Consider the following 57,671-nt stretch of genomic DNA (forward strand, 5'->3'; position numbering starts at 1 on the left):
ATCCTGCTGCCCACTCTGGGCCATGCACTGGCGTTCATCGAAACCCTGGAACGACCCGAACTGGTGGGCATCAACCCGGAGACCGGCCACGAGCAGATGGCCGGGCTGAACTTCACCCACGGCATCGCCCAGGCCCTCTACCAGGGCAAGCTGTTCCACATCGACCTCAACGGCCAGCGCAGCATCAAGTTCGACCAGGACCTGGTGTTCGGCCACGGCGACCTGCAGAACGCGTTTTCGCTGGTTGACCTGCTGGAAAACGGCGGCCCCAATGGCGGTCCCGCCTACGACGGCCCGCGCCACTTCGACTACAAGCCCTCGCGCACCGAGGACATCAATGGTGTCTGGGACTCCGCCGCGGCCAATATGCAGACCTACCTGCTGCTCAAGGAGCGCGCCAAGGCTTTCCGCGCCGACCCCGAAGTCCAGGCAGCCTTGGCCAGCTCGCGCGTCGAGGAGATAAACCAGCCCACATTGAACCCGGGCGAGGGCTACGAGCAGCTCCTGGCGGACAAGAGTGCCTATGAAGAGTTCGATGCCGATGCCTACTTTGGCGGCAAGGGCTTCGGTTTCGTGAAGCTCCAGCAGCTCTTCATCGAGCACCTGCTCGGCGCCCGCTAAACGCCATGGTGCTCGTTGCCGGGATCGATTCATCCACCCAAAGCTGCAAGGTGCTCATCCTGGAGGCCGCCACCGGGAAGCTGGTGCGCTCCGGCCGCGCCGGCCACCCGGACGGCACGGAGGTGGACCCCAATCTGTGGTGGCGGGCACTGGAAGACGCCATTGCCGACGCCGGCGGGCTGGCAGATGTTGCAGCGGTGTCGGTGGCGGGCCAACAGCACGGGATGGTGCTGCTCGACGCCGCCGGGGAGGTCATCCGCCCCGCCCTGCTGTGGAATGACACCCGCTCGGCGGGCGCGGCCTCCGCGCTGGTGGCGGAAATCGGCGCAGACGCACTTGCGCGCCGATGCGGATCGGTCCCGGTGGCCTCGATCACCGCCACCAAGCTGCGCTGGGTGCGTGACAACGAGCCCGGCAACGCCGCCCGCGTGGCCGCCGTCACGCTCCCCCACGACTGGCTCTCCTGGCGCCTGCGCGGCTACGGGCCCGGCGGCAGCCCGCTCGGACCGGATCTGGAGGCGCTGGTGACGGACCGCTCCGACGCCAGCGGCACCGGGTACTTTTCGCCGCGGGAAAACGCCTACGATCTTGACCTCTTTGAAACGGCCCTGGGCCGTCCGGCTCGTGAGGCGTCCACAACGGCTGCCGAGCCGGAGCGGCGGATCGTGCTGCCGCGCGTCGCCGCACCGTGGGAGGACATCGGCGCGGTCCACCCCGCATTGTTCGAGGGCGTCGGTGATGGCGCCGTACGCGTGGGTCCCGGGGCCGGCGACAACGCCGCCGGAGCGTTGGGGCTGGGGGCCGCCGCCGGTGACGTGGTGGTGTCCGTCGGGACCAGTGGCACGGTGTTTGCCGTGTCCGCGGCCTCCGCAGCGGATCCCACCGGCACGGTGGCCGGGTTCTCCGATGCATCGGGCGCCTTCCTGCCCATCGCCGTGACGCTGAATGCGGCCCGCGTGCTCAGCACCATGGCCGAGGTTCTGGGCGTCGACTTCGATGGCCTCGCCACGTTGGCTCTGGCTGCGGCCCCAGGCAGCTCCGGCGTCGTGCTGCTGCCCTGGTTCGAAGGCGAGCGGACGCCCAACCTGCCCGAGGCAACGGCCAGCTTCCATGGCCTGTCCATTGCCTCTTCGACGCGGGAGAACTTTGCCCGGGCCGCCATCGAGGGCATGCTGTGCGGCCTCGCCGGCGGGTTGGACGCCATCACAGCCATGGATGTCCCCGTGGAGCGGATCCTGCTCATTGGCGGCGCCGTGCAGAACACCGCCGTTCAGGTGGTCGCGGGCCAGGTGTTTGATGCACCCCTGGTGGTGCCGCAGCCGGGTGAATACGTTGCCCGCGGAGCCGCGGTCCAGGCGGCGTGGGTGGTGGACGGCCGTCGGCCCGCGTGGAAAGTGGCCACCGTCGAGTCACCGCCGGCGGACTTCCGCCCGGAAATCAGGGCACAATACCGCCAGGCCGCCTTCGCCCGGTGACCCGGGCTTGTCAAAAACCCGTCGTGGCAACAGGTACTTTGGCCTGGATTTCCTCGCCGTCCGCGTGGCTGTAGGCCGTCACAATCCGGCCGCGGCCCAGACCGCTGATCGAGGAGGCGGGGAAGCTGGCCCGCACCTTGGTGCCGTCGCTGTGGACGCCCGAATGGTCGTGGTGCTCCTGGTCGACCTGGTCATGGTTGAAGGTCGAGAAATCGACCACATTGCCATCCATGAACTCGATGGACAGCCGCCGCTGGTGGGAGTAGTCCGAGCTGGCGGCCATCAGCCCCAGCAGGTAGCTCCCATGGGTCGGCAATGACTTGTCGAGGACAAATTCAACCCGGATGACGTCGCCAAGTTCCTCGGCGGTTACCTCGGTCAATTGCGCAACGCCCATGGCCGCAGTCCCTTCGTTGGAGTCGCTAATGGGAGCGTAGCACCGGGTCCGCCGCGGCGCAGCGGGTTGGCCAGGAATTCATCTGATTGGAATGATCGGCGCTATTGGCCGCTGGGCCGGATGATCCGCCGGGCCGTGGCGGCGGCGATGGCGGCCGTCCTGTTGTCCACGCCCAGCTTGGCGTAGATGTGCACCAGATGGGTCTTCACCGTCGCCTCGGAAATGAACAGCGCCCGTGCCATCGCCCGGTTGCCCATCCCCGTGGCCAGCAGCTCCAGCAGCTCCACCTCCCGCGGAGACAGGGCCGGTTCCGGGTTGCGGATCCGGCCCATCAGCCGGGCGGCCACCTCCGGCGACAGCGCCGTCTGGCCCGCGGCTGCCGACTGCACGGCGGCGCGGATCTGCTCGGGAGGTGCGTCCTTGAGCATGTAGCCGCTGGCCCCTGCCTCCACGGCGGCAAGGATGTCGGCATCGGTGTCGAAGGTGGTCAGAATCAGCACCGGCGGCGGAGATTCCAGCGCGCGGATCTTCGCCGTCGCACTCACGCCATCCAGGCCCGGCCCCATCTGCAGGTCCATCAGCACCACATCCACCGGCTCGCCCAGAAGCCGGAGCCGTTCGATCTCGGCCACGGCGGCAGCTCCTTCGGGGGCCTCGGCCACCACCGTCATCCCCTCGAAGCCGGACAGCATGGCCCGCAGTCCGGCCCGCACCACGGGGTGGTCGTCCACCAGCAGAATCCTGATTTCAGCCACGTGATGCCTCCATGGTGGGGTCCTCCTCGGTGGGGGCGGTGCCGCTGATGGGCAGCCGGATGGCCACCACTGCGCCCTCCCCCGGGGCAGATTCAAGGTCAAGGGTGCCGTGCTGGGCCGCCACCCGCTCGCGCAGGGACCGCAGCCCAAATCCGCTGCCGTCGCTGCGCGGGGCCACGGCTTCGCCGGCGGCGGGCACCTGGAAGCCGACGCCGTCGTCGTAGATGTCCAGCGTCACCTCGGTGCCCAGGTAGGCCAGAGTGACGACGGCGGTGGTGGCGTGCGCATGCACCCACACATTCGCCAGGCTCGCCTGGGCGGCCCGCAGCAGCGTGACCTTCAGCGGCTGCTCGAGGTCCACCGGGGCACCCTCCACCCGGAAGCAGCAGCGCAGCCCCACCCCGCGGGCGGCAGCCTCGAGCTCCGTCTTGGTGCACAGCCGGCGCAGGCTGGCCACGAGCGTGTCCTCTTCAGGTTCCGCCGCCGCAGCGGTGCCGGCCGGACCGGGCGCGGCCGGCACCGACGGCGCGCCCTCGACCGCCGTCCGGCCCTCCGGCGCCGGATCCTTGGGCGCCGGATCCGCTGCTGGACCAGGGGCGGGCCGTGCGGGCGTGAGCAGCGGCGAGGACAGTCCGCGCACAAAATTGCGGGCCTCGGCCAGATTCTCGCTGGCGGTCTGGCGGACCATCGCGAGGCTCTCCGCGGTGGAGGCGATGTCTCCGCCGGCCAGGGACTTCTCCGCGGCGCGGGACACCAGCACAATCGAGGAGAAACCCTGGGCCAGGGTGTCGTGGATTTCGCGGGCCAGCCTGCCGCGTTCGGCCAGCACGCCCGCCTCATGCTGCGTCGCGGCCAGTTCGGCGCGCGTCCGGCGCAGTTCCTCGGCCGCGAGGCGCTGGTTTTCGCTCTCGCGGTAGAGCAGTTTGTAGGCGTAGCTGGTGGCCACCGCAAAGGCGGCGCCGATCACCGGGCCCACGACGGCCGCCGTCGCCGGGGAGCCGCCGCCGGCCCCGGCCTGCGCCCACACCACCGCGGCAGTCATCAGCGCCACCGTCGCCAGCCCCACGGCCCGTGGCAGTAGATGCAGATGCAGGAAGAACAGCGGGAACGCCAGCCAGGAAAACTCCGCATGGCCGGCCAGCAGCAGCCCCCACAGGGCCGTCACCACGGCCAGCCAGAGAACGGCGTAGCGGGAAGGATCCAACCGCCCGCGGCCGGCGGAAAAGCGCTTCTCCGCGACGGTGCCCGCCAAATAGACGGCCGCCAGGACCAGCGCGCCGATGAGCAGCAGATAGCGTTCGGGGCGTTCCATGCCGCCCGCCAGCAGCCGCAGCACGGCCACCCCCAGCAGCACGGCGAAGGCAACATGCAGGGCGACCCGCAGGAATCGAAGGATCGAAGCACTGGACGTTGGGGCAGGGTCCTGGGCAGACATGCCACCAGCTTAGGCGCTGGCGCCCCCGCCAGGGTCAACCAATTGGTTGACCCGCTGATCAACCACCCGTCCCGTGGCAACCATCCACTCCCACGATCCGCCGGCGCCCGATCAACGGGAGGCTGGATACAGGCCCGGGAAATGCTTCGGGCACCGTCTCCGGCCCCACCCACGGGCCGCCAGAGAAAGAGGAATCCGCCGTGTTTCTGGCCCTCCGCGACATCCGTTTTGCCAAGGGGCGCTTCGCCCTCATGGGCGGTGTGGTTGCCCTGATCAGCCTCCTGCTGGTGCTCCTGTCCGGCCTGACGGCGGGGCTCGGCAACCAGTCCACCTCCGCCTTGGCGAACCTCGGAGCGCCCTCCGGCAAGCTGGTGGACCGCATCGCCTTCGGGGCGCCGGGTGCCAACGATCCCGAGGTCTCCTTCACCGAAAGCCAGGTGACGGGCGCCCAGATGGACGCCTGGTCCGCCACCGACGGCGTGGCCTCGGCCTCGGCACTGGGGATCAGCCAAACCCGTTTCCAGGGCAGCGGCGACGCGAAGGGGACGGCCAACGTCGCCGTCTTCGGTGTGGCCCCGGACAGCTCTCTCGCGCCCGCCCCCGTGGCCGACGGCGCCGTCGTCATCAGCAGCTCCGTGGCGAAGGACCTTGGCCTGGCACCGGGCGACATGGCGACGGTGGGTGGACGCGAACTGCGCATCAGCGCCGTCACCGCCGACGACTGGTACTCCCACACCCCCGTGGTGTGGACGTCCCTGCAGGACTGGTCGGCACTGGCCCACCTGAGCGACCCGGAGCAGGTGGGCACCGCCGTCGCCGTCGTCTACAACGACGGCGTGGACGGAACCGCCGTTGCGGCAGCTGCCGACGATGCAGCGCACACCACCAGCACCACCCGCACCGGCGCCTTCCAGGGGCTCGGCGGCTACAAGAGCGAAAACGGGTCGCTGCTGATGATGCAGGGCTTCCTCTACGGCATCTCAGCCCTGGTGATCGTCGCCTTCCTGACCGTGTGGACCGTCCAGCGCACCCGCGACATCGCGGTGCTCAAGGCCATGGGCGCCTCCTCCGGCTACCTGCTGCGCGACGCCCTCACACAGGCCGCCCTGGTGCTGCTCGCCGGCGCCGCCGCAGGAGGTCTGGTGGGTCTGGCCGGTGGCATGGCCGCCGCCAAGGCCGCGCCGTTCCTGATCAGCCCGGCAACGGTGCTGCTTCCCGTGGCAGGGATCGTCCTGCTGGGCCTGGCCGGAGCCGCCCTGGCCGTCCGCCGCGTCACCAAGGTCGATCCGCTCCTGGCCCTCGGCGGCAGCTAAGCCGCCCCGCCGGTCGAGCCGCCCCGCTGGTCGAGCCTGTCGAGACCCCCCATTCCACCCGCCAAAGGAACCCCATGAACACCACAGCAGCCCTGACCCTCGTCAACACCACCCTGCAGTACCCCGACGGCGCCGATGTGCTCACCGCCCTGGACAGCGTCAACCTCCGTGTGGAGGCTGGCCAGTTCCTCTCGTTGGTCGGCCCCTCGGGCTCGGGCAAGTCCAGCCTGCTGGCCACCGCCGCCACCCTGGTCCGCCCCACCAGCGGTCTGGTGCTCATCGACGGCGTGGACACCAGTGCCCTGTCCGAAAAGGACCGCACGGCACTGCGCCGGGACAAGATCGGCATCATCTTCCAGCAGCCCAATCTGCTGCCCTCGCTCACGGCGGCCGAGCAGCTTGTCATTGCCGACCACCTGCGCGGCAAGGCACTGCGCGATGCCCGGGCCAAGGCTGCCGAGCTGCTCGACGTCGTCGGGCTCTCCACCGAGGCGCACAAGCGCCCCCACCAGCTTTCCGGCGGCCAGCGCCAGCGCGTCAACATCGCCCGGGCCTTGATGGGGAAGCCCTCGGTGCTGCTGGTGGATGAGCCGACGGCGGCTCTGGACCACGAGCGCAGCGAGGCCATTGTGCGCCTGCTGCGCCGCATCACGGACGAGTTCGCCGTGGCCACCGTGATGGTCACCCACGACACCGAGTTTGTGCCGCTGACCGACGCCGTGGCCACCATGCGCGACGGCGTCCTCAGCACCGCCATCCCCGCCGTCCCCTGACCCAACTGAGTGACAGTTATGACACGTTCGCGGGAGCGGAACGTGTCATAACTGTCACCTACTTGGGCTGGCTGGTGAGGAGTGCCTCGTCCTGGGCGTCGTCGTACTCGTCCCGGGCTATGAGCATGGCCGGCACATTCGACTCGGCCCAGGCTCGCAGGGCCGCCAGCGGCTCGAGGAGCGTGGCGCCCAGGGGCGTCAGTTCATAGTCGACGCGCGGGGGCACCTGGGCGAAGACCGTCCGCTTCAGCAGACCATCCCGTTCCAGGGCCCGCAGCGTTTGGGTCAGCACCTTGGGCGTGACCACGCTGACCATGGACTTCAGCTGGGAAAAGCGCAGCGGACCGTCGGCCAGAACCTGGATGACCAGAGACGCCCATTTGTCACCGATGCGGGCGAAGACCACCCGCGACGGGCAGGCGGGGTCGAAAATGTTGGCTGGCGCACTCATGGTATCCACGCGGTAAGTATATTTCCTTGAAACCCCTAGTATCAAATGGATACTGTTGTGTCATCAGAACGGCTGAGACATCAGCACGGCACGCCAGTACAACCTAGGGAGTCCATCATGAAGATTGCAGTTTTCGGAGCCACCGGAATGGTCGGATCGCAGATCACCGCAGAGGCCCTGCGCCGCGGCCACCAGGTCACCGCCGCATCCCGCCGCGGTGCCATCGTTGAGGGTGCCGAGGCAGCCACGCCCGTGGCAGCGGAGGTGGGCGACGCCGCCGCCGTCGCCGCGCTGGCCGCCACCCACGACGCCGTCGTCCTGGCCACCGGCCCCAGCCGCACCGGTGGCAGCCACCAGGAATGGCTCGATGCCATCAACACCGCCCTGGGCGCCGTGGGCAGCACCCGCGTCTTCGTCATCGGCGGTGCAGGCGCGTTGACCATCGATGGCACCCGTCTGGTGGACCTGCCCGACTTCCCCGAGGCCTACAAGCCCGAGGCGCTGACCATGGCCGCCCTGTACGAAGCCGTCAAGGCCACGCCCGACTCGGTGGATTGGACCATGCAGGCTCCGGCGCCGGCCATCTTCCCCGGTGAGCGCACCGGCAGCTACAAACTGGGCACCGACTCCCCCGTGGGCGAGAGCATCACCACTGCCGACTTTGCCGTGGCGGCGCTGGATGAGCTGGAAACCCCTGCCCACCGCCGCAGCCGCTACACCGTCGCCAACTGAGTGACACTTATCGCACGTTCTGCGCCCCGGAACGTGCGATAAGTGTCACCTAGTTGGGCCGCGGGGCGGGTGGGGCAGGGTCAGGACAGGCCGAGGGCGGGGGCGGCGAGCCCGAAGACGTCGTGCAGGGCGCCGCGGGCCGCGAACCAGCCGCACAGTCCATGCACCGCAGGTCCCGGCGGGGTGGAGGATGAGCACAGGTAGACCCCGTCCGCCGGCGTCTTCCAGGGGTTGGTGGACACCACCGGCCGCTTGATGAGCTGGGGCAGGGTCAGGGCGCCTGCACTGAAATCGCCGCCAATGTAGTTCGGGTTGTACCGGGAATACTGCTCCGCCGTGATGGTGTTCGTGGCCAGGATGACGTCGCGGAAACCCGGGGCAAACCGCTCGATCTGGCGCACCACGGCCTCCGCCATGTCCACCGTAGACCCGGCCGGAACATGGCAGTACGTCCACAGCACGCCCTGGCCCGACGGCGCCCGGCTGGGGTCCAGCGTCGAGGGCTGGCTGAGCAGCACATAGGGGTTGCTGGGGTGCTTCCCGGCGGCCACCTCCGCCTCGGACCGGGCCAGGGCGCCCCGGCTTCCGCCCAGATGCACAGTAGGTGCCTGCGCCAACTCCGGATTGGTCCACGGCACCGGGCCCGAGAGGGCAAAGTCCACCTTGCAGGCGCCGTTCCCGTACCTGAAGGACGCCAGAGAGCGTAGATATGCAGCCGGCAGCTCGGCCCCGGCAATGTCCGCCAGGGCCTGGGCCGACACGTCCAGCAGCAGCGCCTTGGCCCGCGTCGCCGCGCGGAGCTGTGCAGTGCTGGCAACCATCGTGTCCAGCACGATGTCGCCGCCATGGGCGCGCAGATCATCGGCCATCGCGTCCACAATGGCCTGCGAGCCACCCACCGGAACCGGCCAGCCGCGCCCATGGGCATGGGCGCCCAGCAGCATGCCGGCGCCCGCACTGGCCAGCCGCGGCATCCGGCCCAGGGCATGGGCGTTGACACCGGAAATCATCGCCGGAGCCACATCCTCGCGGAAGCGCGCATTCCACAGCGGGCTGCCCTGTTCCAGCGTCCGCAGGCCGTAGACCGCTGCAGCCAGCGGGTGCCGCGGCATCCGCAGCAGCTGGTTCTGGGTGAAGTCCGTGACGCCGTCCAGCATGCGCACCAGCGGCGCGTACAGCGCACGGTAGGCCCCGCCGTCGCGCCCCAAACCGGCGGCAGTGCGCTCCAGATCCCGGTACGCAATGCCGGCCCGCCCGCCGTCGAGCGGATGGCCGAAGGAGACCTCCGGAACCAGCAGGTGGATCCGCTTCTGAAGCTCAAAGGCCTGGAAGAACGGCGAGGCGAGCGCCATCGGGTGCACCGCCGAGCAGACGTCGTGGACAAAACCCTCCAGCGTAAGCTCGGCGCTGCGGGCGCCGCCGCCGATGGTGGCGGCCTGTTCATAGACCCGCACCTTCAGGCCGGCGCGGGCCAGCGTGACGGCAGCGGCCAGGCCATTGGGCCCGGCCCCCACCACCACCGCATCGAAGGTGTCAGCCATGGACGGCGGAGGACTCGGCGTCGTCATCGGGGGCTGGCGGTACGGCACGGCGCGCGGCCGGCGGCAGCAGCACCACGTCGTCGGCGAATTCCAGCACACCGCCCTGCGGATCGTCCGCACCGGCCCGGCGCACCACGTCAAAGCCCGGGTCCAGCACATCCCTCACCACCAGGCCGACGACGGCGATCGTGGCCAGGCCGTAGAGCAGTGCGGCCAGGACAAAGTAGGGCATATCGATGGCATGCTGCGCGTTCACACCGCCCAGTTCCCGGCCGAGGAACAGCATCAAGGCGAGGAAGTGCAGCACGGCGGCCACCTGCCACAGCAGCACGGCCCGCCATTTGGGGTGGGCCAGCGCCAGCAGTGGCAGCAGCCACACGGCCTGCTCCGGGGCGGCGTGCTTGTCGGTCAACGTGTACGCGGCCACCAGCAGGAAGGCCAGCTGCCCCACGCGCGGCCGGCGTGCGGCACCGAGCGCCAGCCACGCCACCAGCAGCACGCAGATGGCCAGCAGCACGGCCTGCAGGGTATTGGCCGCGGGCACCTCCAGCCGGGGCAGGCCAAGCTGGGAAGCCACCAGATTCCAGGCGCCGTAGAGCGAGGAGCTGCTGGGCTGGGCATTGACGCCACCGCTGACATACGCGGTCCAGGCCGGCGCGTTGGATACCAGGATTGTCAGCACCGGCAGCAGCCAGGCGGCGGCGGCCGCCGCCACGGTTTCCAGGCCGCGGACCAGCCGCCCGGCCCGCAGTGAGAGCAGCACCATCGCCACCACCACCAGCAATGCGTAGGGCGCAAAGCCCGCGGCCAGGCCCAGTACGGCTCCGGCGGCGAAGGTCCGTTTCCGGGCGAAGAGCAGCAGGCCCACGGCAACCAGCGCACCGGCCCAAAGGTCCCAGCCGGTGAAGGCGGCAAAGAGCAGCAGGGGGCTCGCGGCCACAATGGCTGCATCCCAGGGGCGGCGGCGCATGCTGCGGGCCAGGGCCACCACGGTGGCCAGCCAGGCCACCGTCAGCAGGGCCGCATTCAGATCAAAGAAGGCCAGCTGGCGCAGCGCCCCGGTGCCGGCCGGTGCCGTCAGCCACGCAGTGATCCCGGCGATGATGCCTGCCAGCGGTGGGCTGTCGAAGCCGGCACCGGGGCTGAAGAAGGGGAAGAACACCGACAGATTGTGCTCAACAAAGGAGTTGGGGATGCCCGACCAGCAGGTGGTGGAGTATTGGTCCGGCGTGGTCCAGCCCGCCTCGCGGCAGTGGAATTTGAAGAGCAGCGCCACAAAGGCGGAGGCCACCACCATAGCCACCAGAACACGTTCCACGGTGAAGAACCCCGGGTCCACGATGCCCGGCGCCGTCCGCCGGCCCAGCGGACCGCCGACCGCCTCCGTCACTTTCGACAACAGCGAATCGCTGCGGGAGGGGACAACGATGCGGGCTCGTTTTACGGGTGCCTGGCGGTGGGAATCCTGCATGGCTTTGAGCATACCCGCAGGCCGACGGCGGCCAGGTGGGCCGCATGCAACGCGGCAGCCGGTCAGGCCCGGGAGCCGGATTTCTCCCCAGCATGGCAGGAATTCCCCCCATCCGATGTCACACTTTGATGATTCCACCGTCTTTCCCTGCAGGGCCCCAACGTGGGGTCTCCGGAAAGAAGGAACCACCCATGCTTAACCTCGTTATCTTTGACTTCCCTTTTGGGGGCCCCTTCGGCGCTGAAATGGCAGCTGCCTTCGCGCCGCTGGCCGCCGAAATCGACAAGCAGCCCGGCCTCATCTGGAAGGTTTGGACGGAGAAGCGGGGCGAGAACGCCGCCGGTGGCGTCTACCTCTTCGCCGACGCTGCTGCCGCCGACGATTTCATCAAACTGCACTCGGCCCGGCTGGAATCCTTGGGCGTCAAGGATGTGGCCATCAACCGCCATGACGTCAACGAACAGCTCTCTGCGATCACGAACGCTTCGCTGAGCCGGGACTAGCATCCTCTCTGCCTTCGAGGAGGCGTTTGCGGGCCCGGGATATCCGCTGCCGTGCAGCGGCAGCGGATATCTGCAGGCGGTCGGCGATCTCGGGGGCGGTCAGCCGTTCCGCCACACTGAGGACCAGCGGTTCCCGCAGCGTGGCCGGGAGATCTTGGATGGCGCGCAATGCGCCGTCGAGGGTCTCCCGGATCTCAACTTCGCGGCGGACGCTGCGGGGATCTTCGAAGCTTTCATCGAGCGGCACCAGCGAGGACCGGGCCTGCTGGCGGGCGAGGTCGATCGCCGCGTTTCGGGCAATCCTGTCCAGCCAGGCGCACATCTGGCCGGGTTCGGAAGACTGCAAGGTGTCGATGGAACGCCAGGCCCGCAGCAAGGCCGTTTGGGCCACATCCTGGGCGTCGTCCGGTGCCACGCCAAGGGAAATGCTTCGACGGCGAAGCCTGTCGGGTTGGCCGGAAATCATGGCGACAAGCGACGATCGAGAATCCCGGCCGCCATTGGCGGTTTCATCGAAACCCATGGGACACCAACCGTCTGGAAATGGGGAAGGGCCAGTCAACAGGCCCCAAGGCAATGGTAGAACAGCCGCGAACTGCCAGTGCCAGGGTTAAAACAAAGCAGCCCACGCGTGTCAGCGTGGGCTGCTTCACAAGTTGGCCCAGGGCCGCTGTCGCGGCCGGTGGTGGCCGGGGGTGTGGAATGGGTAATGGACATTCCGGCACCTCCCTTCAGGGAGAAGGCGTTCTGGCACCTAGCGGATGTTCATGATGGTGAGCGTCAGAATCTCCTTCTGGTGCTGTTCGCGGGATCGTTCGATCCGGTCCTGGTCGACGGGAGCGAAGAAGACCCGCTTGATGCTGGAGAGCGAGGACAGAGGCTGCATGGTTGCCACCTCCTTTCCTTGTGTCGATATGCGGGACAAATGAACAATTGGCGCGTGTTCGTGAATTAGGCGCGGCAAATAAAGCCCATTTCTTTTGGTGAAAAGGCGGAATTTGGGCATAAAAAAGCGCGAGTGGTTTTATGCCGGGGTTCGAACACCGTACGGAAGGCCTCAAGGAGTGCAGGTGCCGCCAGAGCAGCACAATGGTGCTGATTCTTGGAGGGCAGGCCAGCAGCCTACAAGGCCGGGCCGAGGGCTACGCTGCGGAGGATTCCGTTACGAGGCGCGTCGGGCGCGGCCAGAAAAGGCCAGTACAATGCCGAACTCTGCGGTCTGGGTTGTAATCATCATGGCCTCCTTTTCTTCTGGTGCGCGGACGTCCAGGGCGACTGCCGTGGACCACTAGTAAACCTACCCCATAACTGAAGCAGATGGGAAGGAAGTTGCAAAGATTTGTTTATATTTCTTTATGCGATGGTCCCGGGCCGCTTATGCGGTGCTGCGGCCCGGGCATTCCACGTGGTTAGCGGACGCTCGTTAGAGGCCCCAAGCCTCGATGGCGGGCGTCTTCTTGTCCCAGCCCAGCATGCACACCTTGGCCGTGCCGAGCAGGAAATGCCGGCCCTCGCGGGCATCCAATTCCAGCCAGCGTGCGGCCATCACCCGCAGGAAGTGGCCGTGGGCCACCAGCAGTGCGTTGCGCACAGTGGTTCCGTCGGGCTGCGGCCCCTGGACGCGGGCGATGATGGAATCCGCGCGGGCCGCCACCTCCTGAAGCGTTTCGCCGTTGGGCACGCCGTCGTTCCAGATCAGATAGCCCGGATTGTCCCGGCGCACATCGGCGGAGTTGATGCCCTCGTAGTCGCCATAGTTCCATTCGACGGCGGCGGGCTCCACCAGCGCGTCGGGGAAGCCGGCCAGGGCCGCTGTGGTCCGTGCGCGCTGCAGCGGCGAGGTGAGCACCAGGTCGAAGTCGACGCCGGCCAGGGCCGGGACCGCCGAGCGTGCCTGCTCCTCGCCCGCGGCCGTCAACGGCAGGTCCGTCAGCCCTGTGTACTGTCCGCTGCGCGACCACTCGGTTTCCCCGTGGCGCAGCAGCCACAGCTTGGGCATGATCGGCTCCGGCGTTGTACCCGGCTCTGCGGTGCTGCTCACGATGGGCTCCTTGGTGATCGGGGTGGCGGCCGGGCGGCTGCCCGGGACCAGCCGTTGGGTGGTCGTTGCTGCCGAAGGGGAAAGCTAGTCTGCCGCCGCTGGCTCGACGGCGGGTGCCGACTCCGGCTGCTCGGCCCACCACGCTCGAAGCCTACGCTCGGCTTCCTCGGGGCTCAACGGGCCGTGCTCCATCCGCTCCTCGAGCAGGAATTTGTAGGCCTTGCCCACCACCGGGGACGGGCGCAGGCCCAGCATCGCCATGATCTGCGCGCCGTCCAGGTCCGGGCGGATGGAGGCCAGCTCCTCCTGCTCGGCGAGCACTGACACGCGCTGCTCCAGATCGTCATAGGCAAAGGAGAGCCTGTCGGCCTTGCGCTGGTTGCGGGTGGTGACGTCGGAGCGGATCAGTCGGTGCAGGCGCTCCAGCAGCGGACCGGCGTCGTTCACATAGCGGCGCACCGCCGAGTCGGTCCAGCCGGCGTCTCCATAGCCGTAGAAGCGCATGTGCAGCTCCACCAGCCGGGCCACGGCCTTGATGGAATCGTTGTCGAAGCGCAGCGCCTTCATGCGCTTGGCCGTCAGCTTGGCACCCACCACATCGTGGTGGCGGAAGCTCACGGCGCCGCCCGCCTCAAAGCGGCGCGTGGCCGGCTTGCCGATGTCGTGCATCAGCGCGGCGAAGCGCAGCACAAAGTCAGGACCCGGCACGGGGCCGTCCGGGCCGGTCTCCAGGGAGGCTGCCTGTTCCAGCACCTGCAGCGAGTGCTGGTAGACATCCTTGTGCCGGTGGTGCTCATCCGTTTCCAGCTTTAGGGCCGTCACCTCGGGCAGCACGATCTCGGCCAGCCCGGTCTCCACCAGAATGTCGATGCCGGCCCGCGGGTGCGCCCCGCAGATGAGCTTGACCAGTTCATCGCGCACTCGTTCGGCGGAGATGATGCTGATGCGCTCGGCCATGGCCGTCATGGCCGCGTGGACGTCGGGGTGCACGTCGATGCCCAGCTGGGAGGCAAAGCGGGCGGCACGCATCATGCGCAGCGGATCGTCAGAGAAGGAGGATTCGGGCGAGGCCGGCGTGCGCAGCAGCCCCGCGGCCAGGTCCTTGGCGCCACCGTAGGGGTCCACCAGCTCGAGCTGGGGCAGGCGCAGCGCCATGGAGTTGATGGTGAAGTCGCGGCGCTGCAGATCGTCTTCCAACGAGCTGCCGAACGCCACCATGGGCTTGCGGGAGTCGGCGTCGTAGGCCTCAGCGCGGTAGGTGGTGACCTCGATCATCAGCGGCACCTTGTTGGCGCCGCGCTTGCGGAAGCCGATGGTGCCGAACGCGCGCCCCACTTCCCAGTGCGAATCCGCCCACTTCTTGGCCACGGCGAGGATCTCATCCGGGGTGGCATTGGTGGTGAAATCCAGGTCCGGCGAGGTGCGGCCCAGGAACAGGTCGCGGACCGGCCCACCCACCAGGGAAAGTTCGTAGCCGGCGTCGGCAAAGAGCTGGCCCAGTTCAAGAACTGCGGGGTCTAACGATGAACTATCCAGAACGTCTTCCATAGTCCTTTAAGGATGCCAGACTTTTGCGCGCACTCCCCGTGCGGGGGCATGGCCGGGACCCCCTTGGCACCGCGCCACGGGGCGCGCGGAGGCGGCGTGGATCTGTCATCATCGGTTGCCAAAGGTAGCTAGAGTGGTCTCCATGGTCCACCCAGTACCCAGCGCCCCGAAGAGGACACCGTTGCCATCGGCAATCGGTGCCCACGTGGCGCCCACGGGTGGTCAGCCTGCCTCCCAGCTGCCCACGGTGGAGGAAATCTCTGCCGGCGGTGTCGTGGTGGACAAGCACGACGGCGGTCTGCGGGTTGCGATCATCGCCCGCCTGAACCGCGGCGGACGTCTGGAGTGGTGCCTGCCCAAGGGCCACCCCGAGGGCGTGGAGAACCACCAGCAGGCAGCGGTGCGGGAGATTGAAGAGGAGACGGGCATCCGCGGCGATGTGCTGGCTCCGCTGGGCAGCATCGACTATTGGTTCACCGTCAGCGGCCACCGCGTGCACAAGACGGTGCACCACTTCCTGCTGCGCGCCACCGGCGGCTACCTGACCATCGAGAACGATCCGGACCACGAGGCCGTGGATGTGGCCTGGGTTCCGCTGGCCGATCTTGGCCGCCGGCTCTCCTTCCCCAATGAGCGCCGCATCGCGGACCTGGCCCGGGAACTCCTCCCCGCCGACTTCTGATCCCGGCCCGCGCCCCAAGTGAGAAGATGGGGACGATGGCTAATCAGACTGATACACGCACGCCCGAAGAGGCTCCACAGGACCATTCGCCCCAGCGGGCGGCCCGGTCCAGCGCCGTCATGGCCGTGGGCACGCTCGCCTCGCGCATCCTGGGGTTCCTCAAGGGCATCATCCTGGGTGTGGCAGTCGGCGGCACCGTCGTGGCCAACATCTTCGAGTCCGCCAACCAGGTGCCCAACATCATCTACCTGATGCTGGCCGGCGGCGTCTTCAATGTGGTCCTCATTCCGCAGATCGTGAAGGCGTCCAAACTGCCGGACCGCGGCGCCGACTACATCTCGCGGCTGCTGACGTTGGCGCTGATAGCCCTGCTGGTGATCACCGCCCTGGTCACGGCCCTCGCCGGGCCTTTGACCCAGCTGCTGACCCAGGGCTACTCGCCGGGCCAGATGCGGATCGCCATCGCCTTCTCCCTCTTGCTGCTGCCGCAGATCTTCTTCTACGGCCTCTACGCGCTGCTGGGCCAGATCCTGAACGCGCACAATTCCTTTGCCGCCTATGCCTGGGCGCCGGTGGTCAACAACATCGTCGCCATCGGCGGCCTGCTGGCGTTCATCGCCGTGAGCGGCACTGCCAAGAACGCCGACATCACCGTCGACAGCTGGACCACCGGACAAACACTGCTGCTGGCCGGCACCGCCACGCTGGGCATCGTCATCCAGTCATTGGTGCTCATCTGGCCGGTCAAGAAGCTCGGCCTGAAGCTCAAGCCCACCTTCGGCTTCCGCGGCACCGGGTTGGGTGCCACCGGCAGGATCGCCACCTGGTCCATGGCGACCATGATCGTGGGAAACCTCAGCTTCCTGCTGATTGGCAAGATCGCCACCATCGCCACGGGCGCCCAGCCGGACGGGGAAATCACGGCCGCCAACAGCATCCCCGGCTCCTACGCGCTGTCCCGTGCCAGCGAGGTGTACATCATGCCGCACTCGGTCATCGCGCTCTCGATTGCCACGGTGATGTTCACCCAAATGGCCCACGCCGCCGCCAGCCACGACACGGCAGGCGTGCGCACCGCTGTCTCCCGCGCCCTGCGGTCCACCGGTGCCGCCACGGTGTTTGCCGCCGTCGCGCTGCTGGTCCTCGCCGGCCCGTTTGGCATGCTCTTCAGCGGCGGGCAGGAATTTGCCGGGCGCCAGGTGGCCATCACGCTGGCCATCCTGGCCGTGGGCTCCCCGTTCCTGAGCATCAACTTCATCCTCAACCGGGTGTTCTATGCCGCCGAGAATGCCAAGACGCCCTTTGTCATCCAGACCATCATGGTGGTCTTCGGCGTCGTCACGGCCCTGCTTGCCGCGCTTCTTCCGCCGTCGTGGATCATCTACGCGCTGGCCCTTTGCTACACCGTGGCCGACATCGTGGCAGTGGTCATCAGCCACTACTTCCTCAAGGCAAAGATCGGCGACTACGGCGGCGGCCAGATCCTCAAGGCCCACATGCGGTTCCTGCTCGCGGCCTTGGTGGCCGGTGTGGCCGGCGACGGGCTCCTGTGGCTGATGGGTGGATTCACCAACGGCGGCTTCCCCTGGCAGTCCATTGAGAACGCTGCCGTGACCCTTGCCGTGGTGGGCGCCTTCATGGCCGTCGTCTACTTCGTGATGCTGAAGCTGCTGCGCGTGCAGGAGCTCAATGAACTGCTCAACCCAATTTTGGGCAGGCTCCGCGGCCGGGCACCGGGCCGCTAAACTCCTGTTCGCGTAAGATCAGAAACGAATACGGCTTGTGCGGGCTTCACCTCACAAGCTTTGGGGCAGTATGAGGAGGAACCGGTGCCACAACCCGTTGACGTGGGCTCCGTGCTGGGCGGCCGCTACAAGGTAACAGCCCATGTGGTGGTTTCCGCAGAGCACGACGTCGTACTGGATGGCATCGACCAGGTGCTCAACCGTCCGGTCAGCATTCTGCTTGCCGCCCCGGAAAACTCCGACCACCTTGCCCAAAGCGCCCGGGAGGTGGCCACCGGCGAACGCCAGGCCAATGTCTCCATTCTGGACCTGGGCAAGAGCGACGGCGCCACCTACCTGATTGCCAACCAGACTCCTGCGGCCGAGCTGCTGGACCTCGTGGTGCCCACCGCTCCGTATGTGGAGCCCTTCTTCACCGACACCCTGGGCACCGAAATCTTCGGCGCCCCCCGTGCCGCCGCCCCCGGTCCGCAGGGCGCCTACGACTACGTCTATGAAGACGACTCTCCGGTGGCGGCACCGGCCGCAGGCCTCGGACGGCCGTCCATGCCCCCGCTGCCCGCCGCTCCGCCGGCTCCGCCGCGTTCGCGCCCCGCCACGGCCCCCACCAGCATCCCCGGCGCTGCAGCTGCCGCCGCCCGCCCCGAGGCAACCGCCCCCGTGCCGCACACACCGCTCCCGGCTGAGAAGCCCAAGGTGTCCCTGTGGACGGAAGAGGACTACGAACAGGACGACTACGCAGCCGAGCCTGCCATCGTTCCGGCGAAGGCTGCCCCTGCCCCGGCACCCCGTGCCGCAGCACCGGTCCAAACGGCCCGCGCCGCCGCCACCCTCCCCGCCCCCGTGCGCGAGGCCAGCGACTTCTATGACGATGACGACGACGTCGAGAACGCGCCGCGCACCAGCGGACGCTGGCTGACCGGCGGCATCGTGGCCATCCTGATCGTCGCCGCACTGATCTTCGCCCTCACCAACATCAGCTCGCTCTTTGGCAGCAGCCCCACCGCAGCCCCCCAGCCGAGCCAGACCCAGGGCACCACCACCAGTGGCGGCAGCGAATCCTCCGCCGCACCCAGCGCCACTGCGCCCGTACCGCCCGTCATCAACCAGGTGACGCGGTACATGCCCGAGGCGCCGTCCGTCGGCGACCAGTTCGACTACCGCCTCCCGCAGATGTTCGACCAGAACCCGGGCACCTTCTGGACCACGCTGGAATTCTCCAACGACAGCTTTGCCGGCCTCGCGGACAGCATCAACCTGATCGTTGAGCTCAAGGCCCCGTCGGACATCTCCTCCATCACGCTGAGCCAGATCGGTGGCTCCGGTGGTGCGTTCAACGTCCTCACCAACACCGCCCCCACCATGGACGGCGCCACCACCATTGGCTCCGGCAGCTTCAGCGCCCCGGACTTCACCTTGAAGGCTCCGGCCGGCACCAAGGCGCAGTATGTGATCATCAACTTCACCCAGCTGCCGCGGATCTCACCGTTCGTCACCTACCCGTACAGCATCAAGATCGCCGAAATCGGCATCAAGTAGTTCCTTCTTTCCCGGTAGTCTGATGGGGAGACTCCCATCCGTGCGGAATATTGGGCCCCCCTGCGCCGTTGTGCAGGGGGCAAGCCTGTTTTTGGACGGCCCATCAATGAAAGAAGAGGTTCTCTGACCCGTGAGCGAGACAACTACACCGGCCAGTGACGTTCGCAATGTCATCATCGTTGGCTCCGGCCCCGCCGGCTACACTGCAGCGATCTACACCGCCCGCGCCAATCTGAACCCGCTGATGATCGCCGGCTCGGTGACCGCCGGTGGCGAGCTGATGAACACCACTGATGTGGAAAACTACCCGGGCTTCCCCGAGGGCATCATGGGCCCGGACCTCATGGAGAACTTCGGCAAGCAGGCCGAGCGCTTCGGCACCGAGGTCATGTACGACGACGTCGCTTCCGTTGAGCTGTCCGGCGAGATCAAGACGGTCACCCTGGCCGACGGCCAGGTGTTCAAGGCACGCACCGTCATCATCTCCACCGGCTCCGCCTACCGCGAGCTCGGTCTGGCCGATGAGAAGCGCCTCTCCGGCCACGGCGTCAGCTGGTGTGCCACCTGCGACGGTTTCTTCTTCAAGGACCAGGACATCGCCGTCATCGGCGGCGGCGACTCCGCCATGGAAGAGGCCATCTTCCTGACGAAGTTTGCCCGCAGCGTCACGGTGGTCCACCGCCGCGACACCCTGCGTGCCTCCAAGATCATGCAGGACCGCGCCCTGAACCACCCGAAGATCTCCTTCGTGTGGAACACCGAAGTCATCGGCATCGACGGCGAGGCCAAGGCGACCGGTCTGCGACTGAACAACCTGGTCACCGGCGTCAAGAGCGAACTGCCCGTCACCGGCGTCTTCGTCGCCATCGGCAACGATCCCCGCATTGAACTGGTCAAGGACCAGCTCGAACTGACCGCCGAGGGCACCATCGCCGTCGACGGCCGCACCTCCAAGACCACCATCCCCGGTGTCTTCGCCGCCGGCGATGTCATCGACCCCACCTACCGCCAGGCCATCACCGCCTCCGGCTCGGGCTGTGTAGCCGCGCTGGACGTGGAGCACTACCTGGCCGGCCAGTAGTAGAAAGAGAAGAACATATGAGCAACGCCAAGAGCGCAACCGACGCCTCCTTCGCCACCGATGTCCTGGCCGCCGACAAGCCGGTCATTGTGGACTTCTGGGCGGAGTGGTGCGGCCCGTGCCGCAAGCTCGGCCCCATCCTGGACGAGATCTCCGTCGACTACGCCGACAAGGTGGATGTCATCAAGGTGGACGTTGACGCCAACCCCGCCATCGCTGCACAGTTCGGCATCACGTCCATCCCGGCCGTGTACCTGTTCCAGGGCGGCGAGGTGAAGAGCACCGTCATCGGCGCCAAGCCCAAGCAGTTCTTCGAGAAGGAATTCGCAGACTTCCTGCAGTAATCCGTCTTCAGCAAGAGGCCGGTGCAGCCCAGTGGGCTGCACCGGCTTTTTGCTGCCCGGTTGCCGTGTTGATGGGCAGTGCTCCATGGGGAGCGCTGCCCATCGACGCATCCGCCGGGATTCCGATAGGTTCTAGTTAGTCGATCAACCGGAGAAACCGGTTGGACAGCAACCGCACCGGACCTCCCGGCCGCACACACTTTGAAGGGTGAACATCATGGCAAATGGCATCATCGGCAACGATCCCGCAGACATGGCCGACCTCATGGGCAAGCTGGACCACGCCGTGAACGAGATCCACAACCTCACCAACACCCTGGACTCCAAGGCCCAGAGCGTGCGCTGGGAGGGCCAGGACGCCAACAACTTCAAGCACTCCCAGTGGCCGGACCACAAGCGCGGCCTGAAGCAGATCGCCGCGCAGCTCGAAGAGGTCAAGAACACCGTCAAGCGCCAGAAGGAAGAGCAGGAGCGCACCTCCTCGCACTAGCCCCAACCGGCGCCCCCACGGGGCGGCACGCACGGCACGCACAAGGCCCGCGGAACCATCCGGTTCCGCGGGCCTTGGTGCGTTAGGGTCAGCCGTTCTTGCGGCCCTTGCCCTGGTCCTCGCGGAAGACCTGGACGATGGTGGGGCGCGGCGCCCTGACGTCGCCCGGGGCCGGCTGGGCGCCCGCTGCCACATAGTCCGGGAAGAGCGAGTTCAGCTGGTTGTAGCTGCCTTCCTCACCCGGGTGCTGCACCGCCACATAGACCATGGAATCGTCATCGTGCACAATCGGCCCGCAGGTTTCAGCGTTGCGGGGCACGGAGAGGAACTGCTCAACGTTGCCGCGGTTGCTTCCCTCCAGCCCCACCTTGAAGAGGCCATCGTTGTAGCCGATGCCGGAGGGGGCGCCGTCGGTGGAGATCCACAGATTGCCCTCGGTGTCGAAGGCGAGATTGTCCGGGCAGGAAATCGGGCTGACGTCCTCCACCGGGAAGCCGCTGAAGTAGGTGGCATCGCCCTGGGCGGGATCGCCGCACAACATCAACAGGTTCCACGCAAAGGTGGTGGCCGTCTGGTCTCCGCGGCTCTCGGTGATCTCGACAATGTGGCCGTCGCGGTTTTGCGAGCGGGGGTTCGTCTCGTCGGCGGGAGCGTTGCTGCCAACGCCGCGGTTGGAGTTGTTCGTGCAGGCGACGTACACCTTGCCCGTCTGCAGGCTCGGCTGGACGTCCTCGCAGCGGTCCATCTTGGTGGCTCCGGCCTTGTCTGCGGCCAGGCGCGTGTGGACCAGAACCTCCTCGATACCCATGCCGGCAATGGCGCTCTTGCCGTTGACCACCAGCGGCAGCCACTGTCCGGCGCCGTCGAATTTTCCATCGGCGGGGACGGCGCCGCTGCCGTCGATCTCGCCGGCGGAGGTGCCGGTGAACTTGGCCACGAACAGATCACCCTCGGACAACAGGGTCATGTTGTGCGCCTTGTCGTTCTTCTTGTATTTCGCCTTGGAGACGAACTTGTACAGGTAGTCGAAACGCTCGTCGTCGCCGGAGTAGGCCACCACCTTGCCATTGTCGGCGATGATGACGTTGGCGCCCTCGTGCTTGAAGCGGCCGAGGCTGGTGTGCTTCTTCGGCACCGAAGTGGGGTCCTCCGGGTCGATCTCGACAATGTAGCCAAAGCGGTTGGGCTCATTGCGGTAATCCTCACCGCGGGCATCAAAGCGCGGATCCTCCTTCTCCCAGGCCATGGCCGTGGCCTTGTTTTCCAAGCCGTAGCGGCGGTCCTCGGTGGAGGTGCCGTTGGTGCGGAAGAAGCCATTGAAGTTCTCTTCGCCGGAGAGGATGGTCCCCCACGGTGTTGAGCCGCCCGAGCAGTTGCCCAGGGTTCCCAGAACAAAGCGTCCTGTGGGGTCGCCCTTGGTCTTGAGCAGGTCCGAGCCGGCCAGCGGACCCGTGAACTCGAACTTGGTGTCCATCGTGATGCGGCGGTTCAGCTTGCCTCCGCGGACGTAGTCCCACGGCTGGCCCTTGGCATCACGGGTGAGCTCGACGACGCTCATGCCCACGGCGTTGCGGAAGATGTTGCGGCGGGCCGCCTCCTCAGCCGCCGTCGCCGGCGCGGCGGGGAACATGATCTGCGGGTTCACGTATTCGTGGTTGCAGATCAGCAGACCCTTCTTGCCATTGGGCTGGCGGAGGATTTCCGTGTAGTCGTTGTTGTAGCCGAACTGCATGGCCTGGGCGGCGGCGCTCTGCTGGGCAAAATCGAAGTCCGGGGAATTAGTGAACAGCGGGTCGCCCCAGCGGATGATCGGCGACCAGTCGTAACCGTCCGCGACGTCAAAGGTGTCGACAGCTGCATCGACGGGCTTGATGGGACTGAAGGGCAGAAGGCTCTTGCCGTTTCCCTTTCCGTTGTTGGGGTTGGTGTTCTGGCCGGCCAGGGCGTTGGCCGGGGTGGGGCCGCTAAAGGCGACGGCGGCGGCACCGAGGATGCCTGCCGCGCCGGCACCGAGCGCCGTGCGACGGGAGAACTCAGCGGACACAATGTCCCGGAAGTAGCTGTTGCTGGATGTGTTGCAGACGGCCTTGGCACAGGCGTTGTCGCATTTCAGACTGCAGGTGACAGCGCTGCGCTTGCCCTTGGTGTGCCCCAACATGGGCAGCAGCTTCTTCAAGTCGTTCATGGTGGAACCCTTCATCGGTGACGCAGTGGGGGATGTGTTTCAACTTTGCCAAGGCAAGGAGGCGGCAGAGCATGGCCCAGTTGAACGCACGGTGAACATGGTTTCCCGCAGCGGGGTGGTGCGTCGTGGCTGTCTGCGCACCGTCGTCCCGGGCGCCATAGTGCCCCCATCACGGAGATCCGGGTCCACCACACCCCTATCCCTCGTCGACGGCAATGCCCGGGCGACGTGTTTCACGTGAAACACAAACCGCGAACAGGACGCCCGATGACGTTGCCGCATGGTCCATCAATCGCGGCCAAGGCAATCGCACAGTCGCCAAGCCGCCAGACCATATGCAGTCCCGCAGCAGCATCGATCGAGTGGAGGCCCTCCTCCCCTTCGGTGTCCATGTCGTTGTGGTCGACGACGGCGCCCACCGTATCGGGTGCCGCGGGCCCCACACAGGTGGTCGTCTGGCGGGCCTCCGGTTCGGGGAGTTCGATGCTCCACAATGGAAGGCTGCGGGCGCACACTCAAGTTCCATGCGCAAGCGGCGGACGGGACCATCGAGGGCTTCGCCCGCGACATGGGGGTCAACCTCGCCGAGCCGATCGGTGCTTTGATGCAGCGGAACTTCGTCTGGGCCGTCGGCTGCATGTTCGTCGTCCTGACGGTCCTTACCTTTGCCACGTCGTGGGCGGGCCAGTGTTGCCGCCCGATGTCGGCAGCTTCGCCGCCATCGCTCCGATGATCTCGGTGCGAGCGGCGGGAATGATGGCGGGACCCCATCCATGTGTGGATGGCAAGACCGGCAAGGAAGCATCTCCGGGCCGCCTCAGTTGCGGGGGCACCGGCACGTCTGGCTTGAACGTCGCGGTGGCTCTTGGCACAGGCACTGGTCGCGAAAAGAGAAGTACCCAGTTGCCTTTTTCATAGCCCCTCGATCGAGTAATGATTGGGGGTGCCGGCCTGTCGTTCCTTGCATGATTAGTGCCCCCCAGTCATTGATGATCCGAATCTTCTATATCTGGCAAGCCCCCTTTGGGATCGTGCTGTCGTTGGCGTGGAGTGCGGTAGAGGTGGCGGGCGAGGTATCGCTTGAGGCAGCGGCGGATCTCGCGCGGGGTCTTGCCTTCGGCCTTCCGACGCTCGGCGTAGGCACAGGTTGCGGGGTCGTGGACCATTCTGACGACGGTGGCCATGTGCAGGGCGCTGTTCAGGTGCCTGTCGCCGCCCCGGTTGAGCCGGTGCCGCACGGTGTTCCCAGACGATGCGGGGATGGGGCTCACCCCGGCGAGAGCGGCGAACGCGGCCTCGGAACGAACCCTGCCCAGATGCGACCAAGCCGTGTAGACCACGGCGGCGGTGACCGGGCCGATCCCGGTTTCCTCCAGCAGGGCCGCGGCGGGGCTGTGGCCTCGAGGAGCTCCGATGTGCGGCTCTGGTTTTCCTTGAGCTCGGCATCGAGAATGGTGATGCGCTTGGCGAGCCGGACCGCCTCCGCCCGGGCTGTCGCGGCGGCGAGGGCCTCGTCCCGGGCGCGCCAGAGGGAGGACTCGGTGATCTGGGCGTCTGTGAGGGGCCTGCGGGCGTCAACGCCGAGGTCCACGCTGCGGAGCAGGGCGGTGAGTGCGTTGACCTTCGCGGTGCGTTCGACCGTCATCTGCCCCCCCTCGCGGCCACAAGGACGCGCAGGGCGGCCAGTGCGACGGTGCCAGCGAGCAGGGCCCCGTAGCTGCCGGCTCCCTCGATGATCCAGATAGATCCAAGGTCGCCGCCCGTGCGGCGGGCTGCCCAGCCGATCGCGCGGGCCCTGCCCGCGTGGGAGTTGGGGAAGGCTTCGGTTCCCAGGTGCTCGCCGTTGGCGGCGAGCACGGCATAGGTGTGTGTGCGGGCGTGGGTGTCCACGCCGATGACGAACGGGTATGAGTGTGCAACAGTGGTCATCGCCTGGGGTCCTTCCTTATAAATGGGCAGATGCTCTCCCGGCCGCGGTGCGGCCGTCGTCTGCCCGGCTGAAAGCCACGCCGAGGCATTCCTGTGATGGGCCACAGCCCCCACGGGGCTGGGCAGTCTTCTGATCAAGCCATCGGTGTGGGCCGGGAAGGCGCCGACCGACATCCCCATGGCCGGACAATTCAGATCCAAGGCCCACACAGGGAGCCGAGGGATCGCTAATGGGGACCGGACCAGCGTCATGAACCACAGCGCAGGGCAGCCGTAATGTGGATGCCGGGCCTTGCCGCCGCAGGACATGCCAACAGAATTGAAGGACACAAATTCCGGGAGGTTTGCGGTGATCACGGACCATGAACACGTCGGCATCTTCATCGGTGTTGACGTCGGCAAAAGCAACCACCATGCGGTCGCCATCGACCGGGCAGGGAAGAAGCTCCTCGACGGGGCACTGCCCAGGACGAGGCAAAACCCCGGGCCATCATCGCCTCCGTCGCCAAATAACCGACACCAAAGGCGCTGCGCAAGGCTGGCCAAACCAGGGTCACAGCCCTCTTGCCACGGTATGCGCCCAGGGCCGGGAAAGGCTGGGCCGCAGACATCTTCACGGCCTTGGGTGAGCAGACCATCGTGGTCGCCGGCACCGGCGAAGCGGTCATTGTCCTGCCGCAGCTGGCGGGCATGCTCAAGCAGCTCCGCGCATCCCGGACCGAGATTCTCACCCAGGTTGAGGCGGTTGTCGAGGCCCACCCTCTTCCCACCGTCCTGACCTCCATTCCGGCGGTCAGGGTCAGGACGGAAGCGCGCATCATCACCGAAGTTGCGGGCAAGGAATTCAAGACTGCCGGACATCTGGCTTCCTATGCCGGGCTGGCGCCGGTAACCTGGCCGTCCGGGACCTCGATCCGTGGCGATCACCCGGCCAAGAAGGGCAACAAGAACCCCAAACGGGCCTTCTTCCTCTCCGCGTTCGCCGCGCTGAAGGACCCGCTCTCGCGGGCGTATTACGACCGGAAACGGGCCGAAGGCAAACGGCACAACCAAGCCCTGATCGCCCTGGCCCGCCGCCGCTGCTTTCGTCCTGTTCGCGATGCTCCGCGACGGCACCTTTTACGAAGCCCCGACTCCGAAAACCGTCTAGCCACCCAAGGCACCAGCTGGCCGGCATGCGCCACCAGCTACTGGCCCCTGCCCAAAACGACCCACCACCACCTGGCAAGAAGACCCGCCCAGCCCCTTGACGAAAAACATAAGGACACCCGCCCACATCGACACCGGCCTGTCCATCCTGTGCATCGATTCCCAGCCACGTCAGCGGTCAGCAACGACGGCCGCCAAGGATATGCCCGCCCATCAACAGCGCTCCGGCGCCGGATCCGCGGAGCAGGTCCCCAGTTGAACCAACCACCCCAACAGATCCGGGGGCACATCTGCAATGGATTCGCTGGACCAACCAGCGCAGTCTTCAAGGTGAAATGGCTCCACCGTTCGCCAGGACGCTTTGGGTGGCACTGCTGCATTCTTGCACTTGGACGTTGCCCATCGACTTGCTCCTACCCCATGTGCCCAAGGCTGCCGTCCCGGAACCAAGCAGTCTTAGGAACAATTGCCGGGTCGGCAGCCGCCTGGTGCCTGCTCTCTCGTAACGACATCATCTCCGCAGGCAAGGCCAGTCAGCTGCACCCGAACAAGCGGCCGGCTGTTCCATAACAGACCCCCCCCAACCCGGGTCACGAGTCCAAGAAACCTTGATACCTGCGCACATCAGTTCGGAGTCCGAGCCCCGTTCAGTTTCACGTGAAACATTTGGGCGGTCGGGTAGTCATCACGCTGAGGCGGCATGCCGTGGTGTGGGATCCACCCGCTCCGCATTGCCACCCTCAGATTCGTCGCTGGACTCAACGGATCATCCGGGTCAGTCCCAGACTGGATCCGGCCTCGTGGCCGCCACAGCTGCGTCGACCAAGGGGCACCAGATTCCCGCAAACGAACCAGTCGCGCATTTAGGAGGAAACGGCACTTCACAGTCGACGGCGCTGGGCTAGTCACCGCGTCAATGCCCGGCAACGCGACGGCCTGCTTCCAATCCGTTCGTCTTGCACTGGCAGACACAACTCGGACAGGCTCTCGTATGAGGTGCGCATTACCGACAGCGCCGAACCCATCTCGGGATTGCCGAGCCAGCTGCTGACATGCAGTGGGGCACAGACAGGGTCCAATCGACGAACGGTTCAGAGACGTCCCACCATTCTCGCCACCCGCCCAACGCCCCGCCACACCCCTTCATTTTGGGCGCACGGCCCTTATCCGCCTCTGACCGACGTTGCCCCGGTCAGCTGGCCGGGTCGCAGTGGAATTGCCGGACCTCTTGCGAGCAGTGGCAGGCGATGGCGATTTTCGCGGCCCACTCGACTGCCGCCTCACGCGATGGAAGTTCGAGAACGGTGTAGCCGCCGTTGGGTACCTTGTGACCAGGGTACGTACCCTGGGTGATGGTGCCGTCACCGGCCACGAGCAACGGCATCACTCTGGTGCCCAGCACTACTATGGCGACGCTTCACGACAAGTGCTCCCCGTGAAGCGTTGCGTCCGACCCGCAGGGTTTGCCCTACGGTGCGACAGGGAGACCTTGGCGCGCTGGACGCCACCCCTCCAGGCACCCCAGACTCATATGTTTTCTCCCACCCAGCTGGGATGGGAGCGGCTAGATGAGTAGTTCCAAGGGGTCAGTGGTCGTAGGCGGTCAGTGGGCGGCGGACGGCCTGCCCGGTCTGATCGTTGTGCCAGACCGCCGCCGGGGTCCGTCGGCCAGCGCCCGAGGCATGGCCGGGGTGCCGGCGAGGATGTCCAGGAACGTCTGGCGTTCATCGGCGGTGGCCCCGGTCAGGGCGTATCCGACCGGCAGCCCGTGCACGGTGGGACCAGATACAAGCGCAGTACTCGTGCTCGGCCCACCCCTCCAGCTACGAGCGGCGGACCGTATCCTTGGGGCGGGCGCAGGCGCTTGTTGTAGCCGGATTGGCCCGGCAGGTACGCCGAACATCGGGCGCCGGGACGCGTGCGCGTACCGCAGCCACCCCGCCTCGGAGGTGCAGCCGAGAGGGGCCTGCATCAGCACCAGCGTCATGGGTTCGATATCGGTGATCGTCGGGCTGATGCCGATCCTGGGCCGGTAGGGAATCCGTTCCGGATGGGCCATCAACAGGTCGTCGGCGTCGGGACAGAATGCCGTTGCCAGGGTGTCCAGGTCGGTGTCCACAGGAGCCTCCAAGTTCGACGGTGGATGTATACCGCCGATGTTGGGCACCCTTGCATCATGCGTAAAGGCACGACAGACAGTCGGGATCCCTTGGAATCAATCATCTAGAGGGTAATCAATGTCCGGGCAGTACCGAGTGGCTTTCATTGAAGATGTTCCCCAGGACACCCGCGGGTACTCATCGATCGTGCCAAGTTCTGAAGCCGGGAGGACATCTGCTGGTCGGCACAGGTTCCAGCTCCGGATCGTGGTTGCGGCAGCGACTTCGACGGTGGCCACCATTGAGGCGGCAAAGCCGACCCCATCGAATATACCTTCGGCTAGGGGTTCCCGTTCGTGAAGAATGATGATTCATCGAACCCACCGACTGTGTATCCAAGTAGACCACTGCCCGCCTCTCGCGAGTAGTGATGAGTGATCCTTGATCTGTGCGCCGCATTTCTAATGGTCACTGAGTCGCTTCAATGGAAACTCGAACGCACTGCCAGTACCGCCATGCTGGATGGATGCTCCCCCGGAACCGGCTGGGAGCAGATCCATAACGCGCTTTCGTGAGGCGGGACGCGCCCGCCAGTGGCACTTCCGGCCTGCAACCCATATGCCTGGTTAGTGCGTGCATGGCGCGCCCATGTCTACATCGACGTGCGGACGAGAGTGGCAGGCAGGCGTCGAGCTGAGCAGTTGGCATGGTCCTGTTTCACGTGAAACATCGCAGGGTTCCGGTGCCACCGCCAGCCCATCCAAACAACCGCCCGGACTCCATATCCATCAGGGTGATGGAGTCGGGGTGGGACTCATCAGTCGTCCTGCCTCTACCGCGTGCGAATGGCTATCCGGCACATTGCCACGCGCCACCGGCTCACTTTCCCCGCCGTCGATCACCCCGGTGTGGTGGGTGATCCTGTCGATCATCGCTCAGGCGATGGTGACGTTGCCGAGCATGTTGGACCAGCTCGGCGGCCAACAGTCCGCGGGTTTGGGCCGCGGCCAGGTGCGCGATCAGGGAGCGGTCCGCGGTAACCTACGCGATCCGCCCGATCATTCACGGGTCCACGGAGTATCCGTTGGAATGCACGCGCACGTAGTTGGCCCGCGACAGCCGGGTGTCGAGTTGGTCGTTGACGTCGGGCCGGTCGGCGAAGTTGCACCCGGACATGAATCCGCGGCGGAAGGACCGGTTAATCCGCTCCACCATACTCTTGGACTCCGGATCCCTGGGCGGCAGCAGCTTGATCTCGGCGGCCAGGGCCCGGTCCACAGTCCCCCTCCATACGCCCAGCTGCTTAGCCAGCTCCCGCTTGGGGATCTTCTCCTTCGCAAACCGGTTGCGGTCAACCACCCAAACATCCAGGGCAATCACCTTCAACGGTGTCGGGTGGCTCTGTTTTCAGATGGCAGTTCTGGCTCCATTTTCTCTAATGGTTAATGGCTGGCCCGGGGCCGGCTGGTGCTACTCCGGCCGGGTGTGACTCGCCTATTTTCTGACCTGCCGATGGCAGTGTCCTACAACCAACCCGTCCGCCCGGCCGGAGGCGCACCGGTCTGGCCCACTCCGATGGCTTGATAGAAGGTCGTCCAGCCCGCCGAAGCCGACAGGCCGTGACTCGTTAGAGAACTGTCTCGGCGTGACTCACTCCCGGATTGGCGCTTCCACCAGCCCATGGGAAAGGAGAACCCGAAATGACCATCGTGGCCGAAAAGTACGTGCACATCATCGGCGTGGACACCCATGCCAGGACCCACACCTACGCCATCCTGTCCTCGGCGACCGGCCAGATCACCGAGACGGCAACTTTTCCGACCAGCCCGCCGGACATCGCCCGCGCCATGGCGTGGATGGACCGCCGGACAGTCAACGGGAAGGCCCTGGTTTCCATTGAAGGCGCCAGCTCCTACGGGGCCGGCCTGACCCGGACCCTGCTGGGCGCCGGAACCGATGTCTGTGACGTGCGGCCCCCGCGAAGGAAATCCCCACGGGGCAAGGGGAAATCCGATGCCATCGATGCGGCTGCCGCCGCACAAACCGTCCTGGGAATCGATGTCCTCTCACTGCTCCGGCCCCGTGCCGACGGTGACCACAACGCCCTGCGGATCCTACTGAACGCCAGGCGCAGCACGGACAGCCAGCGCACAGCCGACCGCCTGGCACTCACCGCCCTGGCCCGGACCACCGCCGTGGGCATCGATGCCCGCAAGGCACTCACCGACACCCAAATCCGCACCATCAGCGCCTGGCGCCAGCGGGCCCACGGCGACCGGGCCGACGCGGTGGCCCGGGCCGAGGCACGGCGCCTGGCCCTGGCCGTCGTTCACTTCACCGCCGAACTGGAGGACAACAAGACCGCCCTGGCGGAGATCGTGGCGGACATGGCACCGGGCCTCCTGGACGTGCCAGGGGTTGGGCCGGTGACGTCCGCGGTGATCCTCACCGCCTACTCACATCATGGAAGGATCCGTTCCGAGGCAGCATTCGCCGCCCTCGCGGGCGTCAATCCGATCCCGGCGTCCTTGAGGCACAACCGTCCGGCACCGGCTCAACCGGCATGGGGACCGGCAACTGAACCAGGCCCTGGACACCATCACCCGAAGCCGCATGAGTTTCGACCCCAACACGCGGGACTATGTCGCACGACGGACCCAGGAAGGGAAGACCCGCCGCGAGATCCGCCGCTGCCTCAAACGCACCATCGCCCGGCAGCTCTACCGCAAAATCAACGCCATCATGCCTTGACTCAACCCATAGAAGGGTCGGTCGGCATCGACACCAGCACCAGCACCAAGCCTGACAGCTCCGGCCGGGCATCCGGCCACGCGGTTTCACGTGAAACATTCAGTGGAACTCCTACTTGCACAGGTCAACGCAGGCTTGAGCGAGGCGCGTTGGCTCGTCATGCACACCCGTTTCATCGCCTAAGTCCCTACACGACGGCCTGGCGGCGACCCGGGACTCGCAGCAGTGGCCACCACTCCTCCACCGGCCCCGCAGGCGTCCTCAGTGGCCCCCTGCGGGGCTAGTGGCGTTTGGCGGGGCGTGGGATCCTTGAGATCACACGGGGCCCGGTGGGGGCTGGGCGCGGCGGAGGCGCCAGGATTCAACAGCTCAAGACAGGCTCACCAGATCCCCCGCCGTGACCCGTCCGCTCAAATCGGATGTGGCGACAACCAGCTGGTTGATTCCAGACGCCGCCCGGGCCAATCAGAACTGCCGCTCAGCGCCGACCGGTAGTCAGGTTGCTGCAGTCCCGAAGAGCATCCACACGGACTCGCCACTACACATCCCTGACCAGCAGCCTGCCCACCGGCAGCCACTATCGCCAGTACTTCTTTGCCGCTCTAGATACTGGCCGCCGCGGATCTTCATGCCACGAAAGAGACCGCGCTTGCCAAATGTTTCACGTGAAACAACATCATGCCGGGGCACCTGTTCATGCGCGCCGCACCAAGCTCCCGCCCGCGACGATCAGCGAAGTGGCCGGCTGGTGGGAGTTCAAATCCGAAATCGAAATCCATCGGGAGCCCTTGCGGGCCCGCACTGCCACCACTCAAGAACCAGAACGGGCCCGTCGGCCGCGGAAGGACAATCCGCGGCACCCAATCCGTTGCGCACTCTATTCACGCGACGGCACTTCGGGCAATCACCGGAATAGCCCCATGGTGCCCGATGCAGCACCACGCGGCCCCGGATTGCCCATTTCGCAGCGGATCTCGTGAATACTTTCTGTTCTTAGGATCAATCCTGGTGAACTGGAAATTGTTGAAAGCACAACAAAAAAGAGGGGGTTGATGGTTCCACGTGAAACCATCAACCCCTCCCCTGAGGAATGGGACTAGTCCGAACCGGGGGCCAGAACATCCATGATGCGGTTCAGGTCCTCAACGGACGCAAACTCGATGCTGACCTTGCCCTTGCGGGCACCAAGCGAAATCTTCACATTCGTGTCGAGGCGGTCGGCCAGCGACGTCGCAAGGAAATCGAGGCGCTCATGGCGCGGGCTGGGCTTTGCTGCAGGCACGCGGGCGGTGTCATCCGGTGCCTGGTAAAGGGTGACAGCCTCTTCCGTTCCGCGCACGGACATGCCCTCGGCGACGATCCGCTGGGCAAGCCGCTCAATGGCGGCGTCGTCCGGAAGAGCCAGCAGCGCACGGGCGTGTCCTGCGGACAGCACGCCGGCCGCGACGCGGCGCTGGACGGCTGCAGGCAGCTTCAGCAAACGAAGCGTGTTGGAGACCTGCGGGCGCGAGCGGCCAATGCGGTCCGCCAGCTGCTCGTGGGTTGTGCCGAAGTCCTCCAGCAGCTGCTGGTAGGCAGCCGCTTCTTCCAGGGGATTCAGCTGGCTGCGGTGCAGGTTCTCCAGCAGTGCATCACGGAGGAGGTTGTCGTCGTTCGTTTCGCGGACGATGACGGGAATCGTCGTCAGGCCGGCAGCCTGGGTCGCACGCCAACGGCGCTCACCCATGACCAGTTCGTAGGGCTCAGCACCGTTTTCAGCTGATTTACGGACTACGATCGGCTGGAGGACGCCGATTTCGCGTACGGAGTGCACCAGTTCAGCCATGTCGTCTTCATCAAAGACGGTTCGGGGCTGCTTCCGGTTGGGGTGGATGTCCCCCACCGGGAGCTCCATGAAGCGCGCGCCCGGGACCTCAAGCAGAGGCAGCATGGGATCTGCCTTCCTTCGGGGCGTCCGCGGCGTTGTTTCACGTGAAATAACTGGAGCCACGGCTGTCTTGCGGTCCTTCGGTTCCGGGAAGAACAGATCCACAGGGCGTGCAGCAGTGGCCGTGGTGGTGCCACCTTCGGCTTCTTCGCCGGCTGCGTTTGGAATTAGAGCACCCAAGCCGCGGCCCAGGCCCCTGCGCTTTTCAGTCATGGACAATTCCCTCCAGTGGAAGATCCCAACGATTATTGGGTGAAGACGTAGCGGTGTAGATGAAAGTCTAGCGTTCGGCGAGTTCTGCGGCGGCTTCCAGGTACGACAGCGCGCCGGTCGATGACGGATCGTACGTCATGACGGTCTGCTGGTAGCTGGGTGCTTCCGAGATGCGCACATTGCGGGGAACCACTGCCCCAAGCACCTGGTTCGGGAAGTGCTCGCGCACATCCGCGGCCACCTGGGCGGCCAGATTGGTGCGTCCATCGTACATCGTCAGCAAAATCGTGGAGACCACCAGATCCGAGTTCAGGTGCTTCTGGATCATCTCAATGTTCTTGAGCAGCTGACTCAGACCTTCCAGTGCGTAGTACTCGCACTGGATCGGGATCATGACCTCGTTGGCTGCCACAAAGGCATTGACCGTCAGCAGGCCGAGGCTGGGCGGGCAGTCAATGAACACGTAGTCCAGGCGGGGCTGCCCCGTCTTTTCACGTTCCGCAGCATAGGTGTCCAGCGCCCGCCGCAGCCGCTGTTCGCGGGCAACAAGCGAAACCAGTTCAATCTCCGCTCCGGCCAAGTGGATGGTCGCCGGCGCAACGATGAGGTTGTCAATGTCCGGGCAGGGGGCAACGACGTCGGCCAGGGCAAAATCGTTGATCAGGACGTCGTAGATGCTGTCCACATCTGCGTGGTGCTCGACGCCGAGGGCGGTGGACGCGTTGCCCTGCGGGTCGATGTCAACCACCATGACATTAAGGCCCGCGGATGCCAGGGCTGCCGCGATGTTCACAGTGGTGGTCGTCTTACCGACGCCACCCTTCTGGTTTGCGACTGTCAGGATGCGGGTCCTTGACGGGCGGGGAAGCTTGCGTCCGAGCAGTCGTTCACGGCGCTTGTTCTCGCTGATCAGCTGTCGGGCAATGGGGCTGTCATCCAGGTCGTCCATGAAGCTCCTCTGGGCAGTAGCGGGTCGTGTTTCACGTGAAACATTGACGCGGCGCTGGCTATCAACCGAATTCGGTTGATTAAGGATGGAACTGGCCGCCTTGGCCTGCATGGTCACAGCCTGGGAGCCGGAACGCGCAGAACCCAGCGACATGAAGGGCGGGATCCGTTGCATAGATCCGTCAGTGCTGGTCACTGTGCCACGCTCACTTTCTTAGGGCTTTGCTTGCCGCTCTCTAGCCTATCGGTTGCGGCTGGGGAGCTGGGGACTTCATGGAACGGAGGCCACCGCTCAGCGGCGGGCCACCTTGACCCGCACCACAGTAGTGGGTTCGTCAAGGATGTCCGCGCCGGCGGTGAGCACCTCGGTGGCCACACCGCCGAGCTTGCGGATGATCTTGGCGGCCTTCTCGATTTCCTCCGCTGCACTGCGGCCCTTGATCGCCAGGAGTTCACCCTGTCCGCCGAGCAGCGGGATGGTCAACGGTGCCAGGGTGTTCAACGCGGATACGGCACGGGCCGTCACCACGGAGCACTCGACCTTGCCCAGGGCGGCTTCGGCCCGGGCGCGGATGATCTCGACATTGGCCAGACCGAGGTCCATGACCACTTCCTCGAGCCACACAACGCGCCGTTCCAACGGCTCGATCAGGGTCAGTTCCAGATCCGGCCGGGCGATGGCCAGGCACAGACCCGGCAGACCGGCCCCGCTGCCGACGTCGGCCACGCGGGCGTTGGGGGCGATCAGCTCAGCCACCACAGCACAGTTGAGGACATGCCGGCTCCACAGGCGCGGAACCTCGCGCGGGCCAATCAGGCCACGCTCGATGCCGGACGTTGCCAGGTGCTCGACATAGCGCTTGGCCAGGTCCAGACGGTCGCCAAAAATACGCTCGGCCGCGGCCGCTTCAACTTCGGTCAGCTCAACCACAAAAAAATCTCCTCAGCACGGGCATGCGCCGGCCACCCTGATGGGTGGCCGGCGCATGGCTCATGGCATCATTACTGCGCGGTGACCACGATGTGGCGGTCGGTGCCTTCGCCCTCGGATTCGCTGACGAACCCCAGATCTGCGATGGCGTCATGGACAATCTTGCGCTCGTAGGCACCCATCGGGGCCAGGGCAACGGAACCGCCGTCGGCCTTGACGCGGTCCACTGCGTCCTGGGCGATCTTGGCCAGTTCACCGTTGCGCTCGTCGCGGTAGCCGGTGATGTCCAGCACCAGGCGTGAGCGGTTGCCGGTGGCCGACAGTACGGACAGGCGCGTCAGTTCCTGCAGGGCCTCGAGGACTTCGCCGTCGTGGCCCACCAGGTTCTTCAGACCGGCGGTCTCCTCTTCGGAAACCACGGAAATGTAGGTCCGGCCATTGCGCACCTCAATGTCGATGTCGCCATCGATGTCGGCAATGTCCAGCAGTTCTTCAAGGTAATCCGCCGCTACGTCGCCCTCTTCCTCGAGGCGGCTCGCACCGGTGGAAGCCTCCTCAACGGCAGTCGCGTCGTCGTCGGCAAGCTCTACGTGGCTTTCAGCAGTCATTACTTCTTCTTCCTGTTCTTGCGCTGCGGCTGGACGCGCTGGCCCTTGATCTCTTCAATTTCTTCAACAACCGCTTCGGTCTTCTTCGATGCACTCAGCAGGGGCAGGCCCTTGGCCGCGCGGCGCTGCTGGTACTCGCGGTAGGCGGGCGAACCGGGGGTGGGCATGCGGCGGATCACGAAGAACTGCTGCCCCATGGTCCAGAGGTTGGTGGTGGTCCAGTAGATCAGAACACCGATGGGGAAGTTGATGCCACCCACACCGAAGACCAGCGGCAGTACGTACAGCATCATCTTCTGCTGCTTCATGAACGGGCTGGCCATGGCGTCATCGCTCATGTTCTTGCTCATGATCTGCTTCTGCGTGATGAACTGCGAGGCCGTCATGGCCACGATCATGATCAGTGAAAGCACGACGACGGCGGCGTTCAGGTTGCCACCCTGCAGCTGCGGCAGGAAGGCTGCCGACAGCGGGGCGCCGAAGATCTCGGCCTGGTCGAACTGCTGCACCTGCTCGTGGCTCATGGCCCCGATGCCGATGTTGTCACTGTTGGCCTTCGCCACACCCGAGAGCACCTGGAACAGCGAGAAGAAGAACGGCATCTGGATCAACATGGGCAGGCAGGCGGAGAACGGGTTGGTGCCGTGCTCCTTGTACAGCGCCATCTGCTCCTGGGCCATGGCCTGGCGGGAGAGCTGGTCCGTCTTGCCCTTGTACTTGGTCTGCAGCTTCTTCATATCCGGCTGCAGTGCCTGCATGCCGCGCTGGGCCTTGATCTGCTTCACGAAGACAGGGATCAGGGCGGCACGGATCACCAGCACCAGGCCGATGATGGACAGAGTCCAGGCCACGCCGGAGGCGGGATCCAACCCGAGGAAGGTGAAGAAGTCATGGAAGAGCACCATGATCCACGACACCAGCCATTTGAAGGGAAACAGGATCGTCCCGAAGAAATCAAACATTCTTTACTATTCTCCTCAAGCCGCCGTGCGGCCTTCTGCATCCGATTGAACTGCCAGATACCGATCCGGATGGTTCAGCTGAACAATGAAAGGGACCAACGCAGGGTCATCCCCGTGGTCATGAGCCGGGACGGGATCGATCCCGCCGGAGTTCCAGGGGTGGCAGCGGATCAACCGGCGCGCGGCGAGCCAGCTGCCCTTGACGGCACCGTAGACGGTGACAGCTTCGAGGGCATAGGCCGAGCAGGTGGGAAAGAATCGGCACACCGGCCCGTAGAGAGGTGAAATGAGGCGGCGGTACAGCTTCAGCGCAACAATCAAGATATTGCGCGGAAGGTTCCACAGAAACCGCCCGGCGGAGACCAGGGCACGCGTTGGAAAAGGAAGGGAGTGTGGGAAGACCGCAGCAGTAGTTGCCATGGTGTCCTAGTCCCTTTCCTTTTCCGTCGCAGCAGCATCCGCGGCCGCAAGCCGGCTCAAAGCCTTGTCACTTGCGCCGTTGAAATCCTTCACGAGCTCCTGCCAGGTTGCACCGGCAGCAGCGGGCAGGGCCCGCACCACGATGGTCAGCCCATTGGGGTGTTCGTGAAGCGTTGTGAGCGCTGCTTCTCTCAGTCTCCTCTTAACGAGGTTCCGGGCAACAGCGTTCCCAACAGTTTTCGCAACAATGAACCCGATCCGCGTTGGCTCGCCGGGAACAGCAGGGGCCACATATAACACTAAGTTCCGGCGCCCATTTCGGACGCCGGAACGTACAGTATGTGAGAAATCGGCCGAAAAACGCATTCGGTTTCTGGTGGCTAGCACCCTGCGCTCAACGCCAACTTCTTAAGGCTCGACAAAATAGTCAAGCGGTGGGTGGTTACGCCGACAGCTCTACGCGGCCCTTGCCACGACGGGCTGCCAGAATGGCACGGCCGGCGCGGGTGCGCATGCGAAGGCGGAAGCCGTGCTTCTTGGCACGACGGCGATTATTCGGCTGAAAAGTCCGCTTGCTCACGGTAGTTACTCCAAGACTAGATGCGCCTTGCCCAGAACTACAGGGGAAGTGCAGGACGACGCTGAATATGGGGATGTCTACTAGATCGCGACCATTTTGGAGCGAACGCACAGAGGCAGAAAGTAGACACTAAGGACTACACAACGTTAGGTCATGGCCCGGCCCACAGTCAAACCGGCGCCCGGAGGCCTCCCCTTAAGCGTGTGGACCAGAGGGGCTGTGGACAGGGGGTCGAGGGTGCCCAAAGAGGCTCCCAGAGGGCCATCCGGGCCCGTTTTCCACCACGGCCTGTGACATTTATCCACAAGGGGAATCCCTGCTATCTTCTGGGCAAACCATCCTCTAGGCTAGGCCAGTGGCTAGTTATCCACTGCCTGTGAATAACTCTGTGGACGACCGATTCCGTGGATGCCAAATCCATGGCTGGCCACAGGGGGCCGACTGAACAAACCGAGCAAGGGGTACGAATGAGCACTGACGAGATCAACGATGTCGGCAGCTCTTGGCGCAGAGTGGTGCGCATCCTTGAACAAGATGACAGCGTCACCCCCCGCCAACGCGGATTCGTTGTCCTGACCCAGCCCCAGGGGCTCATTGGCAGCACCCTTCTGGTGGCCGTTCCCAATGACCTCACGCGCGAAGTGCTGCAGACGCAGCTCAAGGGTGCCCTCGACGACGCGCTCCGCCAGGTCTTTTCCGAAGACATCCACTGCGCATTCAGCGTGAACTCGGATCTGGTGCCCGCCCAGGAAGAGGAGCAGGCACCCGAGCCGGTTCCGGTGAAGCCGCGCCCCGAGCCGGAGGCCAAGCCGTCCCCGACGCTGCCCAGCACCTCCCAGGAATTTGGCCGGCTCAATCCGAAGTACGTTTTCGACTCCTTTGTCATCGGTTCCTCCAACCGCTTCGCCCACGCGGCCGCCGTCGCCGTCGCCGAAGCACCGGCCAAGGCCTACAACCCGCTGTTCATCTACGGTGATTCCGGACTCGGCAAGACGCACCTGCTCCACGCCATCGGCCACTATGCGCGCCGCCTCTACAACGGCATCCGGGTCCGCTATGTGAATTCCGAGGAGTTCACCAACGACTTCATCAACTCCATCCGCGACGACGAGGGCGCCAGCTTCAAGCAGCTCTACCGGAACGTGGACATTCTGCTGATCGACGACATCCAGTTCCTGGCGAACAAGGACGCGACTCAGGAGGAGTTCTTCCACACCTTCAACGCTCTGCACAACCACAACAAGCAGGTGGTCATCACCTCCGACCTCCCGCCCAAGCGTCTGCAGGGCTTCGAGGAACGCATGCGTTCACGTTTTGAGTGGGGCCTGCTGACCGATGTCCAGCCGCCGGAGCTGGAAACCCGCATCGCCATTCTGCGCAAGAAGGCCATCGGCGAGGGTCTGTCAGCCCCGGACGATGCCCTCGAGTACATCGCATCGAAGATCTCGACCAACATCCGCGAGCTCGAGGGTGCGCTGATCCGCGTCACCGCCTTTGCCAGCCTGAACCGGCAGCCGGTGGATGTGGCTCTGGCGGAGATCGTCCTCAAGGACCTGATCACCGACGACGGCGCCCAGGAGATCACGGCCGCGGCCATCATTGGGCAGACCGCCGCCTACTTCAACATCTCCCTTGAGGAACTGTGCAGCAAGTCCCGCACCCGCACTTTGGTGACGGCCCGCCAGATCGCCATGTACCTCTGCCGCGAGCTGACGGACATGTCCCTGCCGAAGATCGGCCAGGAGCTCGGCGGCCGCGACCACACCACCGTGATCCATGCCGACCGCAAGATCCGCGAGCTCATGGCCGAGCGCCGCGCCATCTACAACCAGGTGACCGAGCTGACCAACCGCATCAAGCAGCAGCAGCGCGAAGGCTGAGTCCTCCGCCACAACGGCAGTAATTAACACCTGTGGATAGACCTGTGGATTGTTAAGTGCACAACCCCGGTTTAAGGGGGCATAACTCACCCCCTGCCTGTGGATCCCTGAAATGGCGCGGAAAGTTGTCCACCGCCATCCACCGACAAGGCCGTAGTGGCCCCACAGTTTGTGCACACCCCAGATCGCCGCGAGGACGCGGACCAGGCGAGTTATCCACAGTATCCACAGGAGTTATTAACACTACGAATCCCAAAAGATTTGGTTTTCAAACAACATTTTCATGTTGCCGACTCGCCCACCTTGCCAGCCAAACCACAATGACCAGCCCAGCTGGTCAAAGGGCTAAGCTGTCTGCAAGCATGTAGTTCCACGTCAAGGTTTTTGTGATTACCTCCGGTCCCCTGGACCCGGTTCGTCATGGCACCGGCGTGCCCACGATTTTTTTGAGGATGAAAGGCGGAACCATTCCGTGAAGTTCCGAGTCGAACGGGATGTCCTGGCCGAGGCCGTCAGTTGGACAGCCCGGTCCTTGTCTCCGCGGCCCCCGGTTCCCGTGTTGTCCGGTCTGCTGCTCAAGGCAGAGGCCGGCACTGTGTCGCTGGCCAGTTTTGACTACGAAATCTCCGCCAGGCTGCAGATTCCCGCCGACATCACCACCGAGGGAACCATCCTGGTTTCCGGCCGCTTGCTTGCAGACATCTGCCGCAGCCTGCCTTCGGCTCCGGTCGACGTTGAAACCGACGGTTCCAAGGTCACGCTGACCTGCCGCAGCAGCCGGTTCAACCTGGCCACCATGCCCGTCAACGACTACCCCGAACTCCCGGCACTGCCGGAACTGAGCGGAACAGTCAACGGCGAGGCCTTCGCGCAGGCCATTTCCCAGGTGATCATTGCCTCAAGCAAGGACGACACCCTCCCCATCCTGACCGGCGTCAAGATGGAGATTGAGGATGATCTGATCACCCTTTTGGCCACCGACCGCTACCGTCTGGCCCTCCGCGAGGTCCACTGGAAGCCCTCCACACCGGGCATTTCCACGTCCGCGCTGGTCAAGGCCAAGACCCTCAACGAGGTGGCCAAGACCCTTGGTGGTTCCGGAGAGCTGAACATCGCGCTCTCGGACAATAGCGAACTCATTGGCTTCGAAAGCGGGGGACGCCGCACCACCTCGCTGCTGGTCGACGGCGACTACCCCAAGATCCGCTCGCTTTTCCCCGAAAACACGCCGATCCATGCCACTGTGGAAACGTCAGCACTGGCTGAAGCGGTGCGCCGTGTCTCCCTGGTGGCAGAACGCAACACTCCTGTCCGCATGGCTTTCACCGACGGCCAGCTCACCCTCGACGCCGGCACCGGCGAAGATGCCCAGGCGTCCGAGGTGCTCGAAGCGGCATTGGTGGGCGATGAAATCACCGTTGCCTTCAACCCGCACTACCTGAGCGAAGGTTTGAGCGCGTTCGACAGCAAGTACGTCCGATTCTCCTTCACCAGCGCGCCGAAGCCGGCGATGATCACGGCCCAGGCCGAGCTCGATGGCGAAGACCAGGACGACTACCGCTACCTCGTGATGCCGGTGCGTCTGCCAAACCAGTAGCCCACCAGCAGGCCCCGGCCGCCAAGGCCCGGGGACAATCCGCCATGTAAAACCCTTTCAGTAAAGGAAAATGCCGTGCACATTGGTCTCGTCGGTCTCGGAAAAATGGGTTTCAACATGCGCGCCCGCCTGCGCAATGCCTCCATCGAGGTTTCGGGTTTCGACAGGAACCCCGAGGTCTCTGACGTGGCAAGCCTGGCGGAGCTGGTCGCTGCTGTTCCGGCCCCCCGGCTCATTTGGGTGATGGTCCCCTCAGGTGACATCACCGATTCCGTTGTCAACGAGCTTGCCGGTCTGCTGGAACCGGGCGATCTGCTCATTGACGGCGGCAATTCCCGCTTCACCGAAGACCAAAAGCACGGCGCCATGCTGGCCGAAAAGCAGATCGGTTTCATGGACATTGGCGTGTCCGGCGGCGTCTGGGGCCTGGAAAACGGCTACGGACTGATGGCCGGCGGCTCCGATGAGGATGTTGCCCGCGCCCTGCCGTTGATTGACGCCCTCCGCCCTGAGGGTGAGCGCGCCGACAGCTTCGTCCACGTCGGCGGAATCGGCGCCGGCCACTACGCCAAAATGGTGCACAATGGCATCGAATACGGCCTGATGCAGTCCTATGCCGAGGGCTACGAGCTGCTCGCCGCCAAGGACATCATCAAAGATCTGCCCGGCACGTTCCGTGCGTGGCAGAAGGGAACCGTTGTCCGGTCCTGGCTGCTGGACCTGATGGTCAAGGCCCTGGACGAGGATCCGGGACTGGAGTCGATCGACGATTATGTTGAAGATTCCGGCGAGGGCCGCTGGACCGTCGAGGAAGCCATCGCCAATGCGGTGCCCGCACCCGCGATCACTGCCGCCCTCTTTGCCAGGTTCTCCTCCCGTGAGGACAACTCCCCTGCCATGAAGATGGTCTCTGCCCTGCGCCACCAGTTCGGTGGGCACGCCACCAAGCCCTCCGGGTCCTGACCGCAAAAGGTTTTCGTGTATCTGGAGCACCTTTCCCTCACCGATTTCCGCAGCTACGCCCAGGTTGATCTGGCCTTGGGGCCGGGCACCACTGTCCTGGTGGGCTCCAATGGACTCGGGAAAACCAACCTGGTGGAAGCCGTCGGCTACCTGTCCACGCTGAGTTCGCACAGGGTCAGTTCGGATGCGCCGCTGCTGCGCTTTGGCACCGAGCGGGCCATGATCCGGGCGAAACTGGTCCGTGGTGAGCAGTCGGTGATGCTGGAAGTGGAGCTCAACGCAGGGCGGGCCAACCGGGCGCGGATCAACCGCGCCAATCCGGTGCGCTCCCGCGACATCCTGGGCATCTGCCGCACGGTGCTCTTCGCACCGGAGGACTTGGCCCTGGTGAAGGGTGATCCGAGCAATCGGCGTCGTTTTCTCGATGAGCTTCTGGTCACGCTGATGCCGCGGCATGCCGCCACCCGCAGCGACTATGAACGCGTCCTCAAACAGCGCAATGCCCTGCTCAAGAGTGCGAAGTCGCAGCATTATTCGCGCTCGGGCGTCAATGAGGGGCACCTTGCCACGCTGGATGTGTGGGACGCCCACATGGCGGCCGCCGGTGCGCAGTTGTTGGCGGCCCGTCTTGAACTGTTGGAAAAGCTGATGCCGAAGCTGGCCACCGCCTATGGCCAACTCACCGATGGATCCAAGGAATTGCAGGCCATCTACCGCTCGACACTTGAGGAACCGCTGCCCGACGACGACGAGTCGGCACCGCACGCGGGCGGCCCGGCCGCCGGGTTGGGCGCGCTGTACGGACTGGGCATTCCCGAGCTGACGGAACGCTATATCGAGGCGTTTGCCGCCTCCCGCCGACGCGAGGTGGAACGGGGATTGTCCCTGGTGGGACCACACCGGGACGAGCTTGAACTCATTTTGGGCCAGGCCCCCGCGCGCGGCTACGCCTCCCACGGCGAGACCTGGTCTGTGGCGCTGTCCCTGCGGCTGGCCTCCTACTATGTGCTTCTTGAGGATGCGGCCATCGAGGGCAACGCCCCCATCCTGATCCTCGACGACGTTTTTGCCGAGCTGGATGTCCAGCGTCGGAGCAAATTGGCCGCCATTGTCTCCAGTGCAGAGCAGGTGCTGGTCACCGCAGCCGTGGAGGCGGACATTCCCGCCGAGCTCCGCGGCGCCCAGATCCGCGTGATTCCGGGCGGAGTGGTTCCCGTAGCGGAGCCGGGCACAGTGGTGGCGGGTGATTCGACGCCGGTGGATGGGATGCCGGCTGGCGCCGTCGTAGAGGAACCATTGGACGAACCAGGCCATGGCCACTGACACACCGTCGGGCAAGGCCGGCGGCCGGGGCGATGACAATCCCGGCGAGCACACCACCGAGGTGGATGCGGCGCAGGCTGCCCTGAACCGGATGCGCGAGATCGCCAAGAACCGCGGTGAACTGCGGATTCCGCGCAGCAGACTGGGCATGGACGCCAAGCCCAAGAAGGTGCGCGACCGGCCGTTTTTGGACAGCAAGGATGCCGGACGGGATCCGCTGGGTCTGGGAAAGGTGGTCAGCCGGCTGGTGAGCGAACGCGGCTGGAGCTCGCCCGTTGCCATCGGATCCGTCATGGCGCAGTGGAAAACCCTGGTGGGCGAAGACATTGCTGCGCATTGCCAGCCCGAGAGTTTTGAGGAAACCACGCTGCACGTGCGCTGTGATTCCACCAGCTGGGCCACCCAGCTGCGGCTGCTCAGCTCCTCGCTGCTGGCGCGCTTTGATGCCGAACTTGGCGCCGGCGTCGTCACCAGAATCCAGGTCCTCGGCCCGGCGGCGCCAAGTTGGAAGAAGGGATTCCGGACCGTCAAGGGCAGGGGCCCCCGGGACACCTACGGGTAGATGGGCCCGCGCCGCGGGAAGGCACTGCTGGCCGCCTAAAAGGGGCTGGGCCACAATGCCCCCTATTAGAGGGCGGTTGGCGCGGTTCTACAGTGCATATTTGGCCATCCAGGGCCATATTGCGCGTGTTTTCGAGGGCCCGCAAGGTAGAATGGGCGTGAATACTGGACGCCGGAGCGCTGCACCTTGCGGAGCATGCACACGGCGGCTTTAGTTACGTGCCTGCACCACTGCCGGCCCGCTGCCCTCGGGCGTGGGCCGTTCTGGGCGGGCAACCACCGAAGAATAGAGGGGTCGAACGCGCCTGTGACTACCAGCAATCCTCAGAATCCTGAGAACGCGACGAATCCGGACCAGCAGAGCGAGGACGCGCCCGCGGTGCAGCCGGCTGCGGCAGAAACCGCTGTTGGTCCTTCGGCCGCGCACGACGTCCGTGAATACGGCGCCAGCGACATCACCGTTCTTGAGGGACTCGAAGCCGTGCGCAAGCGCCCGGGCATGTACATCGGATCCACCGGCCCCCGCGGTCTGCACCACCTGGTCTACGAAGTTGTGGACAACTCTGTGGATGAGGCCCTGGCCGGCTTCTGCGACCACATCGAGGTCACGCTCCAGGCCGACGGTGGCGTCAAGGTTGTGGACAACGGCCGCGGCATCCCCGTGGACATCCACCCCACCGAGGGCAAGCCCACGGTTGAGGTTGTCATGACCATCCTGCACGCCGGTGGAAAGTTCGGCGGCGGCGGCTACGCCGTCTCCGGCGGTCTGCACGGTGTGGGCATCTCCGTGGTGAACGCACTGTCTGCCCGAGTGGACACGGTGGTGCGCCGGCAGGGGCACGCCTGGCGCATGAGCTTCGCCGACGGCGGCAAGCCCCAGGGCGGCCTGGTCCAGGGCGAGGCCACCGAAGAGACCGGAACCACCCAGACGTTCTATGCCGATCCGAGCATATTTGAAACGACCGAGTTCGATTTCGAGACCCTGCGGGCCCGCTTCCAGCAGATGGCGTTCCTGAACAAGGGCCTGAAGATCACCCTGACGGACGAGCGCAGCGCCGTCGTCGTGGATCCCGACGCCGATCTGGACCTGGATTCCATCCCGGAGGAGGCCGACGCGGCCGGCCACCGCGAAGTGGTATACCAATACAACGACGGCCTGCTGGACTACGTAAAGTACCTGAATTCCTCCAAGAAGGTTGACGTCATCCACGAGGATGTCATCGCCTTTGAAACCGAGGATGCCGGGCGCAGCATGGCTGTGGAAATGGCCCTGCAGTGGACCACCGCGTACTCCGAAAGCGTTCACACCTACGCCAACACGATCAACACCCACGAGGGTGGCACGCACGAGGAGGGCTTCCGTGCGGCCATGACCTCGCTGATCAACCGCTATGCGCGCGAGAAGAACATCATCAAGGAAAAGGATGACAACCTCACCGGCGACGACATCCGCGAGGGTCTGACCGCCGTCATCTCCGTGAAGCTGTCCGAGCCGCAGTTCGAGGGCCAGACGAAGACGAAGCTGGGCAACTCCGAGGTCAAGGGCTTTGTCCAGCGTGTGGTCACCGACGGACTCGGCGACTGGCTGGAGCGCAACCCCGGCCCCGCCCGCGATGTGATCCGCAAGTCCATCCAGGCCTCCCAGGCCCGCCTGGCGGCCCGCAAGGCGCGCGAAAGCACCCGCCGCAAGGGCCTGCTGGAATCCGGCGGCATGCCGGGCAAGCTGAAGGACTGCCAGTCCAAGGACCCCTCGATCTCCGAGATCTACATCGTGGAGGGTGACTCCGCAGGCGGTTCGGCCGTGCGCGGCCGCAACCCAACCACCCAGGCAATCCTTCCGCTGCGCGGCAAGATCCTGAACGTGGAGCGTGCCCGTCTGGACCGCGCCCTGGGCAATGCCGAGGTCCAGGCCATGATCACGGCCTTCGGCGCCGGCATTGGCGAGGACTTCGACGTCACCAAGGCCCGCTACCACAAGATCGTGCTGATGGCCGATGCCGATGTGGACGGCCAGCACATCACCACGCTGCTGCTGACGCTGCTGTTCCGCTACATGCGCCCGCTTATTGAAAACGGCTACGTGTACCTGGCGCAGCCGCCGCTGTACCGCATCAAGTGGTCCAACGCGGCCCACGACTACGTCTACTCGGACCGGGAGCGCGACGCCGTGCTGGCCGCCGGGCAGGCCGCAGGGCGCCGCATCCCCAAGGACAACGGCATCCAGCGCTACAAGGGTCTGGGCGAGATGGACTACACGGAGCTGTGGGACACCACCATGGACCCGGACCACCGCACGCTGCTCCAGGTCACCATGGATGATGCCGCCGCCGCGGACCAGATCTTCTCCGTCTTGATGGGCGAGGACGTCGAATCCCGCAGAAACTTCATCCAGCAGAACGCCAAGGACGTCCGATTCCTTGATATCTAGGGCCACCCGCCCCGCGCAAGCGCAGTGATATGAATGAATCGACATATATTGGGAACGGAATAGAAATTAATGAGTGACGAAACTCCAGGTACTCCCGGCGACGACGAGGCCATCGAAGGGACCATCACCACGGATCGCGTGGAGCAGGTGGACCTGCAGACGGAAATGCAGCGCTCCTACCTCGACTACGCCATGGCCGTCATTGTGGGCCGTGCCCTGCCGGATGTGCGCGATGGTTTGAAGCCCGTGCACCGCCGCGTGCTGTACGCGATGTTCGACGGCGGCTACCGCCCGGAGCGTTCCTTCAACAAGTGCGCCCGTGTGGTGGGCGAGGTCATGGGCCAGTACCACCCGCACGGTGACACGGCGATCTACGATGCCCTGGTGCGCCTGATCCAGGACTGGACCATGCGCTACCCGCTGGCCCTGGGCCAGGGAAACTTCGGCTCCCCCGGCAACGACGGCGCCGCTGCCCCGCGTTACACGGAAACCAAGATGGCCCCGCTGGCCATGGAGATGGTCCGCGACATCGACGAGGAAACCGTCGACTTCCAGGACAACTATGACGGCAAGAACCAGGAACCGACCATCCTGCCGGCGCGTTTCCCGAACCTGCTGGTCAACGGCTCCTCCGGCATCGCCGTCGGCATGGCCACCAACATCCCGCCGCACAACCTGCGCGAAGTGGCCGAGGGTGTGCAGTGGTACCTGCAGAACCCGACCGCCACCCGTGAGGAGCTGCTCGAGGCCCTGATCCAGCGGATCAAGGGCCCGGACTTCCCCACCGGTGCACAGATCCTCGGCCACAACGGCATCGAGGATGCCTACCGCACCGGCCGCGGCTCCATCACCATGCGCGCCGTGGTGGCCGTGGAGGAGATCCAGGGACGCACCTGCCTGGTGGTCACGGAGCTGCCCTACCAGGCAAACCCGGACAACCTGGCCATCAAGATTGCCGAGCTGGTCAAGGACGGCAAGATTGCCGGCATCGCCGATCTGCGCGATGAGACCTCCGGCCGCACCGGCCAGCGCCTCGTCGTCGTGCTCAAGCGCGACGCCGTGGCCAAGGTGGTGCTGAACAACCTCTACAAGCACACGCAGCTGCAGGACAACTTCAGCGCCAACATGCTGGCCATCGTGGACGGCGTGCCCCGCACGCTGAGCCTGGATGCCTTCATCCGGCACTGGGTCACCCACCAGCTGGACGTCATCTCCCGCCGCACCCGCTACCGCCTGCGCAAGGCCGAGGAGGAGGCGCACATCCTGCGCGGCCTGCTCAAGGCGCTGGACGCGCTGGACGAGGTCATTGCCCTCATCCGCGCATCCTCCACCACCGAGGAGGCCCGCGAGGGCCTGATCCGGCTGCTGGAGATCGACGAGCTCCAGGCCCGCGCCATCCTCGACATGCAGCTGCGCCGCCTGGCCGCTCTGGAACGCCAGAAGATCCAGGACCGCAATGCCGAGCTCGAGGTCATGATCACCGAGTTCAACCGCATCCTGGGCAGCCAGGACGTGCAGCGCGGCATTGTCAGCGACGAGCTGGCCGAAATTGCCGCGAAGTTCGGTGATGACCGCCGCACGGAAATCATGATGGGCTTTGATTCCAACATGAGCATGGAAGACCTCATCCCCGAAGAGGAGATGGTGGTCACCATTACCCGCGGCGGATACGTCAAGCGCACTCGCAGCGACAACTACCGCTCCCAGCACCGCGGCGGCAAGGGCATCAAGGGCGCCCAGCTGCGCGGCGACGACGTGGTGGAGCACTTCTTCGTGACCACCACGCACCACTGGCTGCTGTTCTTCACCAACCTGGGCCGCGTGTACCGGGCCAAGGCCTACGAGCTAGTGGAAGCCGGTCGCGACGCCAAGGGCCAGCACGTAGCCAACCTGTTGGCGTTCCAGCCGGATGAAAAGATCGCCCAGGTGCTGGATCTGCGCGACTACCAGCAGTCCCCGTACCTGGTGCTGGCCACCAAGAGCGGCCTGGTGAAGAAAACCCGTCTGGAGGACTACGACACCAACCGTTCGGCCGGCGTCATCGCCCTGAACCTGCGCGACGGCGACGAGCTGGTGTCCGCGCAGCTGGTCTCGGAAACCGACGATCTGCTGCTGGTCTCCCGCAAGGGGCAGTCCATCCGCTTCACCGCCACGGACGAGGCGCTGCGCCCGATGGGCCGCGCCACCTCGGGTGTGACGGGCATGAAGTTCCGCGGCACGGACGAGCTCCTGGCCCTGGATGTGGTCCGCGAGGATTCCTTCGTCTTCGTGGTCACCGAGGGCGGCTATGCCAAGCGCACCGCCGTCGACGAGTACCGTCTGCAGGGCCGAGGCGGTCTTGGCATCAAGGTGGCCAAGCTGGTCGAGGACCGCGGAGACCTGGTGGGCGCCCTGATCGTCCAGGAGGACGACGAGGTGCTGGTGGTCATGGGTGGCGGCAAGGTGGTCCGCTCCAACGTCAGCGAGGTGCCCGCCAAGGGCCGCGACACCATGGGCGTGGTGTTCGCCAAGCCGGACAAGAATGACAAGATCATCGAAGTTGCCCGCAACAGCGAACGCGGTTTGGATGATGCCGAGGCGGCAGAAACGGCCGACGCCCCCGCCGCTGGGGAGGGCTCACAGGGTGATGAAGTACGGTTGGAAAACGATGAAGCAACAAGTGGAGGTACCGAGTGAGCACGAGTAACTCAAACCCAAGGCCCACTTCCGGCCCACGGGTGAGTGCCCCCGCGCGCCCGCCCCAGCGGCCCGCAGCCGGCGCCCAGCGCCCCGCTGCCGCCCGCCCGGCGCTGGTCAAGCCTGCCCCGAAGGCCAAGGCCCGCCGGGCCCGCCTGCTGGTCAGCAAGGTCGAGCCGTGGTCCGTGTTGAAGATGGCGTTCCTGCTCTCCGTGGCACTGGGCATCATCACCGTCGTGGCGGCCATTGTGCTCTGGACGGTGCTGGACCTGACGGGCCTGTTCGACAAGGTCAACAGCTTGATGACGGACATCCAGGGCACCGAGAGCGGTGGCTTCGATTTGAAGAAGTATGCCTCGCTCGGCCAGGTCGCCTCCTTCGCGACCATCATCGCCGTCGTCAATGTGGTGCTGCTGACGGCACTGTCCATGCTCTCCGCGGTGCTCTACAACATCTCCGCGACGCTGGTCGGTGGCATCGGCGTGACCCTCACGGACGACTAACCGGAGTCAAAATCCTTGAATTGGCGGGCCCAAAAGACCCTTGGGCCCGCCGATTTTGGGAGTTGGGCTTTCATACGGTACAGTTTTATCTCGGCCCGGCAAGGGCCGGAGGGCGCATAGCTCAGGCGGTTAGAGCGCTTCGCTGATAACGAAGAGGTCCCAGGTTCAAGTCCTGGTGCGCCCACGGAAACCAAAGGTTTCTTTGGAGAGAAGGTGCTGTGAAGAAGTTGCTTTTCATCGCAACGGCATTTGCAGGATTCCTTGTGCTCCGAAGGAAAATGCGGGATTCCAAAATCCAGAAATCAACCTGGAGCCAGGCGACTGACACAGTCAACTGACATTGGGTATACTGGATACCTCCCATGGGGGCATGGCGCAATTGGTAGCGCACCTGCTTTGCAAGCAGGGGGTTCGGGGTTCGAGTCCCCGTGCCTCCACCATAGGAGGAAGCACTTCGATCGAAAGATCGGAGTGCTTCTTTGTTTAACAGCGTTCCTCAGCCGCTGGTCCGATGGGCTGTGGCCTTGGGCACAACGACCGTCTGGGCCGGAGCCCACCGGCCGGGGGTGCCCTACTGTTGAACGGTGATTGTCTTCCTTGCCATTCTGGGCATCCTGGGTGTTTCCGCCTCCGGGCCCATCATGGCCGCCACCGCAGCACCGGCTCTGGCCATCGCCTTCTGGCGCACAGCGTTGGGCGCGGCCACCATGGCGGTGCCTGTCGCCTTGGGCCAGCGGTCCCAGCTCGCGAAGCTGCGCTGGGTTGACTACAAGTGGGGTGTGGCAGCCGCCGTCGCGCTGGCCCTCCACTTTGCCTGCTTCATCACCGCCATCAAGTTGACCAGCGTTGCCGCAGCAACGGCCCTGGTGTGCCTGCAGGCGGCCTGGATTGCCATCTTCCAGCTCCTGGGCGGCACCAGGCAGCCGCGGCCCGTCGTCGCCGGCCTGGGGCTGGCCATGGCCGGCGTCGTGGTGGTCACCGGCTTCGATCTGGGGCTCTCGGCAGAGGCCCTCGCCGGGGATGCCCTGGCCCTGGCCGGCGGGGCCCTGGCGGGGCTGTACACGATGGCAGGGGCCCGCGCCCGCAAGACCATGTCCACGGGCATCTATGCGATGCTCTGCTACGGCATCTGCGCGGTGGTGCTGCTAGTGATGTGCCGGCTGTTCAATCAATCGCTGGTGGACTTCCCGCCGCAGGCGTGGATCGGCATCGCCGCCGTCACGCTCGTCGCCCAGATCATGGGGCACACCATCTTCAACCACCTGCTGGCCACGATCAGCCCGCTGGTGGTCTCGATGATGATTCTGCTGGAGATCCCCGGGGCGGCCATCCTGGCCGCCGTGTTCCTGGGTGAGACGCTGCCCGGCGGCACCTACGCGGGGCTGGCGCTGATCATGGCCGGTCTGGGCGTCGTGGTGCTGCGCCAGGGCCGCAGCCAGCTGGCCCGGCGAAAGCCCGACGCCGGCTGACAAGCGGGCCGCCGAGGCCGGCAGCGGCGCTGGGTCCTAGCGCGGGCGGCGTGCGAGCTGGTTGATGCTGGCGGTGTGGACGGCCCGGAGCATCTTCGCGGGGAAGTAGACGGAGAAGAACACCACCATCGGCGCCTTCAAAGCGATCTTGTTGATGTTGTGGGCCTTGTACGTGCGCTCGAAGCGCGTGACGTAGTACCGGTAGTCCCGCGGTGAATCCTCCAGCCGCCGTGCGGACATGCCACTGACCATGCTCGGCACATACTGGACGCGCAGCTCGTGGTCCGCCAGATGCAGGGACAGATCGATGTCCTCATGCATTTCATCGCGCTCATCGAGGCAGGTTTCGTTGCGGATGGCCTCCCAGGCCGTACGGCGCATGGCCATGTTCGAGCCGAAGAGGAAGTGGTACTGGTGTTTGGCAAGGCGCAGCATGAGCTGGCGCATCTTGTCATCGGCCTTGAGGCCAAAGCGGCGCAGCGGCATGTCGTAGTACACCACGGGGCCGGTGAAGGCATCGGCACCGGTGGTCATGAAGGCCTTCTGCACCTCCTCCACCCAATCCGGTTCCAGCACGGAATCGGCGTCGATGCGGCCCAGCACATCCCCACTGGCGTGGTTGAGGCCGAAGTTGCGGGTGGGGATCAGCCCCTGCGCCTCGGTCTGCGCGATCAGGGTGATGGGGCTTTCCGGGTATTCGTGCTGGATCATCTTCACGATGTTGGCCGTGTTGTCGGTGGACTTGTTGTCCACCACGATGATTTCATCCGCGGGGATGGTCTGGTAGATGGCGGCGATCAGGCACTGCCTGATGACACTTTCCTCGTTGTAGGCCGGAATGACAATCGACACCGAAGGCCGCGCGGGATCCACCCGGGGGCTTGTTCCGGGCAGCGGCTGCGGGTCTGGCTCATGGGCGGGACTGGCTGGTTCCGGGGGCATCTTTTCGGGTGACATCAGCACCAATCTAACACTGAAAAAAATTGCGGGACCCCGCAACGGGGCCCCGCAATCCAGTGTTGGTCCATTGTTGTCCTGCCGCGTCCAGAGGCGGCACTACAACACCTTGGAGCTAGGATTCGTCCTTGTGCTTGGCCGCGGCAATGTCGGCCATGGCCTCCTTGGCGTCCTTGGCCGCGGTCTTGGCTGCGTCCTTGAGGCCGCTGTCCTCGACGGCGTCCGTTGCGGCGTCCTTCACATCTGCTGCAGCATCCTTGACCGTGTCCTTGGCGTCGTCCGCGGCGTCCTTGACCGTCTCCTTGACGGTCTCGGCGGCGTGCTTGGCCGTGTCGGCCACCGGGCTGGCGGCCGGGGAGGCCACGGGTGCGGGGATCTTCCACGGGTCGGCCACCGGCTTGGACGCCTTCCATGCTGCCACCGCCGCCGCGCCGGCCGCGGCGATGATGCCCACGATCAGCCAGCCCTTGCGGCCACCCTTCTGCTGGGACTTCAGCGCCGCTGCGGCATCCTTGGCGGCCTTTTCGGCGGCCTTCTCGGCCTTGGCCAAGGCACCCTGGTCGCCGCTGAGGCGGGCAACGACGACGTCGATCTGCTCCGGCGTCGTTGCACCTTCCAGCGCGCGGCCAAGGGCTGCGGCAGCCTCGCCCACCTTGTCCGAGAGCTTGGGCAGGTAGTCGGTGACCACCTTGTCGCGGGCCGAGGACAGCGCGGGGGCGGCCTTGTCCAGCGTTTCCTGGATTCTCGGGCCGGCCTCGTCCACGGCGTCGGAAATCCGCGGCGCCAGCTTCTCCAGCCCCTCCTGGATCTTGGGGGTCACGGCTGCAACACCCTCGGCCGTCAGGTGGGCTGCCTTTCGCAGGCCGTCCTGGACCATGGGGGATGCGCTTTCAATGCCCTTTTCCAGTTTCGGAACGGCCCAGTGCAGCGCCGCGTCGATGTGCGGGCCTGCCCAGTCCTTGGCGTGTTCAACATGGGGCGTGGCCCACTCGCGTGCGGCTTCCACACCCGTGGTCAGAGTCTCCTCCAGGCCGTGGTTCAAGCGGTCTGCGTTCTTCACAACTACCTCCCGAAAATAATGGCATTTCTGGTTTCAGCCTACGGCCAAGTGGTCATGTCGGCCATTCCCTTGGGGGCGTTGCGGCCCGGTTTCCCTGTGGACACGGGCCGCGGAGGGTTCACTGTACGCGGAACGAGGCGGCCGGACAGGCTTGCAAACAGGTGGGCGTGGCAGAATATCGCCATGACTGCTATCCCAACCGCAAAAGCAACCATCAGCACCAGCCTCGGCGACATCGTGGTGAACCTCTTCGGCAACCACGCGCCCAAGACCGTGAAGAACTTCGTTGGCCTGGCCACGGGTGAAATCACCTGGAAGCACCCCGCCACCGGCGAGGAGAGCAACGCTCCCCTCTACAACGGCACCATCTTCCACCGCATCATCAAGGACTTCATGATCCAGGGTGGCGACCCCCTGGGCCGCGGCGTCGGTGGCCCCGGCTACCAGTTCGACGACGAGATCCACCCGGAACTGAACTTCAACGAGCCCTACAAACTGGCCATGGCCAATGCGGGCATCCAGGGCGGCCGCGGCACCAACGGCTCCCAGTTCTTCATCACCACCATCCCCACGGGCTGGCTGCAGGGCAAGCACACCATCTTCGGTGAGGTTGTTGACGCTGAGTCCAAGGCCGTCGTCGACGCCATCGAAGGCGTAGCCACCGGTGCCGGCGACAAGCCCCGCGAGGATGTCGTCATCAACACGGTGACCGTCGAGCAGCTCTAACTCCGCAGCCGCACGACAGTTTCATCTTCAACACCACAGAAGGCCTAGAGACACTGTGAGTTACTCGATTCCGACGGACGGCGCTGCCACCGACGTCCCCGTCTGCCCCCGCCACCCTGACCGCGTTGCCTATGTGCGCTGCCAGCGGTGCGGGCGGCCGGCCTGTCCGGACTGCCAGCGCAGTGCCGCCGTCGGAATCCAGTGTGTTGACTGCGTCAACGAGGCCGCCCGATCCGTCCCGGTGGCCCGCACCATCTTCGGCGGCACGGTCCGTGCCGGCCGCCCCATCGTCACCTTGACCCTCATCGCCATCTGCGTGGGAGTCTTCATCCTCGAATGGCTTGTCCCCAACGACGCCATGGTGCAGAGCCTGGCCTACGTACCCCGCTACACCGAGGACGAGCCGTGGCGCATGATCACCAGCGCCTTCCTGCACTCCCAGGGGTTCCTGCTCCACATCGCCTTCAACATGTATGCCCTGTGGATTCTGGGCAATGCCCTCGAACCCGCCCTGGGCCGGAGCCGCTATCTGGCCCTGTATCTGCTCAGCGCCTTCGCCGGATCGGTGGGCGTGCTGCTGCTCAGCCCCGTCAACACCTACGTGGTGGGGGCCTCCGGCGCCATCTTCGGCCTCTTCGGCGCGCTCTTCGTCGTCCAGCGCAAAATGGGCGGTGACGTCCGCCAACTGCTGGTGCTGATCGCCATCAACGCCGTGCTGGGCTTCGTGGTGTCCGGCATCGCCTGGCAGGCCCACCTGGGCGGCCTCCTGGCCGGCGCGCTCGGCGCCGTCGCCCTCGTCTATGCTCCCCGTGGCCCGCGCCGCAACCTCATCCAGTGGGGCGGCCTGGCGCTCGTCGCCCTGATGCTCATTGGATTGACCGTCTACCGCGTCGCCGCCATCAACGCCTACTACGCCCTGGGCATCCAGCTCTGATCCCCCGGCGTCCAGCCGATTACGGTCCTCAGGGCCGCAGCCGGGCATAGCTGCCGGCCCAATGGAGCAGCGGATCCACCGCTTCCTTCGCGGCAGCGTCCGCCGAGGACCCCATGCCCAGCACCATCCCGACCACAAGCAGATGCGTGGCGGCGGTGTGGATGGCCGACGTCTCGAGTTCAAAGTGGGCCAGTGAGCCGTCGATGACCGCGGCTCCGGTCTCCACACCGCGCTGGAACGGCACCCTGGCCAGCAATCCCTCCAACGGCGTGCCCGGACTCGCCAGCCAATTGGCTGTGCCCTTCTGACCGTAGGCGAGGACGCTCAGCGCCCAGCGCCCGGAACCGGCGACGGCCGCCGCCAGCCGTGATTCGGCGTAGAGGCTGGCCAGCAGGGTGGGCGGATCCCAGGACACCGTCAGAAAAGAGCCCACGGTGCCCGCGTAGTCCCGCCCCTGCCACACCGTGCTGACGACGGCGACAGCCGTCGCCGCTTCGCTTGAGAGGCGCCTGAACTCGTCGATGTCGCGCTGCTCGGGTTCCGGCCGCGCCAGTCGGTGGTTGGGTGCTGAAGCTGTGCCATCCATGGCTCCATCGTGGCACGGCGAACGCTTATCCACAGCTCTGTCCACAGTTGGGCATAACTTACAGAGCTGTATTTCTAATACAAACTGACCTATTAGAACACTTGTTTCTCCACAGGGTTATGCACAGTGGGTATAACTTACGCACATGTAATTCCACAGCTGTGGATGAGATTCCCGCGGGTCTGGGCGTTTCATGGGGAAAGTTTCTGGACAACTTTTCCACGTCTGTGGATAACTTTGGCAACAGGGGTGGATAACCCTATGTTCGAATACCCACTGTGGATAACGTTGCGGGGTTATCCCCGGCAGTGGATAACTCTGGGGACTACTCCCGGGTATCAACAGGGAGCCGCAGGCGGCAGAGTGGAGGCTTAACGACGAAGGCCGGGACCAAGGATGATCCTTGGTCCCGGCCTTCGTCCGGTTCTGGCAGCCGCCCCAACTGGGTGACAGTTATCCCACGTTCCGGGCCCCGGAGTGTGTCATAAGTGTCACCTAGTTGGGCTACTCGGCCATGGGGATGCGCACGCCGCGCTCCTTGGCGACCTCGATGGCGCGGTCGTAGCCGGCGTCGACGTGGCGGATGACGCCCATGCCGGGGTCGTTGGTCAGCAGCGCCTCGAGCTTGGCCGCGGCCAGCTCGGTGCCGTCTGCCACCGACACCTGGCCGGCGTGGATGGAGCGGCCGATGCCCACGCCGCCGCCGTGGTGGATGGAGACCCAGGTGGCGCCGGAGCTGGCGGCCGTGAGGGCGTTCAGCAGGGGCCAGTCGGCGATCGCATCGGAGCCATCGGCCATGGCCTCGGTCTCGCGGTACGGGGAGGCCACGGAACCGGAATCCAGGTGGTCGCGGCCGATGACGATCGGTGCCGACACCTTGCCCTCGGCCACCAGGCGGTTGAACAGCAGGCCGGCCTTGGCACGCTCGCCGTAGCCAAGCCAGCAGATGCGTGCCGGCAGGCCCTCGAACTCGACGTGCTTCTGCGCGGCGTCGATCCAGCGGTGCAGGTGCTCGTTCTCCGGGAAGAGCTCCTTCAATGCCTCGTCGGTGACGCGGATGTCCTCGGGGTCGCCGGAGAGGGCAACCCAGCGGAAGGGCCCAAGGCCCTCGCAGAACAACGGGCGGATGTAGGCCGGTACGAAGCCGGGGAATTCGAAGGCGCGGCTGTAGCCGCCCTGGCGGGCCTCGTCGCGGATGGAGTTGCCGTAGTCGAAGACCTCGGAGCCGGCGTCCTGGAACTCCACCATGGCCTGCACATGGCGGGCCATGGAATTCTGGGCCTTCTTCGTGAAGCCCACCGGATCGGCCTCCGCCTCGGCAGTCCACTGGTCCAGGCTGTACTCGGTGGGCAGGTAGCTGAGCGGGTCATGGGCGCTGGTCTGGTCCGTGACGATGTCGATCGTGAACTCGCCGGCGAGCTGGCGGCGCAGCAGTTCCGGGAACACCTCGGCGGCATTGCCGACGATGCCCACGGAGAGCGCACGCTTTTCGGCCTTGGCGGCCAGCACCTTGGCGACGGCGGCATCAAGGTCCGTCTCGACGTCGTCCAGGTAGCGCTTGCCCATCCGGCGGCGCAGACGCTCTTCGGAGACGTCCACAATCAGGCATGCGCCGCCGTTGAGGGTGACGGCAAGCGGCTGGGCGCCGCCCATGCCGCCGCAGCCGCCCGTGAGGGTCAGGGTGCCTGCCAGCGTGCCGTCGAAGCGCTTGTCCGCAATGGCGGCGAAGGTTTCGTAGGTGCCCTGCAGGATGCCCTGGGTGCCGATGTAGATCCAGGAACCGGCCGTCATCTGGCCGTACATCATCAGGCCCTCGGCCTCGAGCTTGCGGAACTCGGGCCAGTTGGCCCAGTCGCCCACGAGGTTGGAGTTGGCGATCAGCACACGCGGGGCCCACTTGTTGGTGCGGAACACGCCCACCGGCTTGCCGGACTGGACCAGCAGGGTTTCGTCATCCTCCAGATCGGCCAGCGTGCGCACGATCGCGTCGTACGCTTCCCACGAGCGCGCGGCGCGGCCGGTGCCGCCGTAGACCACCAGATCTTCGGGGCGCTCGGCCACCTCGGGGTCCAGATTGTTCATCAGCATGCGCAGCGGTGCTTCGGTCTGCCACGACTTGGCCGTGAGCTCCGTGCCGCGGGCGGCACGGATGGTGCGGGAGGGGTCATGCATCGTTGCCATGGGAAGTCCTTTGTTTGCGGGTGAAGCGCCATGGCACCGTCCGTGGTGCCCGCTTCGCTAAGCCATAGCTTCATCTAAGCCCAGAAAGACGCTGCCCAGACAGGGGTCTGCCCGCCAATCTGTCCGGTATCACAGACGATCTGCGTCCCGGGGCGGTGCGGCGCCGCTGCCGAGGTTCAGCGGTCCAC

The 57,671-nt window shown here is 65.4% G+C and carries 49 protein-coding genes, 2 tRNA genes and 3 pseudogenes (1 of these 54 running past the window's edge); 28 read left to right on the forward strand and 26 right to left on the reverse strand.

All coding sequences use genetic code 11. From position 1 onward, the window contains the following. Together xylA and xylB are read left to right on the forward strand one after the other, a co-directional pair. A protein-coding gene (gene xylA / locus K254_RS0116855) for a xylose isomerase (protein WP_026556357.1) crosses the window boundary here: on the forward strand, positions 1-621 show its 3' portion. The gene continues 570 nt to the left of window position 1, outside the view; 621 of the gene's 1,191 nt are visible here — the last part of the coding sequence; its start codon lies beyond the left edge, outside the window; the stop codon is at positions 619-621. A gap of 5 nt (positions 622-626) precedes the next feature. Then, entirely contained in the window at positions 627-2,096 is a 1,470-nt protein-coding gene (xylB, locus tag K254_RS0116860; protein ID WP_026556358.1) for a xylulokinase, read from the forward strand. A gap of 10 nt (positions 2,097-2,106) precedes the next feature. Here xylB and K254_RS0116865 read toward each other — a convergent pair whose 3' ends face one another. The 3 genes from K254_RS0116865 to K254_RS0116875 all read right to left on the reverse strand — a co-directional run bounded on the left by K254_RS0116865 (position 2,107) and on the right by K254_RS0116875 (position 4,683). Continuing rightward, positions 2,107-2,493, reverse strand: coding sequence for a hypothetical protein (locus K254_RS0116865; protein WP_051389323.1), 387 nt, complete (start codon positions 2,491-2,493; stop codon positions 2,107-2,109). Between the two features lie 101 nt (positions 2,494-2,594). Then, positions 2,595-3,248, reverse strand: coding sequence for a response regulator (locus K254_RS0116870; protein ID WP_026556360.1), 654 nt, complete (start codon positions 3,246-3,248; stop codon positions 2,595-2,597). Then, positions 3,241-4,683, reverse strand: a complete 1,443-nt coding sequence (locus K254_RS0116875; protein ID WP_026556361.1) for a sensor histidine kinase — start codon at positions 4,681-4,683, stop codon at positions 3,241-3,243. The genes K254_RS0116870 and K254_RS0116875 overlap by 8 nt, the downstream gene beginning before the upstream one ends. A gap of 200 nt (positions 4,684-4,883) precedes the next feature. Between K254_RS0116875 and K254_RS0116880 the strand changes: the two genes are divergently transcribed. Both K254_RS0116880 and K254_RS0116885 read left to right on the forward strand, forming a co-directional pair. After that, the gene (locus K254_RS0116880) at positions 4,884-5,996 is read left to right on the forward strand and encodes an ABC transporter permease (protein WP_026556362.1); all 1,113 of its coding nucleotides are present in this window, start codon (positions 4,884-4,886) and stop codon (positions 5,994-5,996) included. Positions 5,997-6,070: 74 nt separating this feature from the next. After that, the gene (locus K254_RS0116885; RefSeq protein WP_026556363.1) at positions 6,071-6,769 is read left to right on the forward strand and encodes an ABC transporter ATP-binding protein; all 699 of its coding nucleotides are present in this window, start codon (positions 6,071-6,073) and stop codon (positions 6,767-6,769) included. Positions 6,770-6,827: 58 nt separating this feature from the next. On the opposite strand, the gene K254_RS0116890 is transcribed toward K254_RS0116885, so the two are convergent. Next, on the reverse strand, positions 6,828-7,229 hold the full coding sequence (locus K254_RS0116890; RefSeq protein ID WP_026556364.1) for a winged helix-turn-helix transcriptional regulator: 402 nt from the start codon (positions 7,227-7,229) through the stop codon (positions 6,828-6,830). A 108-nt stretch (positions 7,230-7,337) separates the two neighbouring features. Between K254_RS0116890 and K254_RS0116895 the strand changes: the two genes are divergently transcribed. Beyond that, entirely contained in the window at positions 7,338-7,952 is a 615-nt protein-coding gene (locus K254_RS0116895; protein WP_026556365.1) for an NAD(P)-dependent oxidoreductase, read from the forward strand. Positions 7,953-8,032: 80 nt separating this feature from the next. Here K254_RS0116895 and K254_RS0116900 read toward each other — a convergent pair whose 3' ends face one another. Together K254_RS0116900 and K254_RS0116905 are read right to left on the reverse strand one after the other, a co-directional pair. Next, positions 8,033-9,493: a phytoene desaturase family protein gene (locus K254_RS0116900; protein ID WP_026556366.1), complete on the reverse strand. Its 1,461-nt coding sequence runs from the start codon at positions 9,491-9,493 to the stop codon at positions 8,033-8,035. Further along, positions 9,486-10,964, reverse strand: coding sequence for a glycosyltransferase 87 family protein (locus K254_RS0116905; protein WP_026556367.1), 1,479 nt, complete (start codon positions 10,962-10,964; stop codon positions 9,486-9,488). The genes K254_RS0116900 and K254_RS0116905 overlap by 8 nt, the downstream gene beginning before the upstream one ends. A 191-nt stretch (positions 10,965-11,155) precedes the next feature. Between K254_RS0116905 and K254_RS0116910 the strand changes: the two genes are divergently transcribed. Further along, positions 11,156-11,467 (forward strand): monooxygenase, encoded by a 312-nt coding sequence (locus K254_RS0116910; protein WP_026556368.1) that lies wholly within the window; start codon positions 11,156-11,158, stop codon positions 11,465-11,467. Here K254_RS0116910 and K254_RS23805 read toward each other — a convergent pair. From K254_RS23805 to K254_RS0116935, 4 genes are all read right to left on the reverse strand, one after another. Next, positions 11,439-11,933: an RNA polymerase sigma factor gene (locus K254_RS23805; RefSeq protein ID WP_231391891.1), complete on the reverse strand. Its 495-nt coding sequence runs from the start codon at positions 11,931-11,933 to the stop codon at positions 11,439-11,441. The genes K254_RS0116910 and K254_RS23805 overlap by 29 nt on opposite strands. 288 nt (positions 11,934-12,221) lie before the next feature. Beyond that, the gene (locus K254_RS25805; RefSeq protein ID WP_155848606.1) at positions 12,222-12,362 is read right to left on the reverse strand and encodes a hypothetical protein; all 141 of its coding nucleotides are present in this window, start codon (positions 12,360-12,362) and stop codon (positions 12,222-12,224) included. A gap of 528 nt (positions 12,363-12,890) precedes the next feature. Further along, positions 12,891-13,466: a histidine phosphatase family protein gene (locus K254_RS0116925; RefSeq protein WP_035750839.1), complete on the reverse strand. Its 576-nt coding sequence runs from the start codon at positions 13,464-13,466 to the stop codon at positions 12,891-12,893. A 126-nt stretch (positions 13,467-13,592) separates the two neighbouring features. Further along, positions 13,593-15,056 carry a CCA tRNA nucleotidyltransferase gene (locus K254_RS0116935; RefSeq protein ID WP_026556370.1) on the reverse strand — a complete coding sequence of 488 codons (1,464 nt, stop codon included), beginning with the start codon at positions 15,054-15,056 and terminating at the stop codon, positions 13,593-13,595. A 142-nt stretch (positions 15,057-15,198) separates the two neighbouring features. Between K254_RS0116935 and K254_RS0116940 the strand changes: the two genes are divergently transcribed. From K254_RS0116940 to K254_RS0116965, 6 genes are all read left to right on the forward strand, one after another. Continuing rightward, the gene (locus K254_RS0116940; protein ID WP_196810990.1) at positions 15,199-15,738 is read left to right on the forward strand and encodes an NUDIX hydrolase; all 540 of its coding nucleotides are present in this window, start codon (positions 15,199-15,201) and stop codon (positions 15,736-15,738) included. A 35-nt stretch (positions 15,739-15,773) separates the two neighbouring features. Continuing rightward, complete coding sequence (gene murJ / locus K254_RS23810) at positions 15,774-17,483, forward strand: murein biosynthesis integral membrane protein MurJ (protein WP_196810991.1); 1,710 nt, start codon at positions 15,774-15,776, stop codon at positions 17,481-17,483. A gap of 84 nt (positions 17,484-17,567) precedes the next feature. Continuing rightward, entirely contained in the window at positions 17,568-19,022 is a 1,455-nt protein-coding gene (locus tag K254_RS0116950; protein WP_035750283.1) for a hypothetical protein, read from the forward strand. 130 nt (positions 19,023-19,152) lie between these two features. After that, positions 19,153-20,103 (forward strand): thioredoxin-disulfide reductase, encoded by a 951-nt coding sequence (trxB, locus tag K254_RS0116955; RefSeq protein WP_026556373.1) that lies wholly within the window; start codon positions 19,153-19,155, stop codon positions 20,101-20,103. Positions 20,104-20,120: 17 nt separating this feature from the next. After that, complete coding sequence (gene trxA / locus K254_RS0116960; protein WP_026556374.1) at positions 20,121-20,447, forward strand: thioredoxin; 327 nt, start codon at positions 20,121-20,123, stop codon at positions 20,445-20,447. Between the two features lie 217 nt (positions 20,448-20,664). Beyond that, on the forward strand, positions 20,665-20,937 hold the full coding sequence (locus K254_RS0116965) for a WXG100 family type VII secretion target (RefSeq protein WP_155848585.1): 273 nt from the start codon (positions 20,665-20,667) through the stop codon (positions 20,935-20,937). Positions 20,938-21,025: 88 nt separating this feature from the next. Here K254_RS0116965 and K254_RS0116970 read toward each other — a convergent pair whose 3' ends face one another. Further along, positions 21,026-23,122 (reverse strand): PhoX family protein, encoded by a 2,097-nt coding sequence (locus K254_RS0116970; RefSeq protein WP_026556375.1) that lies wholly within the window; start codon positions 23,120-23,122, stop codon positions 21,026-21,028. Between the two features lie 983 nt (positions 23,123-24,105). Further along, a pseudogene (locus K254_RS23815) lies at positions 24,106-25,051 on the reverse strand (transposase). A 513-nt stretch (positions 25,052-25,564) separates the two neighbouring features. On the opposite strand from K254_RS23815, the pseudogene K254_RS25475 reads away from it, so the two are divergent. Next, positions 25,565-26,201, forward strand: a pseudogene (locus K254_RS25475) (transposase); the annotation flags it as partial. 1,602 nt (positions 26,202-27,803) lie between these two features. Here the strand turns inward: K254_RS25475 and K254_RS23825 are convergent. Both K254_RS23825 and K254_RS0117005 read right to left on the reverse strand, forming a co-directional pair. Then, positions 27,804-28,319: a hypothetical protein gene (locus tag K254_RS23825; protein WP_026556380.1), complete on the reverse strand. Its 516-nt coding sequence runs from the start codon at positions 28,317-28,319 to the stop codon at positions 27,804-27,806. A 1,042-nt stretch (positions 28,320-29,361) separates the two neighbouring features. Continuing rightward, entirely contained in the window at positions 29,362-29,658 is a 297-nt protein-coding gene (locus K254_RS0117005) for an integrase core domain-containing protein (protein ID WP_155848607.1), read from the reverse strand. A gap of 341 nt (positions 29,659-29,999) precedes the next feature. Here K254_RS0117005 and K254_RS23830 point away from each other — a divergent pair. Beyond that, positions 30,000-31,050 (forward strand): annotated as a pseudogene (locus K254_RS23830) (IS110 family transposase). Positions 31,051-32,146: 1,096 nt separating this feature from the next. Here K254_RS23830 and K254_RS0117020 read toward each other — a convergent pair. The 8 genes from K254_RS0117020 to rpmH form a co-directional block, all read right to left on the reverse strand. Further along, positions 32,147-33,190 carry a ParB/RepB/Spo0J family partition protein gene (locus K254_RS0117020; RefSeq protein ID WP_026556382.1) on the reverse strand — a complete coding sequence of 348 codons (1,044 nt, stop codon included), beginning with the start codon at positions 33,188-33,190 and terminating at the stop codon, positions 32,147-32,149. A gap of 67 nt (positions 33,191-33,257) precedes the next feature. After that, a complete protein-coding gene (locus K254_RS0117025) occupies positions 33,258-34,334 on the reverse strand; it encodes a ParA family protein (RefSeq protein WP_231391892.1) in 1,077 nt (358 codons plus the stop codon). 96 nt (positions 34,335-34,430) lie between these two features. Continuing rightward, positions 34,431-35,069, reverse strand: coding sequence for a 16S rRNA (guanine(527)-N(7))-methyltransferase RsmG (gene rsmG, locus K254_RS0117030; protein ID WP_026556384.1), 639 nt, complete (start codon positions 35,067-35,069; stop codon positions 34,431-34,433). A 71-nt stretch (positions 35,070-35,140) separates the two neighbouring features. Then, positions 35,141-35,677 carry a Jag family protein gene (locus K254_RS0117035; protein WP_026556385.1) on the reverse strand — a complete coding sequence of 179 codons (537 nt, stop codon included), beginning with the start codon at positions 35,675-35,677 and terminating at the stop codon, positions 35,141-35,143. Further along, positions 35,677-36,639, reverse strand: coding sequence for a membrane protein insertase YidC (yidC, locus tag K254_RS0117040; protein ID WP_026556386.1), 963 nt, complete (start codon positions 36,637-36,639; stop codon positions 35,677-35,679). The genes K254_RS0117035 and yidC overlap by 1 nt, the downstream gene beginning before the upstream one ends. 15 nt (positions 36,640-36,654) lie before the next feature. Continuing rightward, positions 36,655-37,059: a membrane protein insertion efficiency factor YidD gene (yidD, locus tag K254_RS0117045; RefSeq protein WP_026556387.1), complete on the reverse strand. Its 405-nt coding sequence runs from the start codon at positions 37,057-37,059 to the stop codon at positions 36,655-36,657. Between the two features lie 6 nt (positions 37,060-37,065). Further along, complete coding sequence (gene rnpA, locus K254_RS25480; RefSeq protein ID WP_081710208.1) at positions 37,066-37,446, reverse strand: ribonuclease P protein component; 381 nt, start codon at positions 37,444-37,446, stop codon at positions 37,066-37,068. 55 nt (positions 37,447-37,501) lie between these two features. Beyond that, a complete protein-coding gene (gene rpmH, locus K254_RS25485) occupies positions 37,502-37,639 on the reverse strand; it encodes a 50S ribosomal protein L34 (RefSeq protein ID WP_011776797.1) in 138 nt (45 codons plus the stop codon). 467 nt (positions 37,640-38,106) lie between these two features. Here rpmH and dnaA point away from each other — a divergent pair, with 467 nt between their 5' ends. The 12 genes from dnaA (at position 38,107) to K254_RS0117100 (ending at position 51,039) form a co-directional block, all read left to right on the forward strand. Beyond that, complete coding sequence (gene dnaA / locus K254_RS0117050) at positions 38,107-39,519, forward strand: chromosomal replication initiator protein DnaA (protein ID WP_026556388.1); 1,413 nt, start codon at positions 38,107-38,109, stop codon at positions 39,517-39,519. 472 nt (positions 39,520-39,991) lie between these two features. Further along, complete coding sequence (gene dnaN / locus K254_RS0117055) at positions 39,992-41,116, forward strand: DNA polymerase III subunit beta (protein WP_026556389.1); 1,125 nt, start codon at positions 39,992-39,994, stop codon at positions 41,114-41,116. Positions 41,117-41,191: 75 nt separating this feature from the next. Further along, positions 41,192-42,079, forward strand: coding sequence for a phosphogluconate dehydrogenase (NAD(+)-dependent, decarboxylating) (gene gnd / locus K254_RS0117060; RefSeq protein WP_026556390.1), 888 nt, complete (start codon positions 41,192-41,194; stop codon positions 42,077-42,079). A gap of 15 nt (positions 42,080-42,094) precedes the next feature. Further along, positions 42,095-43,402 carry a DNA replication/repair protein RecF gene (gene recF, locus K254_RS23835; RefSeq protein WP_081710209.1) on the forward strand — a complete coding sequence of 436 codons (1,308 nt, stop codon included), beginning with the start codon at positions 42,095-42,097 and terminating at the stop codon, positions 43,400-43,402. Further along, entirely contained in the window at positions 43,392-43,964 is a 573-nt protein-coding gene (locus tag K254_RS0117070) for a DUF721 domain-containing protein (protein ID WP_026556391.1), read from the forward strand. The genes recF and K254_RS0117070 overlap by 11 nt, the downstream gene beginning before the upstream one ends. 378 nt (positions 43,965-44,342) lie before the next feature. Next, the gene (gene gyrB / locus K254_RS0117075; protein WP_026556392.1) at positions 44,343-46,391 is read left to right on the forward strand and encodes a DNA topoisomerase (ATP-hydrolyzing) subunit B; all 2,049 of its coding nucleotides are present in this window, start codon (positions 44,343-44,345) and stop codon (positions 46,389-46,391) included. Between the two features lie 69 nt (positions 46,392-46,460). Continuing rightward, positions 46,461-49,067, forward strand: coding sequence for a DNA gyrase subunit A (gene gyrA / locus K254_RS0117080; protein ID WP_026556393.1), 2,607 nt, complete (start codon positions 46,461-46,463; stop codon positions 49,065-49,067). Further along, positions 49,064-49,570, forward strand: a complete 507-nt coding sequence (locus K254_RS0117085) for a DUF3566 domain-containing protein (protein WP_026556394.1) — start codon at positions 49,064-49,066, stop codon at positions 49,568-49,570. Before gyrA ends, K254_RS0117085 begins: the two co-directional genes overlap by 4 nt. Before the next feature lie 110 nt (positions 49,571-49,680). Further along, positions 49,681-49,754, forward strand: a tRNA-Ile gene (locus K254_RS0117090). A gap of 34 nt (positions 49,755-49,788) precedes the next feature. Next, positions 49,789-49,908, forward strand: a complete 120-nt coding sequence (locus K254_RS26510; protein ID WP_442853060.1) for a DLW-39 family protein — start codon at positions 49,789-49,791, stop codon at positions 49,906-49,908. A gap of 26 nt (positions 49,909-49,934) precedes the next feature. Continuing rightward, a tRNA-Ala gene (locus K254_RS0117095) sits at positions 49,935-50,010 on the forward strand. A 144-nt stretch (positions 50,011-50,154) separates the two neighbouring features. After that, the gene (locus tag K254_RS0117100; protein ID WP_026556395.1) at positions 50,155-51,039 is read left to right on the forward strand and encodes a DMT family transporter; all 885 of its coding nucleotides are present in this window, start codon (positions 50,155-50,157) and stop codon (positions 51,037-51,039) included. 36 nt (positions 51,040-51,075) lie between these two features. On the opposite strand, the gene K254_RS0117105 is transcribed toward K254_RS0117100, so the two are convergent. Continuing rightward, positions 51,076-51,996, reverse strand: coding sequence for a glycosyltransferase (locus K254_RS0117105; protein WP_196810992.1), 921 nt, complete (start codon positions 51,994-51,996; stop codon positions 51,076-51,078). Between the two features lie 115 nt (positions 51,997-52,111). After that, positions 52,112-53,056 (reverse strand): hypothetical protein, encoded by a 945-nt coding sequence (locus K254_RS0117110; RefSeq protein WP_026556397.1) that lies wholly within the window; start codon positions 53,054-53,056, stop codon positions 52,112-52,114. Positions 53,057-53,239: 183 nt separating this feature from the next. Between K254_RS0117110 and K254_RS0117115 the strand changes: the two genes are divergently transcribed. Further along, positions 53,240-53,782 (forward strand): peptidylprolyl isomerase, encoded by a 543-nt coding sequence (locus K254_RS0117115; protein WP_026556398.1) that lies wholly within the window; start codon positions 53,240-53,242, stop codon positions 53,780-53,782. A gap of 55 nt (positions 53,783-53,837) precedes the next feature. Beyond that, entirely contained in the window at positions 53,838-54,716 is an 879-nt protein-coding gene (locus tag K254_RS0117120; protein ID WP_026556399.1) for a rhomboid family intramembrane serine protease, read from the forward strand. Positions 54,717-54,744: 28 nt separating this feature from the next. Here K254_RS0117120 and K254_RS0117125 read toward each other — a convergent pair whose 3' ends face one another. Next, positions 54,745-55,302: a flavin reductase family protein gene (locus K254_RS0117125; RefSeq protein ID WP_051389328.1), complete on the reverse strand. Its 558-nt coding sequence runs from the start codon at positions 55,300-55,302 to the stop codon at positions 54,745-54,747. A 504-nt stretch (positions 55,303-55,806) separates the two neighbouring features. Then, on the reverse strand, positions 55,807-57,483 hold the full coding sequence (gene hutU / locus K254_RS0117130) for a urocanate hydratase (protein WP_026556401.1): 1,677 nt from the start codon (positions 57,481-57,483) through the stop codon (positions 55,807-55,809). Between the last annotated feature and the right edge of the window lie 188 nt (positions 57,484-57,671).

The sequence above is a fragment of the Arthrobacter sp. 35W genome, assembly GCF_000482545.1.
GTDB lineage: Bacteria > Actinomycetota > Actinomycetes > Actinomycetales > Micrococcaceae > Specibacter.

Coding starts and splice junctions, on each gene's coding strand:
- xylB (WP_026556358.1), top strand. CDS start 627: ATGGTGCTCGTTGCCGGGATCGATTCATCCACCCAAAGCTGCAAGGTG.
- K254_RS0116865 (WP_051389323.1), bottom strand. CDS start 2,493: ATGGGCGTTGCGCAATTGACCGAGGTAACCGCCGAGGAACTTGGCGAC.
- K254_RS0116875 (WP_026556361.1), bottom strand. CDS start 4,683: ATGTCTGCCCAGGACCCTGCCCCAACGTCCAGTGCTTCGATCCTTCGA.
- K254_RS0116885 (WP_026556363.1), top strand. CDS start 6,071: ATGAACACCACAGCAGCCCTGACCCTCGTCAACACCACCCTGCAGTAC.
- K254_RS0116895 (WP_026556365.1), top strand. CDS start 7,338: ATGAAGATTGCAGTTTTCGGAGCCACCGGAATGGTCGGATCGCAGATC.
- K254_RS0116900 (WP_026556366.1), bottom strand. CDS start 9,493: ATGGCTGACACCTTCGATGCGGTGGTGGTGGGGGCCGGGCCCAATGGC.
- K254_RS0116905 (WP_026556367.1), bottom strand. CDS start 10,964: ATGCAGGATTCCCACCGCCAGGCACCCGTAAAACGAGCCCGCATCGTT.
- K254_RS0116910 (WP_026556368.1), top strand. CDS start 11,156: ATGCTTAACCTCGTTATCTTTGACTTCCCTTTTGGGGGCCCCTTCGGC.
- K254_RS23805 (WP_231391891.1), bottom strand. CDS start 11,933: ATGATTTCCGGCCAACCCGACAGGCTTCGCCGTCGAAGCATTTCCCTT.
- K254_RS0116925 (WP_035750839.1), bottom strand. CDS start 13,466: ATGCCCAAGCTGTGGCTGCTGCGCCACGGGGAAACCGAGTGGTCGCGC.
- K254_RS0116935 (WP_026556370.1), bottom strand. CDS start 15,056: ATGGAAGACGTTCTGGATAGTTCATCGTTAGACCCCGCAGTTCTTGAA.
- K254_RS0116940 (WP_196810990.1), top strand. CDS start 15,199: ATGGTCCACCCAGTACCCAGCGCCCCGAAGAGGACACCGTTGCCATCG.
- murJ (WP_196810991.1), top strand. CDS start 15,774: ATGGCTAATCAGACTGATACACGCACGCCCGAAGAGGCTCCACAGGAC.
- trxA (WP_026556374.1), top strand. CDS start 20,121: ATGAGCAACGCCAAGAGCGCAACCGACGCCTCCTTCGCCACCGATGTC.
- K254_RS0116965 (WP_155848585.1), top strand. CDS start 20,665: ATGGCAAATGGCATCATCGGCAACGATCCCGCAGACATGGCCGACCTC.
- K254_RS0116970 (WP_026556375.1), bottom strand. CDS start 23,122: ATGAACGACTTGAAGAAGCTGCTGCCCATGTTGGGGCACACCAAGGGC.
- K254_RS0117020 (WP_026556382.1), bottom strand. CDS start 33,190: ATGACTGAAAAGCGCAGGGGCCTGGGCCGCGGCTTGGGTGCTCTAATT.
- K254_RS0117035 (WP_026556385.1), bottom strand. CDS start 35,677: ATGACTGCTGAAAGCCACGTAGAGCTTGCCGACGACGACGCGACTGCC.
- yidC (WP_026556386.1), bottom strand. CDS start 36,639: ATGTTTGATTTCTTCGGGACGATCCTGTTTCCCTTCAAATGGCTGGTG.
- yidD (WP_026556387.1), bottom strand. CDS start 37,059: ATGGCAACTACTGCTGCGGTCTTCCCACACTCCCTTCCTTTTCCAACG.
- dnaA (WP_026556388.1), top strand. CDS start 38,107: ATGAGCACTGACGAGATCAACGATGTCGGCAGCTCTTGGCGCAGAGTG.
- K254_RS0117070 (WP_026556391.1), top strand. CDS start 43,392: ATGGCCACTGACACACCGTCGGGCAAGGCCGGCGGCCGGGGCGATGAC.
- gyrA (WP_026556393.1), top strand. CDS start 46,461: ATGAGTGACGAAACTCCAGGTACTCCCGGCGACGACGAGGCCATCGAA.
- K254_RS0117105 (WP_196810992.1), bottom strand. CDS start 51,996: ATGTCACCCGAAAAGATGCCCCCGGAACCAGCCAGTCCCGCCCATGAG.
- K254_RS0117115 (WP_026556398.1), top strand. CDS start 53,240: ATGACTGCTATCCCAACCGCAAAAGCAACCATCAGCACCAGCCTCGGC.
- K254_RS0117125 (WP_051389328.1), bottom strand. CDS start 55,302: ATGGATGGCACAGCTTCAGCACCCAACCACCGACTGGCGCGGCCGGAA.
- hutU (WP_026556401.1), bottom strand. CDS start 57,483: ATGGCAACGATGCATGACCCCTCCCGCACCATCCGTGCCGCCCGCGGC.